Origin of the sequence: Gangjinia marincola, assembly GCF_039523415.1 — a bacterium.
GTDB classification, from domain to species: domain Bacteria; phylum Bacteroidota; class Bacteroidia; order Flavobacteriales; family Flavobacteriaceae; genus Gangjinia; species Gangjinia marincola.
The window spans coordinates 59,709-117,379 of sequence record NZ_BAAAFG010000016.1 but is presented as its reverse complement, the minus strand read 5'-3'; the positions used below and the strand labels follow the sequence as shown (position 1 = coordinate 117,379).

General features: G+C 38.8%; 54 protein-coding genes (1 of these 54 only partly in view). 22 read left to right on the top strand and 32 right to left on the bottom strand.

The genetic code is table 11. The annotated features are described in order from the left end of the window. Positions 1-14, bottom strand: the beginning of a protein-coding gene (locus tag ABD000_RS11405) for a winged helix-turn-helix domain-containing protein (RefSeq protein ID WP_343767586.1). The gene continues 280 nt to the left of window position 1, outside the view; the window shows 14 of its 294 coding nt (coding positions 1-14); its start codon is at positions 12-14; its stop codon lies off the left edge, out of view. Continuing rightward, positions 14-616, bottom strand: coding sequence for a hypothetical protein (locus ABD000_RS11400; RefSeq protein WP_343767583.1), 603 nt, complete (start codon positions 614-616; stop codon positions 14-16). Before ABD000_RS11400 ends, ABD000_RS11405 begins: the two co-directional genes overlap by 1 nt. Before the next feature lie 82 nt (positions 617-698). Here ABD000_RS11400 and ABD000_RS11395 point away from each other — a divergent pair, with 82 nt between their 5' ends. After that, entirely contained in the window at positions 699-1,046 is a 348-nt protein-coding gene (locus ABD000_RS11395; RefSeq protein WP_343767580.1) for a DUF1801 domain-containing protein, read from the top strand. 153 nt (positions 1,047-1,199) lie between these two features. On the opposite strand, the gene ABD000_RS11390 is transcribed toward ABD000_RS11395, so the two are convergent. Together ABD000_RS11390 and kdsA are read right to left on the bottom strand one after the other, a co-directional pair. Continuing rightward, positions 1,200-1,502, bottom strand: a complete 303-nt coding sequence (locus ABD000_RS11390) for a GNAT family N-acetyltransferase (RefSeq protein WP_343767577.1) — start codon at positions 1,500-1,502, stop codon at positions 1,200-1,202. 173 nt (positions 1,503-1,675) lie between these two features. Next, on the bottom strand, positions 1,676-2,494 hold the full coding sequence (kdsA, locus tag ABD000_RS11385) for a 3-deoxy-8-phosphooctulonate synthase (protein ID WP_343767573.1): 819 nt from the start codon (positions 2,492-2,494) through the stop codon (positions 1,676-1,678). A gap of 124 nt (positions 2,495-2,618) precedes the next feature. Here kdsA and ABD000_RS11380 point away from each other — a divergent pair, with 124 nt between their 5' ends. The 3 genes from ABD000_RS11380 to ABD000_RS11370 all read left to right on the top strand — a co-directional run bounded on the left by ABD000_RS11380 (position 2,619) and on the right by ABD000_RS11370 (position 5,625). Further along, complete coding sequence (locus ABD000_RS11380) at positions 2,619-3,374, top strand: TylF/MycF/NovP-related O-methyltransferase (protein ID WP_343767571.1); 756 nt, start codon at positions 2,619-2,621, stop codon at positions 3,372-3,374. Positions 3,375-3,484: 110 nt separating this feature from the next. After that, the gene (locus tag ABD000_RS11375) at positions 3,485-4,333 is read left to right on the top strand and encodes a GNAT family N-acetyltransferase (protein ID WP_343767568.1); all 849 of its coding nucleotides are present in this window, start codon (positions 3,485-3,487) and stop codon (positions 4,331-4,333) included. Next, on the top strand, positions 4,330-5,625 hold the full coding sequence (locus tag ABD000_RS11370; protein WP_343767565.1) for a hypothetical protein: 1,296 nt from the start codon (positions 4,330-4,332) through the stop codon (positions 5,623-5,625). The genes ABD000_RS11375 and ABD000_RS11370 overlap by 4 nt, the downstream gene beginning before the upstream one ends. An 86-nt stretch (positions 5,626-5,711) precedes the next feature. Here the strand turns inward: ABD000_RS11370 and ABD000_RS11365 are convergent, their stop codons facing one another. Beyond that, positions 5,712-6,425 (bottom strand): flavodoxin family protein, encoded by a 714-nt coding sequence (locus ABD000_RS11365; RefSeq protein ID WP_343767562.1) that lies wholly within the window; start codon positions 6,423-6,425, stop codon positions 5,712-5,714. Further along, on the bottom strand, positions 6,379-7,023 hold the full coding sequence (locus tag ABD000_RS11360; protein ID WP_343767559.1) for a YdeI/OmpD-associated family protein: 645 nt from the start codon (positions 7,021-7,023) through the stop codon (positions 6,379-6,381). Before ABD000_RS11360 ends, ABD000_RS11365 begins: the two co-directional genes overlap by 47 nt. 104 nt (positions 7,024-7,127) lie before the next feature. Here ABD000_RS11360 and ABD000_RS11355 point away from each other — a divergent pair, with 104 nt between their 5' ends. Continuing rightward, positions 7,128-7,634 carry a DUF1440 domain-containing protein gene (locus ABD000_RS11355; protein ID WP_343767556.1) on the top strand — a complete coding sequence of 169 codons (507 nt, stop codon included), beginning with the start codon at positions 7,128-7,130 and terminating at the stop codon, positions 7,632-7,634. Positions 7,635-7,813: 179 nt separating this feature from the next. Here ABD000_RS11355 and ABD000_RS11350 read toward each other — a convergent pair whose 3' ends face one another. The 4 genes from ABD000_RS11350 to pepT form a co-directional block, all read right to left on the bottom strand. Beyond that, positions 7,814-8,647: an MBL fold metallo-hydrolase gene (locus ABD000_RS11350; RefSeq protein ID WP_343767554.1), complete on the bottom strand. Its 834-nt coding sequence runs from the start codon at positions 8,645-8,647 to the stop codon at positions 7,814-7,816. A 126-nt stretch (positions 8,648-8,773) separates the two neighbouring features. Beyond that, on the bottom strand, positions 8,774-9,484 hold the full coding sequence (locus tag ABD000_RS11345; RefSeq protein ID WP_343768878.1) for a DUF6602 domain-containing protein: 711 nt from the start codon (positions 9,482-9,484) through the stop codon (positions 8,774-8,776). 223 nt (positions 9,485-9,707) lie between these two features. Further along, a complete protein-coding gene (locus ABD000_RS11340) occupies positions 9,708-10,628 on the bottom strand; it encodes a DUF5996 family protein (RefSeq protein WP_343767552.1) in 921 nt (306 codons plus the stop codon). 11 nt (positions 10,629-10,639) lie between these two features. After that, complete coding sequence (gene pepT / locus ABD000_RS11335) at positions 10,640-11,884, bottom strand: peptidase T (protein WP_343767550.1); 1,245 nt, start codon at positions 11,882-11,884, stop codon at positions 10,640-10,642. 118 nt (positions 11,885-12,002) lie between these two features. On the opposite strand from pepT, the gene ABD000_RS11330 reads away from it, so the two are divergent. Beyond that, positions 12,003-13,025, top strand: a complete 1,023-nt coding sequence (locus ABD000_RS11330; protein WP_343767547.1) for a quinone-dependent dihydroorotate dehydrogenase — start codon at positions 12,003-12,005, stop codon at positions 13,023-13,025. On the opposite strand, the gene ABD000_RS11325 is transcribed toward ABD000_RS11330, so the two are convergent. After that, positions 13,011-13,913, bottom strand: a complete 903-nt coding sequence (locus tag ABD000_RS11325) for a T9SS type A sorting domain-containing protein (RefSeq protein ID WP_343767544.1) — start codon at positions 13,911-13,913, stop codon at positions 13,011-13,013. The two genes, ABD000_RS11330 and ABD000_RS11325, sit on opposite strands and share 15 nt — an antisense overlap. A gap of 89 nt (positions 13,914-14,002) precedes the next feature. Between ABD000_RS11325 and ABD000_RS11320 the strand changes: the two genes are divergently transcribed. The 8 genes from ABD000_RS11320 to ABD000_RS11285 all read left to right on the top strand — a co-directional run bounded on the left by ABD000_RS11320 (position 14,003) and on the right by ABD000_RS11285 (position 24,287). After that, positions 14,003-14,620 carry a LysE family translocator gene (locus ABD000_RS11320; RefSeq protein ID WP_343767541.1) on the top strand — a complete coding sequence of 206 codons (618 nt, stop codon included), beginning with the start codon at positions 14,003-14,005 and terminating at the stop codon, positions 14,618-14,620. Between the two features lie 176 nt (positions 14,621-14,796). After that, complete coding sequence (locus ABD000_RS11315) at positions 14,797-15,660, top strand: hydroxymethylglutaryl-CoA lyase (protein ID WP_343767538.1); 864 nt, start codon at positions 14,797-14,799, stop codon at positions 15,658-15,660. A gap of 168 nt (positions 15,661-15,828) precedes the next feature. Continuing rightward, the gene (locus ABD000_RS11310; protein WP_343767536.1) at positions 15,829-17,040 is read left to right on the top strand and encodes a DUF4856 domain-containing protein; all 1,212 of its coding nucleotides are present in this window, start codon (positions 15,829-15,831) and stop codon (positions 17,038-17,040) included. Between the two features lie 87 nt (positions 17,041-17,127). Further along, entirely contained in the window at positions 17,128-18,237 is a 1,110-nt protein-coding gene (locus tag ABD000_RS11305; protein WP_343767533.1) for an imelysin family protein, read from the top strand. Between the two features lie 2 nt (positions 18,238-18,239). After that, positions 18,240-19,598 (top strand): HTTM domain-containing protein, encoded by a 1,359-nt coding sequence (locus ABD000_RS11300; protein WP_343767530.1) that lies wholly within the window; start codon positions 18,240-18,242, stop codon positions 19,596-19,598. Beyond that, positions 19,579-22,044, top strand: coding sequence for a TonB-dependent receptor domain-containing protein (locus ABD000_RS11295; protein ID WP_425545366.1), 2,466 nt, complete (start codon positions 19,579-19,581; stop codon positions 22,042-22,044). Before ABD000_RS11300 ends, ABD000_RS11295 begins: the two co-directional genes overlap by 20 nt. Positions 22,045-22,155: 111 nt before the next feature. Beyond that, complete coding sequence (guaB, locus tag ABD000_RS11290) at positions 22,156-23,628, top strand: IMP dehydrogenase (protein ID WP_343767524.1); 1,473 nt, start codon at positions 22,156-22,158, stop codon at positions 23,626-23,628. Between the two features lie 152 nt (positions 23,629-23,780). Beyond that, on the top strand, positions 23,781-24,287 hold the full coding sequence (locus ABD000_RS11285; RefSeq protein WP_343767521.1) for a hypothetical protein: 507 nt from the start codon (positions 23,781-23,783) through the stop codon (positions 24,285-24,287). Between the two features lie 53 nt (positions 24,288-24,340). On the opposite strand, the gene ABD000_RS11280 is transcribed toward ABD000_RS11285, so the two are convergent. The 6 genes from ABD000_RS11280 to ABD000_RS11255 all read right to left on the bottom strand — a co-directional run bounded on the left by ABD000_RS11280 (position 24,341) and on the right by ABD000_RS11255 (position 28,381). Beyond that, complete coding sequence (locus tag ABD000_RS11280) at positions 24,341-24,853, bottom strand: OmpH/Skp family outer membrane protein (RefSeq protein ID WP_343767517.1); 513 nt, start codon at positions 24,851-24,853, stop codon at positions 24,341-24,343. Positions 24,854-25,018: 165 nt separating this feature from the next. Further along, a complete protein-coding gene (locus ABD000_RS11275; protein ID WP_343767515.1) occupies positions 25,019-25,255 on the bottom strand; it encodes a hypothetical protein in 237 nt (78 codons plus the stop codon). Between the two features lie 174 nt (positions 25,256-25,429). Next, entirely contained in the window at positions 25,430-26,158 is a 729-nt protein-coding gene (locus tag ABD000_RS11270; protein ID WP_343767512.1) for a head GIN domain-containing protein, read from the bottom strand. Positions 26,159-26,210: 52 nt separating this feature from the next. Continuing rightward, complete coding sequence (locus tag ABD000_RS11265; RefSeq protein ID WP_343767510.1) at positions 26,211-27,305, bottom strand: hypothetical protein; 1,095 nt, start codon at positions 27,303-27,305, stop codon at positions 26,211-26,213. Beyond that, on the bottom strand, positions 27,286-27,831 hold the full coding sequence (locus ABD000_RS11260) for a DUF4179 domain-containing protein (RefSeq protein WP_343767507.1): 546 nt from the start codon (positions 27,829-27,831) through the stop codon (positions 27,286-27,288). The genes ABD000_RS11265 and ABD000_RS11260 overlap by 20 nt, the downstream gene beginning before the upstream one ends. Further along, positions 27,818-28,381 carry an RNA polymerase sigma factor gene (locus ABD000_RS11255; RefSeq protein ID WP_343767504.1) on the bottom strand — a complete coding sequence of 188 codons (564 nt, stop codon included), beginning with the start codon at positions 28,379-28,381 and terminating at the stop codon, positions 27,818-27,820. The genes ABD000_RS11260 and ABD000_RS11255 overlap by 14 nt, the downstream gene beginning before the upstream one ends. A 217-nt stretch (positions 28,382-28,598) precedes the next feature. Here ABD000_RS11255 and lon point away from each other — a divergent pair, with 217 nt between their 5' ends. The 5 genes from lon (at position 28,599) to ABD000_RS11230 (ending at position 36,849) form a co-directional block, all read left to right on the top strand. Next, a complete protein-coding gene (gene lon / locus ABD000_RS11250) occupies positions 28,599-31,049 on the top strand; it encodes an endopeptidase La (RefSeq protein WP_343767502.1) in 2,451 nt (816 codons plus the stop codon). A gap of 340 nt (positions 31,050-31,389) precedes the next feature. Then, positions 31,390-32,409 (top strand): type IX secretion system protein PorQ, encoded by a 1,020-nt coding sequence (porQ, locus tag ABD000_RS11245; RefSeq protein ID WP_343767500.1) that lies wholly within the window; start codon positions 31,390-31,392, stop codon positions 32,407-32,409. Beyond that, the gene (cmk, locus tag ABD000_RS11240) at positions 32,410-33,108 is read left to right on the top strand and encodes a (d)CMP kinase (RefSeq protein WP_343767497.1); all 699 of its coding nucleotides are present in this window, start codon (positions 32,410-32,412) and stop codon (positions 33,106-33,108) included. 211 nt (positions 33,109-33,319) lie between these two features. Continuing rightward, positions 33,320-35,158, top strand: coding sequence for a 30S ribosomal protein S1 (gene rpsA, locus ABD000_RS11235; RefSeq protein WP_343767494.1), 1,839 nt, complete (start codon positions 33,320-33,322; stop codon positions 35,156-35,158). Between the two features lie 242 nt (positions 35,159-35,400). Beyond that, positions 35,401-36,849 carry a BLUF domain-containing protein gene (locus tag ABD000_RS11230; RefSeq protein WP_343767492.1) on the top strand — a complete coding sequence of 483 codons (1,449 nt, stop codon included), beginning with the start codon at positions 35,401-35,403 and terminating at the stop codon, positions 36,847-36,849. Positions 36,850-36,939: 90 nt separating this feature from the next. Here ABD000_RS11230 and ABD000_RS11225 read toward each other — a convergent pair whose 3' ends face one another. Continuing rightward, a complete protein-coding gene (locus tag ABD000_RS11225) occupies positions 36,940-38,328 on the bottom strand; it encodes an NAD-dependent succinate-semialdehyde dehydrogenase (protein ID WP_343767490.1) in 1,389 nt (462 codons plus the stop codon). A gap of 113 nt (positions 38,329-38,441) precedes the next feature. Between ABD000_RS11225 and ABD000_RS11220 the strand changes: the two genes are divergently transcribed. Continuing rightward, the gene (locus ABD000_RS11220; protein WP_343767487.1) at positions 38,442-39,083 is read left to right on the top strand and encodes a DsbA family protein; all 642 of its coding nucleotides are present in this window, start codon (positions 38,442-38,444) and stop codon (positions 39,081-39,083) included. 155 nt (positions 39,084-39,238) lie between these two features. On the opposite strand, the gene ABD000_RS14050 is transcribed toward ABD000_RS11220, so the two are convergent. From ABD000_RS14050 to ABD000_RS11155, 14 genes are all read right to left on the bottom strand, one after another. Continuing rightward, positions 39,239-39,343 (bottom strand): DUF3784 domain-containing protein, encoded by a 105-nt coding sequence (locus ABD000_RS14050; RefSeq protein ID WP_425545365.1) that lies wholly within the window; start codon positions 39,341-39,343, stop codon positions 39,239-39,241. 57 nt (positions 39,344-39,400) lie between these two features. Beyond that, positions 39,401-41,602: a DUF349 domain-containing protein gene (locus ABD000_RS11215; protein WP_343767485.1), complete on the bottom strand. Its 2,202-nt coding sequence runs from the start codon at positions 41,600-41,602 to the stop codon at positions 39,401-39,403. A gap of 113 nt (positions 41,603-41,715) precedes the next feature. Further along, entirely contained in the window at positions 41,716-42,447 is a 732-nt protein-coding gene (locus ABD000_RS11210) for a shikimate dehydrogenase family protein (RefSeq protein WP_343767482.1), read from the bottom strand. After that, positions 42,440-43,465 carry a DUF368 domain-containing protein gene (locus ABD000_RS11205; RefSeq protein ID WP_343767479.1) on the bottom strand — a complete coding sequence of 342 codons (1,026 nt, stop codon included), beginning with the start codon at positions 43,463-43,465 and terminating at the stop codon, positions 42,440-42,442. The genes ABD000_RS11210 and ABD000_RS11205 overlap by 8 nt, the downstream gene beginning before the upstream one ends. Further along, positions 43,452-44,390: a DUF368 domain-containing protein gene (locus tag ABD000_RS11200; protein ID WP_343767476.1), complete on the bottom strand. Its 939-nt coding sequence runs from the start codon at positions 44,388-44,390 to the stop codon at positions 43,452-43,454. The genes ABD000_RS11205 and ABD000_RS11200 overlap by 14 nt, the downstream gene beginning before the upstream one ends. An 87-nt stretch (positions 44,391-44,477) precedes the next feature. Then, positions 44,478-45,869, bottom strand: coding sequence for a tetratricopeptide repeat protein (locus ABD000_RS11195; RefSeq protein ID WP_343767474.1), 1,392 nt, complete (start codon positions 45,867-45,869; stop codon positions 44,478-44,480). 130 nt (positions 45,870-45,999) lie between these two features. Further along, the gene (locus ABD000_RS11190; protein WP_343767472.1) at positions 46,000-47,184 is read right to left on the bottom strand and encodes an aspartate aminotransferase family protein; all 1,185 of its coding nucleotides are present in this window, start codon (positions 47,182-47,184) and stop codon (positions 46,000-46,002) included. Beyond that, on the bottom strand, positions 47,177-48,949 hold the full coding sequence (locus tag ABD000_RS11185; protein ID WP_425545362.1) for an OstA-like protein: 1,773 nt from the start codon (positions 48,947-48,949) through the stop codon (positions 47,177-47,179). Before ABD000_RS11185 ends, ABD000_RS11190 begins: the two co-directional genes overlap by 8 nt. A 287-nt stretch (positions 48,950-49,236) precedes the next feature. Further along, the gene (locus tag ABD000_RS11180; protein ID WP_343767469.1) at positions 49,237-49,476 is read right to left on the bottom strand and encodes a hypothetical protein; all 240 of its coding nucleotides are present in this window, start codon (positions 49,474-49,476) and stop codon (positions 49,237-49,239) included. A 61-nt stretch (positions 49,477-49,537) separates the two neighbouring features. Then, complete coding sequence (locus ABD000_RS11175; protein WP_343767466.1) at positions 49,538-50,812, bottom strand: adenylosuccinate synthase; 1,275 nt, start codon at positions 50,810-50,812, stop codon at positions 49,538-49,540. Between the two features lie 3 nt (positions 50,813-50,815). Further along, positions 50,816-51,286, bottom strand: a complete 471-nt coding sequence (locus tag ABD000_RS11170) for a Fur family transcriptional regulator (protein WP_343767464.1) — start codon at positions 51,284-51,286, stop codon at positions 50,816-50,818. A gap of 86 nt (positions 51,287-51,372) precedes the next feature. After that, on the bottom strand, positions 51,373-53,586 hold the full coding sequence (locus ABD000_RS11165; protein ID WP_343767462.1) for a RelA/SpoT family protein: 2,214 nt from the start codon (positions 53,584-53,586) through the stop codon (positions 51,373-51,375). A 32-nt stretch (positions 53,587-53,618) separates the two neighbouring features. Continuing rightward, a complete protein-coding gene (locus tag ABD000_RS11160; RefSeq protein ID WP_343767459.1) occupies positions 53,619-54,848 on the bottom strand; it encodes a M48 family metallopeptidase in 1,230 nt (409 codons plus the stop codon). Positions 54,849-55,072: 224 nt separating this feature from the next. Further along, on the bottom strand, positions 55,073-55,885 hold the full coding sequence (locus ABD000_RS11155) for a TrmH family RNA methyltransferase (RefSeq protein ID WP_343767456.1): 813 nt from the start codon (positions 55,883-55,885) through the stop codon (positions 55,073-55,075). A 48-nt stretch (positions 55,886-55,933) separates the two neighbouring features. Here ABD000_RS11155 and ABD000_RS11150 point away from each other — a divergent pair, with 48 nt between their 5' ends. Together ABD000_RS11150 and ABD000_RS11145 are read left to right on the top strand one after the other, a co-directional pair. Continuing rightward, a complete protein-coding gene (locus ABD000_RS11150) occupies positions 55,934-56,722 on the top strand; it encodes a DUF6503 family protein (RefSeq protein ID WP_343767454.1) in 789 nt (262 codons plus the stop codon). Positions 56,723-56,740: 18 nt separating this feature from the next. Next, complete coding sequence (locus tag ABD000_RS11145) at positions 56,741-57,655, top strand: glycerophosphodiester phosphodiesterase (RefSeq protein ID WP_343767452.1); 915 nt, start codon at positions 56,741-56,743, stop codon at positions 57,653-57,655. Positions 57,656-57,671 lie beyond the last annotated feature (16 nt).

Here is a 57,671-nt window from a genome sequence, read left to right as displayed (position 1 = left end):
TCTAATAATCCCATTAGTTCTTCTCTTGACGGTACATGATTGCCCCGTAAATGATATGAAATACACCAAAGCCTATAATCCAAAACCATAAGCCGTATCCCGGGTAAGCAGCACACACTAACCCGATAATAATTTGACCGTATCCCAAGTATTTTATAGTACCTAAGGTATATTTAGAAGCATTCACTAAGGCTAATCCATAGAATATAAGCATGAGGGAAGCCGTTAAGCCATACTGCTGACTTTGTAGTTTAATCAAAATATAGATTCCGCCGGTGACTAATGGAACCAGAAAATTAATCAGTAGACGCTTGGTGGTTGCGTTCCAAAATTTCTCGTTGTTTTTTTTGGCTTTTCTGCGGGTAAGTACATAAGCTGTTAGCACACTCAATCCTAATATACTAAACAACACCACGATCAGCATATCAAAACGCCAGCTGTTGATGATGAGGTAACCATCGTGGGGGAGCAGGTAAAAGAAGGCGATGGCCGCACCTAGGATGGCGTAAATCCCTGCCATGATGCCCGATAATCCGCTAAGGGATATAAAGCGGGAAGAGGAGTTCATCAACTCCTTAATTTCAGAAAGGTCTTCTAAATATTTATTTGACTCCATATCAAAGTGCTTTGAAATACAAAGTAAATATAAAATTCTCAGTCATACAAGTAAAAAAGAATAATAGTTATATTGGTTGACCATGAATCCGGCAGAAGAATACATCCTACGACAAGCAGAGCCGCATCGCAGTATGCTGTTGCATTTGCAGGTCATTATAGAACATACGGTTCCTCAGGCAGCGTTAAAATTTAAATGGAGCATTCCCTTTTATTTTCTCCATGATCAGATGTTTTGCTATCTCAACGTGCCGGCATCCAAGAAGTATGTGGATTTGGTGTTTGCAAAAGCCGATGAATTACCACTCTTTCATCCGTATCTGGAGAGAGATAAGCGTAAAAAAATGCGATCGCTGCGGTACACGCAGTTGGAAGAAATTAACGATGATGTGCTCATGAGCATTCTCACAGCTGCTAAAAAACTATATTAAAGTTTTTAAAATAATATAATTTTCGAATAAGATGCCTTTAAAATCTTTCTGCTGTTTTTTGACAATCTCATACTCTTTTGATATAAAGAAGGGTAGGGCGGTAATGCTCACATCAGAATGAATTTGAGCAGCACCTTTTTCTTTCGCTCTTGCTTAAATCACATCCACCAGCTGTTTTGCGATTCCTTTGCTTTGATGATCTTTATGCACAAAGAGCTTTTCAAAATAGTCGGTGCCTTTTAACGACGCAAAACCTACCAGTTTATTCTCATCAAACGCCAAATAGAATTCTTCGATCGTAAAAAAGTTTTGCAAGCGTTCAAGATCTTCTACGCTGGATGCCCAAACTTTTACCTGCTTTGCAGAATAGTCGTTCGCGTTTACGGTACGTACGGTTTGTTTGAATAATTCCTGTATTGCAGGAAGGTCTTGGAGATTTCCTCTACGAATAATCATGATTCATGGTGTAAGAAGATCTCTAAATATTTAATCTAACCTGTTTCGACAAGTTCTAAATGATATCAAGATCTTCATAGTCTTTGATTAGCATTGTCAGTCTGAGCCTGTCGAAGACGGCTGTGACGTGTTAAGATTACGGCGCTTCGACAAGCTCAGCGTGACACAATCTGTTACAAATTAATAACAGTTTCCCTCAATCTAACCAACCGCGTTAATAAGCCTTCGAGTAATGAAAGATCCAGCATGTTGGCTCCGTCACTTTTAGCATTCGCAGGATCAAAGTGTGTTTCCATAAAAAGACCATTTACGCCTGTGGCGATTCCGGCACGGCAGAGAGTCTCAATCATTTCAGGTCGGCCACCGGTGACTCCGCTGGATTGATTAGGTTGTTGTAAACTATGCGTGACATCCAAGACTACGGGAGCGTATTGCTTCATGGTTGGAACTCCTCTAAAATCAACGATCATATCCTGGTACCCAAACATGGTTCCGCGATCTGTAATCCACGCCTTGTCATTTCCACTATCCGTTACTTTTTTGACCGCGTGCTGCATGCTTTCGGGACTCATGAATTGTCCCTTCTTTAAGTTAACTACTTTACCGGTTTGAGCTGCTGCCACCACAAGATCGGTTTGACGAACCAAAAAGGCCGGAATCTGCAACACATCTACGTATGCAGCTGCTTTTGCAGCATCTTCGACTTCATGAATATCAGTCACGGTAGGAACATCAAAGGTGGTCGATACCTTTTGAAGAATTTTTAGCGCTTTTTCATCGCCTATCCCTGTAAAACTATCGATCCTGCTGCGATTGGCTTTTTTAAAACTCCCTTTAAAAACGTAAGGGATCTTCAACTCATCAGTGAGTTTTACAACTTTTTCGGCAATGCGAAGTGCCATCTCTTCGCCCTCAATGGCGCAGGGGCCGGCAAGAAGAAAAAAGTTGTTGGCGCTGGTGTGTTTCAGCTTCGGGATGTCTGCTAAATTCATAAGGATCAATTTCAATGGCAAAGATACATTTCTTGTCAGAACTTCACATGCGTGCAGAATCCTTTCGGCGCAAGCCAAATCAACTCGGCTAAAAATAGTATTTTAGACCCGTTAAGAACGCCACATGACCAAGAACATTCATACCAAAGATAATTTTACTCCGGCCGAAGTCGATCGAAGAACAAGCTTAGCCGGATTGCTTGAAGATTCGCCTATCCCACCAGAGGAGCTAATCGCAAATCTGGCGCTCTATATCCCCAAAACCGAATTTTCGCGCATGTTGTACATCCACGAATTGTACAAACAAATCCTTGATGTACACGGCGTCATCATGGAATTTGGCGTGCGCTGGGGGCAAAATATGGCACTGTATGAAACCTTTAGAGGCATTTATGAACCCTTTAACCGACTTAGAAAAATTGTGGGCTTTGATACGTTTGAAGGTTTTCCTTCAGTTCACGAAAAAGACGGAGATTCCAGCATTGTAAAAGAAGGCGGATATAACGTGACGAAGGGATACGAAGATTACCTAAAGCAAGTAATGAACGTGCGGGAGCAGGAGGGCGTTACTTCACCGCTGGATCGGCACGAACTGGTTAAAGGCGATGCCTCAAAAACCATTCACGATTACTTGCAGCGAAATCCACAAACCGTCATTTCACTCGCATATTTTGACTTTGATATCTATGAACCCAACAAAGAATGTCTGCAGGCCATTAAGCCGTATTTGACCAAGGGCAGCATCGTAGCGTTTGATGAAATCAACCATGAGGATTTTCCAGGTGAAACGGTTGCCCTGCGTGAAGTCTTTGGCTTGGATCGCTATAAATTGGTACATACTCCATACAGCGCAGCGCGGTGTTATTTAGTGATCGACTAGTGCAAGAAGACCGCTTTCATATCGAGTATTACTCCCCTAAAAAGCAAGCCGAATGGGACGCGTTTTGCGAAAATTCTAATCAGCAAAGCTTTCTTTTTAAACGTGACTTTATGGAATATCACGCTGATCGGTTTACAGACGCATCGGTGATGATCTATGCTAAAGGGAAGTTGGTGGGGCTACTGCTGGCAAATAGCCGGGAGGACGCGATCCACAGCCACCAGGGATTGAGTTACGGCGGATTTATCGTTAAGCCGATTATCAAAACACTGGACATGCTGGCGATGGTGAACGCTACGCTGAAGTTTTACGCTGAACGCGGAAAAAGACAGCTCCAGATTAAAACCTTACCATCCATTTATCGCAGCAAACCAACGGAAGCCGAAGCATTGGCCTTAGCTATGCTGAAGGGAACCATCACGAGAACAGATTCCTATTATATCATCGACTTAGCTGAAGGCTACCAACCCAACCGAAACCGAAAACGCGCCTTAAAGAAGGCAGAAGCGTCTGGATTAAAATTAGTTTCAGGATGTTTTGAGCCCTTTTGGAACAAGGTGCTTATTCCCAATTTAACCGAGAGATTTGGAGTCAAGCCGGTACATAGCCTAGCTGAAATTGAATTGTTAGCGAAACGTTTCCCAAAACAGATACACTGCTATGGAGCTTTTCTCAATGACGAAATTAAAGCAGGGGTCGTGATTTTTGAAACTAAACATGTGGCTCATTTTCAATACAGCTCTGGCACAGATTCCCGAAACGAGGATGGAGCACTTGATGTTCTGTTTGATGCGATAATTAAAAAATATCTTCGCAAAAAATACATCAGTTTTGGAAGTTCTTCAGAAGGAAACGGCACGATTCTAAACGAAGGCTTAGTGTATTGGAAAGAAAGTTTTGGTGCCGTTCCGCTTACGCAGCATTTTTATTCAATTCTCTTATCTAATCTGTCATCATGATCGCACGGTTACTTCATGCATACGGTTATGTTATAGTAGGTATGGTCTATATCGCCTTGCTACTGAGTTATTTTTATACCCAGGATCGTATCGAATATGCGAACGGCCAAGGAATGGATGGCGTAAAATATTTTACCACCACCTTACAGATGATGGAGAGCCAACCCATTGTAAATAAGGCCCCTTACGTCTATCGACTTGTTCCTCCATATTTAGCGGCGCAACTGCCGTTTGGAATACTCGATAATTTTTTAATCATCAATTGGATTGCGACCTTGATGAGTTGCTTGCTCTTATTTGGCTACGCTAAAGTAATGCTGAAAAATGCGGTACCTGCATTTTTGATCACGCTCTATTTTATGCTGCATTGGAGCGGATACTTGCGATTATACACCTACTATCCTGCGAATTGCGATACGGTGGCTATGGTGTTTATTATGTTAAGCCTGATTATGCTTAGACTACTCCACCAAGGCTTTACCTGGTGGAAATATCTTTTGTTCTGTATTATTTTATTTGTTGGTGTATTTACCAGAGAGTTTATTGCCTTTTTTGCATTTGGCGTATTGCTTATGAATCAGCCCATTCAATATAACGACGGAATTTTCAAGGTTCGCAAAATAAGGTTGATACGTCAGGTGGGTTTAACGGCCGTTTCTTTCGGGATCGGACTTATAGGAGTGTATATCACACACCAACTGGTCACGGCGCTACCGGATCAAGCCAGCAAATACGGTTTTTTACGCACGATCTACATCACCATGCACAGCAAATCCATCTTTATGCTGATCACGGCTTATTTTTATGTGTTTGGGGTGTTGTGGATTCCATTGATATACTTTTATAAGACTACGCTAGACTTCTTTAAATCTCAAAAATATCTAATCCCTTTATCCTTACTATCTATAGTGATCGCCTGGTTTGGGGGAGGGGATACAGAACGTTTTATCATTTGGTTTTTACCCATTACATTTTTAGTGATCGCACGTGTTTGGATGACGCACTGGAAAACCTTAAAATCTGCGTGGATTTTAATCCCGACATTGATTTCACTGCTCTTTACTACGCGGGTCTTTTTGGACATTCCGCAGGCTTTGGTAAAGGATACCGATATGACTGCGCTTCCGTTTTTTACGGTAGTACAAAATCAAGATTTTGTGGATTTACTTTCTTACGCAGGGCAAAAGGAGATTATTACGGCTACACTAGTTCAATACCTGGCACTATCTGCGTATATGGTGTTTATGCTTCAGCGAAAGCGAAAAGAGAAGCTGATAATATTTGAGCAATAAGAGCTATAGAATATAGAGCGCAGATCGTTATAATGATTGAGCTAATTTAAAATAACCAATAACCAATAACCAATAACCAATAACGATTAACGATACTCCGGATTTTCAAAGCCCCAGCGTGATCCATCGCTCCAGGCTTCTTTAGAGTTTCCGTAAGCGGGATATCCACCTTGTTCTTTTAGCATCTTCGCCAAATGCAGCATGTTATACGTCATAAAGGTGGTGTTACGGTTGGTAAACGCATTGTTTTTCGCATCAGTCTCTTCGTCTAAATAACTGGGACCGGGGCCTATCTCTCCAATCCATCCGCAATCAGCTTGCGGCGGAATTGAATATCCCACGTGTTGCAAGGCGTATAAAATTCCCATCGCACAGTGCTTAACCCCATCTTCATTTCCCGTGATGACACAACCGCCTACTTTACCGTAAAAAATGTATTGTCCTTTGTCGTTTGTTTTTCCGCTCATTGCATAGAGGCGTTCAATGAGTTTTTGAGCCTCACTTGATTTTTCACCCAGCCAGATGGGCGTACCCATCACCAGAATATCTGCTGCCATGATTTTTTCAAATAGTTTGGGCCATTCATCTGTTGTAGCACCGTGTTGGGTCATGTCTGGTTGAACTCCGGTAGCGACCTCATAATCTACTAAACGTAAGGTTTCTACCTGTACGCCTTCCTTTTTCATAATGTTGATGGACACGTCCATAAGGCCGCGGGTATGACTTTGGCGCGGAGACTTTTTTAAGGTACAATTAATATACAGGGCAGAAAGTGAGGTGAAATCGGGTTGGTTTTTCATTTAGATGTAGTGTATTTATCGTTGACCCTTTTAAAGCAAGGATAAGGGGAGTAATCTTTTGGATTCGGCGTTCTTTGGTGGCTTGCTGCTTCGCCTCCCTAATGTAGGTGCTGTATTCGCGTTGTTTTCCCGGAGTAAGTTGGTTGAAGGCGTTAGCTAAATTTGGGTGTTGTTGAAAGGCTTCTTTCAATTCTAATGGGATAACCACGTTCTTACTGGTGGCTTTGGATGGAAGCACTTTCCCTTCTATTTGAAGTTGAATGGCTTCGCGAATGTACGGCATGATGACTGATTCATTGATCTGATCCGCATTGGTAAAACGCATTTGGCGTAGTGCTTTTGTTTTTCCTTCTTGGGCATTTACTAAAAGGTTTTCCGGATCAGAAAGAAAGACTCCGTTAAAGAACCATAGTCCAAAGTGACGTTTAAAATCCCCCAAACCCAGTATATTTTTTTCATTCAAGGTATACACCGGAAAATTCCATTTCCACGTTTCGGTAAGTTCTGTTTGGTGTAAAAGACTCCGGAGCTGTAATACACCTTCTAAAAAAGGACGATCTCCTTTAAAAAATGCGTTTAATTTTTCCTGCTTGGTCACATTGAATCTATTTAGTTAAGAAATATCGCCAAAAAATCTCTAAAACGCCGTTAAAAAGGTGAATTTCGTTTAGAAACGAACTATTTTGAAGAAAATTTTCAACTATGGAGAACGATATAAGCTGGATAGAAAAAGATACGTTTGCGTCTAAAACAAGCAGAGGATTCATCGCGGGTATTGCCGGAGGTCTAGCGGGTACTGCCGTTAAAATGTTGATCGAACGCGTACTGCCGGTTCGCCGACCCAATACAAGGTCTGCTCAAGAAAAATTAGTAGATTCGATTAGTGAGACCATCACCGGGGATAAGCTAAGTGATACGAATAAAGAACTGGCCGCTCAATTGGTCAACTTACCCTTTGCTGCCAGTATAGGCGCCTCTTACGGGTACGCTAAAAGAGAAAAACCCGAATTTAATGCGATGGAAGGTGCCTTTCTTGGAGCCTCTACCTGGGTAGGTACCCACGAAGTATCTCTGCCAGCATTGGATTTAAAGAATAGTCCTGATGAAATTCCGTTAAAATATCAAGCTAGTGAACTTCTAGCCCACGTAGCTTTTGGAATCACGACCGAATTGGTACGAAGCTTTGTGATGCAAAAGTTGGAAGAGTAGTTTTCCTATGCCCTTCTCTCCTTAGAAGAAGGAGTCTTTATAAACTTCTTTTGTGTTTATCACATCAGTTAACTACTTGAAATTGTTTTTGATCCTTTTTACAGCGATTGTTTTTTCAGTCTCAAAATTTTCATTAATTAAAGTTGGAAAGTATGTTGGAATAGAGATATTCTAACCATCTAACCCCTCTCAGGATACCACTCACAACTTACCACAGTAATCTCATCGCTATCTTCATGCACCAGTTGCGCAAATTTATCGGTATCGTATAGGCCATCTTTCCCGCGATAATGATAGGGATAAACTTTTTTAGGTTTAAAATCCAATACTGCCTCCGCGGCAGATTCGACCGTCATGGTATACGGTAAATTCATACACACAAACGCCACATCAATATCCTTAAGATTCTGCATTTCTTCAGTCGGACCGGTATCACCAGAAATATATACGCGCTTACCATCCCGTTCAATCACGTAACCATTCCACTTTCCTTTGGGATGAAAATTTTTAGCTTCCTCCCGCACATTATACATGGCGACCGCTTCAATTTTAATGCTCTTGAGGGTTGTGGTATCCCCATTATTCATGACGTGTACCTTTGCCATATAATTATCCTTTAACTGTTCAGAAACATGTTTTGGCATGACCATGGTAGTCTTATCGGTAGTTACCGCTCCTAACACCTTTTGATCAAAATGGTCTCCGTGTGCATGGGTCACCAACACCATATCTGGTTTTGGGTATTTATCGTATTGCTCCACATCTCCCACCGGATCCACATAAATCGTAGTGTCATCCCACATCAATACCATGGAGGCATGTGAAATAGGATAAATTCTAAGGTTTCCTTCCACAGATTCTTTCATTTTTTCAGAGGACGTTGAATTCTCTTTAGCAGAGGTTTCAGCAGTTTTAGAAGTTTCTGCGGTGGTATTTTCTTCGGAAGAAGCTTGGTTCTCTTTACAGCTAGAGATCATGACAACAGCAGCCAATGCAAATACGATTTTTTTCATGGGTTAGATTATTTCTCTGAAAAATACAAACTCCGCGTGAAGATGTACGTTAAGGAGTTCTTAAGGTGTCCCAGTCATATAAAATGATTTTTGTTACCACATATCAGTCAAATTTGGTATAATATATTATTTAGTAAAGCCTAAATATTCGGCTTGATCCTTAAACTCAATTTGCTTACCTGTGGTCATCTGTACATAATTTCTAATAAAAAATAAACCTGTTCTAAATATATCTTCCTTATGATTTTTATCATTAAACCCACTGCTGAAGTATTCATATTCTGTCGTAGCATGAGAAATTCGAGTTAAATCACTTACGTATTTAGTGTCATCTTTATTCACATTCTTCATAATAGGAATAGTCAAAAATCCATCAGACATTGACCATACGATATCAATAAAATTCTTTATCTGATTATCTAATATTTCCTCTAAATGATTTTTTGGAAGAGATCTACGATTTATTTCCAAAGAAACTATGCCATAAAGGGGAGCCAAATATGCACTTACTCCATTTGGAGATATCATTTTTTCTTCGCGAACTTTTGATTTTAGCCCTTCTTTATAGTTATCTAGCACTTCTTTAGATCTCAAAAGGTGATCAATTGCTTTTTTAATTGATTTTTTGGTTAAGGTTCTTTTCACTTCTATAACTCCACAAACCGACTCCACAGGAACGATTTGTATATCAGAAAATCCGAATTTGTAGAGTGGAGGATTTCTATTATCAACTATAATGATATCATGCTGAATTAAGTTATTATCACCTTCTAAATTTTTCGTGTCAGTTATATAGCCGCTAACGACACCATATCCATGCGGAATATGTTTTTTTATTATTCCCTAAATATAGGATTCAATTAGTGTTCCAGAAGACTTTAACTCACCATTAAATGAATTATTCTTTGCTTGAAGTAGTATACTTGATTGTTCAATAATTAGCTGCAATTCCTTGTCGTATACATTTTGATGTTTATCTATTTTTCTCATTTCTTAAATTAAACTCCTAGCTTTTCCAATAAAATAACTATTCTCTTAATTTGACTTTTAATTAGTATTATCACAGTTTTTCCAGAGGAGTCACCTCAAACTTTTCTATATCCCAATTGGCTCTTTTCGCTCCGGCGTGATAACTGGATTCTAAAAAAGCAAGTAAGGTGGCTTTAGGATCTTTTTCTTTCAATAAATCATCATAGCGGTAAAATGCCATAGGGCTGCCGTTGCTGTCGATCCAGTTCGCTTCTTTAGGGTGTAAAGGTTCTTGGTCGATTCCATTGGGTGAGGGATAGGTGTAAGCATAAAATGCAGGTTCCCTTACCTCATCATCTCCTGCCCAAAAGCCAAAGCTAATGCATTCATGCGAGTAGGCATCTTTGTCAGACAAGCGGGCATTTTGATCCATCTTCGGCGCTTCTTTCCCGTTAAATCGAGTTATAGCTAAATCCATGTGGTGCCAGTACAATTGTACCGGGCAGGTCTTACCGTTGAACCGACCGCTAAATTCTGAAAAGACAGTATCCACCCAACGCATGGCTTCCCAAAACTTCTTGATGTAGGTCGCATCAAAATGATGGTAGGCCGTGATTTCATTAAATGCAGAAGTCACTCCCATATCAAAGGGTTCCTGGATAATTTCTGGCTGAATATCCAGTGTGTGCAGGCTTTCTAAAAACTGTGTGTAAAAGGCTTTGATGGGTAATCCATCCGTTAGAGGTATAACTTTAGTGGCACCCTTGCTGGTGGTAATCTCAACCTCCATGTCCAACACATTAACCTCTATGGTGAAGGTATGATAGCCGCCGTCATAGGGAATCGCAGAGGTGGTAAAACCCTTGCTGGAGATATAATGCGTGATATACCACCAATGATTTTTACGCGGAGTCATCTTTAATCGAACCTTCCCAATGATCTGAAAAATAAGGTGAAGGGATATTTTGCTTTTTTTCCATTCTTCTAAGGGGAGTTGAGGTAAATTATTCATAGCTTTCAACATTAAGAGGTATACTTCTGCGCAGTTAGCTCAGCGATTTTCACGATTACTTCGACTGCTTTTTGCATGCTTTCTACCGGAACATACTCATAACGCCCGTGAAAATTATGTCCACCGGCAAAAATATTGGGGCAGGGTAGGCCCATATAACTGAGTTGAGAACCATCTGTTCCGCCGCGAATGGGTTTGATGATTGGCATGATGCCTACTTCCTTCATCGCTTCTTCGGCAATGTCGACTATGTGCATCACCGGCTCCACCTTTTCTCGCATATTGAAATATTGATCTTCTATCTCAACTGAGATAGCATCTGTCTCGTACTGAGCATTAAGATCTGCCACCAGTTTCTCCATGATCTCTTTTCTGGCTTCAAAATGAGCCTTGTCGTGATCTCGAATAATATATTCTAAGTTAGTTTCTTCTACACTGCCTTTAATATCATGTAGGTGAAAAAATCCCTGGCGACCTTCAGTATGTTCTGGCGTTTCCAGCCGTGGTAAAGAATTAATAAAGTCGGTTGCCATATACATGCTATTAATGAGCTTACCTTTGGCATAGCCGGGATGAACTATTTTTCCCTTAATAGTGACCACAGCTCCAGCGGCATTAAAATTTTCATATTCCAGTTCGCCGATTTGACTGCCGTCTATGGTATAGGCCCATTCTGCGCCAAATTTTTCAACATCAAAGTGATGTGCACCCCGGCCTATTTCTTCGTCTGGTGTAAAGCCTATTTTTAGGTCTCCGTGTTTAATTTCAGGATGAGAAATAAGGTATTTGACAGCTTCCATGATCTCTGTAATCCCTGCTTTATCATCAGCTCCTAATAATGTTGTTCCATCAGTAGTGATAAGCGTCTGTCCTTTGTACAATTTTAAATCAGAAAAGTAATCTGGTGAGAGTACAATCTCTTCGGCTTCATTTAAGATGATGTCTTCGCCGTCGTAATCTTTATGAATTTGGGGATTGATGTTCGTACCGGTATAATCAGGGGTAGTATCATAATGCGAAATAAACCCTATGGCGGGTACATCATGATCCACATTACCGGGTAGGGTTGCCATCACGTAGGCCTTCTCATCAATACTCACATCACTTAAACCAAATTCTTTTAGCTGTTGAACTAAGAGATTTGCCATATCCCATTGTTTAGGAGTGCTGGGAGTGGTTTTACTTTTAGGGTCAGACTGAGAATCGACGGTTACGTACGAGATAAAGCGTTTAATGAGGTCGTTTTTGTTTGTCATGTATAGGTCTTAAAAGCTTAAAAATACAATCTTGACCTGCTATTCACCAAGAAATTTGCATGCAACTTTGCCAAGCCTTAGAGGATACGTTATTTTTGTGATCTACAAACCAGTACACATGTATAGATCGCTTGTTCGCCCTGCACTTTTTAGATTTGACCCAGAAAAAGTTCATTATTTCACGTTTTTGTGGATTAAGAAGCTAAGTAATATTCCGGGATTTTTATCACTTGTAGGAAAACGATATGTAATCCATGATAAACGACTTGAGCGAAACGTATTTGGATTAACATTTCCTAACCCGGTTGGGCTAGCAGCCGGTTTTGATAAGGATGCTAAATTGTACAAGGAACTAAGTGACTTTGGTTTTGGTTTTATTGAAATAGGTACCATTACTCCAAAAGCTCAAGAGGGCAATCCAAAGAAAAGATTATTTCGACTCAAAAGGGATCAAGCCATTATCAATCGCATGGGGTTCAATAATGAAGGAATGGAAGCGGCTGTAGCCAGGCTGAAAAAAAATAAGGGTAAGGTGCTTATTGGCGGAAATATAGGAAAAAACAAAACTACGCCTAACTCCGAAGCCACTCAAGATTATCTGTTGTGCTTTGAAGCTTTATTTGACCACGTGGATTATTTTGTAGTGAATGTGAGCTCTCCCAATACTCCCGGATTGAGGGAGCTACAAGACAAGGAGCCGTTGACTAAGTTACTCAAGACTTTGATGAAAGAAAACAGCACGAAATCTACCCCAAAGCCGATTTTGCTTAAAATTGCACCAGATTTAAGCAATGAACAGCTACTAGACATTATTGATATTGTAAACGATGCTGAAATCCACGGAGTCATTGCGACGAACACCACCATTTCAAGAGAAAACCTGACTGACAAGCATAAAACGGAAACCGGCGGACTTAGTGGAAAACCCTTAACTAATCGTGCCACAGAGGTCATTAAGTTTTTAGCCGAAAAAAGTAATCATGCTTTCCCTATTATTGGTGTTGGCGGAATCATGAGCGCGCAAGATGCACTGGATAAATTAGACGCAGGTGCGAGTCTGGTGCAGTTGTATACAGGTTTTATTTATGAAGGTCCCAAACTTGTGCGAGATATCAATAAAGCCATCTTAGCGAATTACTAATTTTTGCGTGATGGACTGATCGCCGGAAGCGACTTTGATTAAATATACTCCCGAAGCCAATGAAGAGATATCCATTGTTGTATTTTCTTTATTAGAGAATATGCTCATTACTTCTTGACCTAATACCGAAAAGAATGTAATTTCATGGGATGTAGCTTCGGCAGTAGAAACAGTGATTTTATCTGTCGCAGGATTAGGAAAAAGATCAACTGAAAATTTCTCGGTTATGGATGGAGTTGAAAGTACTTCCGCCAAGGAAAATGTTATTGTTCCCATCTTTTCTTGCGAAAAGGGCATTACGCCTTGTAGCGAAGAAATAGGTTGAGCAGGATTTGTATTACTGTTGCCCGACGTGTAATCTACCCCGTCATCTGTTCCGGCATCGTAGGGAAAGAGATCTATCACAATTTCATCCCTCCAGTTACCGGTATCATCCAGTAAGTTTACACTACTAACCGCGATAATCCAGTCTGGACTTGGAGCAATCATAGAAAGCAGTGAGATGTGAGAGAATTCTTGTGTAAGGGTAACGTTGGTTAAGGTAACCTGACCACTTGATGTGGATATTGCTCCCCCGTCTAATGCCTCCAGTGCGGTTCCTTCGGTTATAGCCTGATTAACTTCATTAAAAAATACATTGTTTGATCCAAGTTCAGCCACGTCCTCAACCCCTGGGCTTGCCATTTCTCCCATTTCCACAAAAGTGATGTTATCATCATGTATTGCACCTACAAGATTTGACCAATGCGCATTACCCGGCAGACTTCCACTTGTATGAGGGTGAGTAGACTGGCTCCAGGTACTGGTAAAAGTAATGTCGTAAGAAGCATCTTGCGCAAAAATTCCAAGTGTAAGTAATCCAAAAATGAGAGGTAGAAGTGTTTTCATAGTTACTTATTTTATAGATAGTCGATTTTGGGTAAATAAACTTACACTAAATTGGAGAAGATATTGTTTTTTTAGAGTTTTGATCTTCAATGGTAGAAATCCTATTTTCTTTTTGTTTTGCCACCACGGTGCTGGCACTTTCTCCGGGACCAGATAACATTTATGTTCTGCTTCAAAGTATTACCCATGGCACTAAATACGGGCTGGCGACTGTATACGGGTTAATATCTGGCTGTATTTTCCATACTACGCTCATCGCTTTTGGGGTTTCCGCATTAATAAAAGCAAACGATTCTATTTATATAGGGTTAAAGATCATAGGAGCATGTTATTTACTGTATTTAGCGTATAACGTATACACATCTTCTGCTCAGATTGAACTAAATGAAGACGCTGTTCCTAAAAAAACAACTCGGCAATTATTTAAACAGGGTGTTTTAATGAACATTCTAAACCCTAAAGTATCCTTATTTTTCTTGGCTTTTTTTCCGGGTTTTTTATTTAGTGAATCGCTGTCTAAAGTGCTTCAGTTTTATGTACTGGGCGGATTGTTCATGCTCGTATCGCTGATCATATTTTCTACCATAGCTGTATTATCAGGATCAATTTCTTCGGCCTTAAGAGAAAAAAAGAATCTAGGAGTAATGCTCAAATGGCTTCAAATTGTCGTGTTTGTGGGTATAGCGGTGTTTATTTTGGTGGGGTAGAGGCCTCACCCCAGTCCCTCTCCCGATCGGAGAGGAGAGCATAAAGCCAACAATTTTTAATTGAACTCAAAAATAAATTCCTCTCCCTTTGGGAGAGATTAGGTAAGGGCATTTTTACTCTTTTTCATTGCACATCCATCACCATGCGCGTATCTTTGGTTGCACAACCACACTGTATGTCGACTGTCAAACTTATTGAATGTCCGCGAGATGCCATGCAAGGCATTAAATCCTTCATTCCTACAGAGAGAAAGGTGCAGTACATTCAAAGTTTATTACGCTGTGGATTCGATACCATAGATGTGGGCAGTTTTGTATCTCCAAAAGCAATCCCCCAGATGGTAGATACAAGTGAGGTACTTGCTCAATTAGACCTTTCTACAACTAAGAGTAAATTGTTGGCTATAGTAGCTAATGTTCGCGGAGCTATTGCCGCTGCAGCGGAAAAGGAAATTCATTATTTAGGCTATCCGTTTTCTATTTCAGAGAATTTCCAAATGCGAAACACCCATAAAACCATCGCCCAGTCAGTCGAAGTTTTGCGTGAAATTTTAGCGATTGCTAAGAATGCTAATAAAGAAGTGGTGGTCTATATTTCGATGGGATTTGGTAATCCGTATGGAGATCCCTGGAATGTGGAAATAGTAGGGGAGTGGACCGAAAAACTTGCCCTCATGGGAACCAAGATTTTATCCCTATCAGATACCGTGGGCACCTCTAATCCCGAAAATATCTCGTACCTATTTTCAAATTTAGTTCCTAAATATCCTGGCGTTGAATTTGGCGCGCATCTCCATACAACACCTACCACTTGGTATGAAAAAGTTCATGCTGCCTATCAATCAGGATGTAGAAGATTTGACGGAGCCATTCAAGGCTTTGGAGGTTGTCCAATGGCAAAAGATGAACTAACCGGCAATATGCCTACAGAAAAAGTGGTGTCTTACCTCACCAAAGAAAAAACAGATTTTGGCGTTAAAATGACCAGTTTTGAATCTGCCTACAACGAAGCTACAAAGCTATTTACGGCGTATCATTAGGGTGATAAACTCCTAATTAAAACACCAGTACACAAAGAGATTTTACTCGCCTAGTTTTACCAAATTGTTAATTATTTATATTTATTCTAAATAAGTTTTGTCAGTTTCTTGCTGTACTATATTTTTGTGTCATTATTAAGAATTAGTCTAAATAAAAGAAACAGAAGTATGAAATTCACTAAACACCCTATTTTCATAGCTACCATTATGGCAGTTTCCTTTACTGCTTGTACAGATGACGATGACGCCACAACAGATGTTCAGTTAGAAGTACCTACTAATTATAACTTTACCCGTAATGGAGAAAGCACGGTGAATTTTAGTGGTCAGACCACCCGTATTCTCATGGCAGATGAATTAAATGATAGATTATTAGATTTTTCAATAGATGATGAGCTTTTATTAAATCAATTTAGTAATGAAAATGATCCTTTTTCTTCATCAGATTTAAATGATTCAGATAAAAGTATTAAAAGCAAAGTAGCAGCATCTGCAGATTACTTTAGTACAAATTTGACGTTGAGCGCAACGATAAAAAATACGCTGGAATCCTGGTTGTCAAAACAAGCGAATGAGATTTTTCCTTTTCAGGATAATTCAGCACAGGCAGGTGAAGCAGGGCAATTGGCAGACGGCGATAATGTGCGTTATGTCAACGCGCAGGGGTTAGAATTTAATCAGCTTTTTACTAAATCTCTCATAGGTGCTTTGATGGTAGATCAAACGCTTAACAATTATTTGAGTCCGGCAGTATTGGATGAAGGTCAAAATCGAGAAGAGAACGATAGTGATATTCTAGCCGAAGGAAAAACCTACACCACCATGGAGCACAAATGGGATGAGGCTTATGGCTATTTATACGGTACTTCTGAAAATCCGGCTAATCCTAATGATAAAATTGGAGAAGCAGATGATTATTTGAATAAATACATCGGTAGAGTTGAAAATGATGAGGATTTTTCAGGCATTGCAGAGCGAATATTCAATGCATTCAAGACGGGAAGAGCAGCTATTGTTGCGAAAGATTATGATATTCGTGATGAACAAGCAAATATCATTCAGCAGGAAATATCAAATATTATTGGTATTCGCGCGGTTTATTATCTTGAGCAGGCTAAATCTGGTATTGCAACTGAAAATTGGGGAACTGCTTTTCATGATCTCTCTGAGGCGTATGGATTTATTTACAGCCTTCAATTCACAAAGAATCCTGCAACAAATCAGCCCTACTTTAATGCTGCAGAGGTCGACGACTTACTTACTGATCTTATGGATGATGGCGAAGATGGTCTTTGGGATGTAAGTGTAGAAACCCTGTCAACTATTTCAGAAATCATTGCGGCAGAATTTGATTTTACGATTGAACAAGCTGGAAGTTAACGTTAAATATTGTTTAGTTAAGTTGAAAAGGGAGACCACTCTTTTCCAGAACGGAATCCCTTTTTTAAATTTGCAAAAAAATTTAAAATGAAGAAAATAGCCTTTCTTTTAATTGGATTTATACTTTTAAATTCCTGTGAATCTGATAGCACAGATACTCCTCAATCTGATACATTTGATCGTACAGAATTATTGATTAATTGGGCAGACAATATCATTATTCCCTATTATCAAAATGTAGATGTTGCTCTCTCTCAACTTAGAACAGAGGCAGAAGATTTTACAGCAGATCCTTCAATAAATTCATTGAACAATGTAAGAGAAAGCTGGAAAGCGGCATATCTTATATGGCAACGTACAGCTATGTTTGAAATTGGACCGGCAGAAAATAATGATCTTAGGTTAAATCTCAACACTTATCCTGTGAATGCTACTACGATTGAGGCTAATATCAATAATCAGAATGTGAATCTCACGCTACCCTCAAATCGTACCGCTAAGGGTTTTGGTACAATTGACTATTTATTGTATAATGAAACGACAGAGGATGATATTATTGCTCAGTTTTCGACAGAGGATGGTTCAGCTCTTCGTTCAGCTTATTTAATGCAAGTGATTGATGATATGCAAACCTTGATCAACCTAGTGAAAGAGCAATGGCAAAATTCTTATAGAGATGAATTTGTAGGTAATTCAGGTTCATCTGCAACAGCTTCGGTAGATCGATTTGTGAATGATTACATTTTCTATTATGAAAAATTTCTACGCGCAGGTAAAATGGGAATTCCGTTAGGAGTATTTTCCGGCAATAAGGAGCCTCAAACATTGGAAGCATTTTACGAGGGAACTCTTGCAAAAGAACTTTTTCTTGAAGGATTGGATGCCACACGTGATTTCTTTAATGGAGAACATGTGAATGAAACAACTTCAGGCGAGAGCCTTTATTCCTATCTTCAAGAACTCAATGAACTTAAAGATGGTGCCAATTTAGGAGATTTGATTAACGATCAATTTGATCTTGCCTTTACTAAAGTACAGGAATTAGATACATTTAAAGCAGAAATAGAAGATAACGATGTACCCAATGATATGCTAGGGGCATACGAAGAAGTACAGCGTTTGGTGCCACTTTTTAAGGTGGATATGGTCTCTGCTATGAGTATCAATATTGATTTTGTAGATGCAGACGGGGATTAGTATTGTCTGGTATTGTTTCTACATATCTCAATAGAACCACAAAGGCCGCTCCCTTAGCGGTCTTTCGTATTCTTTTTGGTGGTCTAATGCTATTTAGCATCATACGTTTTTGGAGCTACGGCTGGATCTCAAAAATGTATATTGAACCCTCTTTTTTCTTTAGTTATTACGGTTTTGAATGGGTAAAGCCGTTAGGAATATATACATATATCTTATTTATTATATGTGGTATTTCTGCCCTTTTTATCTTACTTGGCTTTAAATATCGTGTGTCGAGTGTTATCTTTTTTCTAAGTTTCACTTACATCGAATTGATGGATAAAACCACTTATCTCAACCATTATTACTTTGTTAGTGTGGTGAGTTTCATGCTTATTTTTTTACCCGCACATCATTATTTTTCTGTTGATGCTATGCGAAATAAAATGTTGAGCAGCCCGGTAGTGCCTAGTTGGACCATAGATGCGATTAAACTTATGATCACACTGGTTTACTTTTATGCCGGCTTGGCGAAATTAAATTCAGATTGGTTATTGGATGCCATGCCTTTAAAAATCTGGTTGCCCTCAAAAGTAGATACCCCTTTTATTGGCAATTTAATGGCAAAAGAGTGGGTGCAATATGCCTTTAGTTGGATAGGAGCGATCTATGATCTGTTGATTCCGTTTTTTTTGTGGTTTGGAAACCGAAAATGGATTGCATTTACCGTCGTCGTAGTTTTTCATATGCTTACCTGGGTATTATTTCCTATCGGAATATTTCCCTACGTAATGATCTGTTCAACGTTGATTTATTTTTCTGCAGAGTTTCATGAAAAAATTATCGATAGACTCACAAAGCTTCTGAAAATTACACCTCATTCATCAGCACCGGTAATCCTTCAGAAGAGATCATCAGGGACAATCGCACAAGTCATTGTGGGATTGGTTCTGTTTATTCAATTGCTTGTGCCGTTTAGATATCTGGCCTATCCCGGTGAACTTTTTTGGACAGAAGAGGGGTATCGCTTTTCATGGCGCGTCATGTTGATGGAAAAAACCGGATACGCGCAATTCAAAATAGTTAACAAAGAAACAGGTAAATGGTTTTATGTTAATAATACAGATTTTTTGACCTCCTTTCAGGAAAAACAAATGTCCTTTCAGCCAGATTTTATAGTAGAGTACGCTCATTTTTTAAAAAAGCATTTTGAAAGCCAGGGTCATCGACCCATCGGCGTTTTTGTAGATAGTCACGTGGCCTTAAATGGGAGATTGAGCCAACCATTTATTGATCCGACCATAGATTTAAGTACCATAAAGGACTCGTTTAGTTCAAAAAAATGGATATTGCCGTTCAATGATGAAATTAAAGGTTTGTAATATACTTGCCCTAATGGGCTTTTGTTTTATTTCAATTGGACAAACGTACCAGGTGAAAGTTCAAGATGGTGGTGGAAACCCTATTAAAGGCACCGAGGTATTTATCGAAGAGATCGATAAGACCTTTTACAGTAACGCGCAAGGTTCATTTACAATAACCGGTCTCACTCCAGGAACATATACCGTGCTGGCTTTTTCAATGGCATATCAGATTTTTCAGGAACCGGTAATATTTGATCCTTCAAAGACCATTACTATAACGCTTGAGCCCTTAGGAGAGGAACTAAACGAAGTAATTATTACCCAGCAACGTCAAAAGCTCTTTAGTCTTCGTCGCTTAAAACCTGTGGAGGGAACTGCTATTTACGCGGGTAAAAAGAGTGAAGTGGTATTACTCGAAAATATCGTAGGTAATATTGCGGCAAACAATCCGCGACAGATTTACAATCAGGTAGTAGGTTTGAATATTTATGAGGATTGTAATGCAGGTTTACAACTCAATATTGGCGGGAGAGGATTAAACCCAAATCGCTCTGCAAATTTCAATATTAGGCAAAATGGATACGATATAAGTGCAGACGTGTTGGGTTATCCAGAGAGTTATTATTCCCCACCGCCAGAGGCGCTGGAAGAAATACAGATTGTAAGGGGAGCCGCATCACTCCAATACGGGACTCAATTTGGTGGCTTGATTAATTTTAAATTCAAAGAACCAGATCCCACTAAAGAAATTGAATTAGTGACCCGGCAGAGTATAGGCTCTTTTGGATTATTTACCAGTTTTAATAGTCTTGGAGGCAAAGTGGGAGACCTGAGTTATTACACCTATTTTAGTTATAAAAATGGAGAATGTTTTAGATGTAACAGCGGGTTTGACTCAAAAAATATCTTCGCTTCACTGGCGTATGATTTTTCAAAAAAAACTAAGCTAAAACTGGAAACGACGTACATGAATTATCTGGCGCAGCAGCCCGGCGGAATTTCAGACGCACAGTTTTACGAAGATCCATCCTTTACGAATAGAGCGCGTAACTGGTTTAAGGTTGATTGGTTATTATACGCCTTGCAGTTGGAGCATATATTCTCTCAACAAACCAAGGCCAGTCTTCAGTTTTTTGGATTAGATGCTTCAAGAAGTGCTGTAGGCTTTAGGGAAAATCGAGTAAATACGGTAGACGACCCTAATGAACAAAGAGAATTATTGGTGGATAATTTTGTTAATTGGGGTGCAGAGGCGCGGGTTATTACAAAGTATGCGTTAAAAGAAATTCCAGCAACCTTACTCGTAGGAACAAAATTTTACCAAACCAATAATGATCAGCGGCAAGGACCGGGATCTGCTTCAGCAGAACCGGATTTTAATTTCGCTACAGAAGAATTCCCTAACTATCCACGGCAGGCAAATTTTGATTTTCCCAATACCAATCTGGCATTTTTTGGAGAAAATATTTTTGAGCTTTCTGAAAAATTCAGCATTACCCCGGGATTTAGATTTGAATACATCAAAACCGAAAGTGAAGGCTCATTTAAAAATATTGTGGTTGACCTGGCTGGGAATGTTCTATTAAATGAAGAAATTGACGATTCCCGAAGCTTTGAGCGTAATTTTATCTTGCTGGGTTTAGGATTTTCTTATAAACCAACTTCGGCAGTGGAATTTTATGCCAATGTATCTGAAAATTACCGATCAGTAACCTTTAGCGATATACGTATCACGAACCCTAATTTTGTGATTGATGAAAACATTGAGGACGAAAGTGGTTATACTGCAGATATTGGAGTTCGCGGCAAATACGAAAACTTATTTTCTTACGATGTAAGTGCTTTTGGATTGTTTTATAACGGCCGTATTGGTGAAATTCAGCGTGAAGAGACTAGAATTGATGTCAATGGGAACGAAATTGGAACGGGCAGATTAATACGCTTTCGATCCAATATTGGAGATGCATTTATCTATGGATTTGAAAGTTTAATCGATTGGAATGTAAAAAATACCTTGCTATCTAATACGCCGAACCTTCGGTTAAATCTATTTAATAATTTGGCCCTCACTCGATCCGACTATACTTCTTCTGATAGTAATGGGGTAGAGGATAATCGGGTAGAATTTATTCCGCAGGTAAATCTAAAAAGCGGACTTAATTTTGGTTATAAAAATTTTCTGGGGAGTCTTCAATACACCTATATTTCAGAACAATTTACAGACGCCACAAATGCCCCTCAGGACGTTAATGATAGTCAAAGTGGTATAATAGGCAGTATTCCGGCATATGATATTATGGACCTTTCTTTTTCGTATACCTATAAAAAATGGCGCATTGAAACCGGGATAAATAATCTGTTAGATGAGGTGTATTTTACTCGAAGGGCTACAGGATATCCGGGTCCCGGGATTATTCCTTCAGAACCTAGAACCTATTATCTTACCTTGCAGTTGACCTTATGATCCTCATAAAAATAAAGTGAATTTAAAATCACGTTATAAACTCATTTCTAAAATGTATATTTGCATGCAATTAGAAATTAAGCGACATCTTTTCGCATTAAATTAATTGCCATGACCGCACACGAATCTAAGATTATAGGAGAAGGATTAACGTACGATGATGTTCTTCTTGTTCCCGCATACAGCCAGGTGCTCCCCAGAGAAGTAAGCATAAAGTCCAAGTTCACAAAAAATATTTCGCTTAATGTTCCCGTAGTTTCTGCTGCTATGGACACAGTAACTGAATCCAAAATGGCTATTGCTATTGCGCGTGAGGGTGGGATAGGGGTCCTCCACAAAAACATGACCATTGAGCAACAAGCGACTAAGGTGCGTAAAGTAAAACGTGCAGAGAATGGGATGATTCTTGATCCTGTGACGCTTCCACAAACGGCAACTGTACTTGATGCGAAGCAACATATGGCAGAGCATAGCATTGGCGGGATTCCAATTGTAGATAGCGATAAAAAATTGATCGGAATTGTAACTAATCGTGACTTGCGCTTTGAACACCAAAACGATCGTCCCATAAGTGAAGTTATGACGACTAAAGATCTGGTTACTGTAAAAAAAGGTACCTCTTTAAGTGATGCCGAAGTCATTTTACAAAAAAACAAAATTGAAAAACTCCCTGTAGTTGATGAGAAATATATGCTCATAGGATTAATAACCTTTAGAGATATCACCAAGCTCACCCAAAAACCTCATGCAAACAAGGATTCCTTCGGAAGATTACGCGTTGCCGCAGCAATAGGAGTAACAGGAGACGCCGTAGAGCGTGCAGAGGCTTTAGTAAAAGCTGGCGTTGATGCGATTGTGATAGATACGGCTCACGGTCACACAAAAGGGGTGGTAACCATTCTAACAGAAGTTAAAGAAAAATTCCCTAAGCTTGAGGTGGTGGTAGGTAATATCGCCACAGCCCAAGCGGCTAAATATCTGGTTGATGCAGGAGCAGATGCTGTGAAAGTGGGAATAGGTCCGGGATCGATCTGTACAACACGTGTAGTGGCGGGGGTAGGTTTTCCACAATTTTCTGCTGTACTTGAAGTGGCTGCTGCCATTAAAGGAACGGGAGTACCTGTAATTGCCGATGGCGGAATTAGATACACAGGGGATATACCCAAAGCACTTGCAGCAGGAGCAGACTGTGTGATGTTGGGATCGTTGCTGGCAGGAACCAAAGAATCCCCTGGAGAAACCATTATTTATGAAGGCCGAAAGTTTAAATCTTACCGCGGCATGGGATCTGTTGAAGCAATGAAAGAAGGTTCTAAAGATCGCTATTTTCAAGATGTAGAAGACGATATTAAAAAATTAGTGCCCGAAGGTATCGTAGGTCGTGTACCGTATAAAGGAGAACTGGTAGAGAGCATGACCCAATTCATAGGCGGACTAAGAGCCGGAATGGGATATTGTGGTGCAGCTACGGTGGAGGATCTTAAAAATAGTGCCAAATTCATTAAAATAACCGCCAGCGGAATTAATGAAAGTCATCCACATGATGTCACAATTACCAAAGAGGCACCTAATTATAGTAGATAAGATAAATTCTATCACAGGTATATTCTAAGTTATTCTCATCTAAAAAAAATCTCTATGCTTTCCCTATAGTTAATGCGACCATTTGTATACATTAATACGTAGAAATGTGGATATTTACATCTATTATCCAACGGGATGATTACATTTAGAACATGCAAAAATATCTCATAGCGTTAACTTTACTAATTAGTCTGTTTTCTTGTGCGGAGGAAATTGAGGAACCTTATCGTCTTCCAAAGAATCCTGAGCAGTTACTAGCTTCAGACTCTACTAAAACCTGGAAAATCGCCCGAAGGTTTAACGATAAGACCAGAATGAACATGGGCTACTGTTTTATGCGGTATCGACAGGAGTTTTCGGTAGAAGGTAAGGTGAGTGATAACAACAACGAGTCCAATGAATGTGGGGAATCATTAGTTGCAACCTGGAAAATTTTAACAAATAGTAATCAGCAATCCTATCTTAGACTATCCAGCGATCAAATACCGGCATTATTCAATCAGGAAAAGAATTTTAAGGATTTCAAGATTCTAAAATTAACGAAGGATTCTCTTACCTTATCCTTTCGTCATAAACAGTACGGTGATACCTATAGAACTATAACCGATTATTTAGTGAGAGAAGATTTGGATATAGGAGATCGAAATTTTCATTGGTAAAATAAAAAGAGCCTCTAATAAGGCTCTTTTTGTTAAAAAAATAAGATGAGAGATTACATCTGTAATCCTAACTTCGTAAGAACCAATGTTGTGATATCATGCGCTGGATCCATATAAGCAATGGTGTTATCTATAGTAAGAACTTGAGTATACTTCTTTTCTTTTGCTACATCTGCAATCGCCTGGCTTAGCTTATTATAAATAGGTTGCATAAGCTCATTTTCTTTAAGCTGCACCATCATTTGTGCATTCTTTCTAAAGTTTGAAATATCCTGTTCCTTCGTCATCATCTCTTTTTGCTTCTCTTTAAGTGTGTCCTGGTCAATGTCCTTTTGCTCCTTGCCCTGCATTTCTTCTTGAAATGTTTTGATGTCTTGTCTATAAACATCCATTTTTTCCTGCAACTGAGTTTCTAATCCCTTGGCATATTCATCTACTTCTTTTTGAACTTTAGGAAGTTCGGTCATTTTAGAAAGGATGAGGTTAGTATCAATCGTTCCAACAGTTTGTGCGAAAGCGCCTATGGTAATAAATAGAAATGTACAAGTAAATAAAATTCGTTTCATGATCATTTTTTGTTAAGTGGCAAATATAACTAAGCAAAGTCTTTGCCAAAAGTTATTAGAGAGTATTCTTAATTCGGACGCTTGTAATTAAAAGGAGCTAAGTAAACTTCTGGTTCAATCTAACAATAAATTTTCAACCTAAACCTTAAATCTTAAACAGAATGACTACTCTGCATACTGACCTCGATGGGGTTTTAATGCATCTCGTACCTCAGGCATTTCAGTAGGTGTAACAATCATATAGGCAATTGAATACAGCTCTGATATATCCATTGTTCCCGTAGTAGTTAAGGTCAGATTTTGGGCAGTACTATATTCTTTTAAGTGAATTTCATGGTGCTCCGCCGTTTGTTTTGCAGTTGGTCCTCTAAAGTCCCATATGAGTTTTAGGTTTTTCTCCATCTTCTTTTCCTGCAAAGGTAATTGTTACATAATATTACCTAAAAAGACTGAGACTCTTTATCTGAGGTCTCAGTTTTTTACGCTTGTTGCCGAATTTGTTCGACTGTATAGGATTTTCCTTCCTTCCTTGCTTGAGGCATGAATGGACTAAGTGGACATGACCTTAATTAGAAATTAGCCTTTGGTAACGTCACCAGAGCCAGCTTTGTTAATGTCACGCATTTCTGGGTCACCTTTGTAGGTGATGTCACCAGATCCCGCAACGCTTGCTTTTAGACTTTGTGTTGCATGAACGCTTATATCACCAGATCCCGCTACCTTAGCATCTACATTTTCTGCTACAAGATTTCTTGCATCCAGATCACCAGAACCCGAAACTCTGCAATCCAGTGTTTTTGTACTTCCTTTAATTGACAAATCTCCTGACCCGGTTACTTTTGCATTGGTATCTCTCGCTTCAACTTCAATTACTAAATCTCCAGATCCTGTAACACTGGTTTCAAAGAAATCAGCTTTTAATTTCATTTTTCCTATCATGTCACCAGATCCTACCACATTAGCACCACTTATGGCCTCTACAGGAACTTTGATCAAAATAGTTTCACCGCTGGTGGGTTTAAGTTGAACACCTTTCTTTTGCTTTATTACAAGCTCTCCACCTTTAACTTCTGTCTCAATATATTCTAATAAATTGCTTTCACCAGAGATAACCAGTTTGCCTTCGGTTCCTTGAACTAACTCTACGTCCATCCAGCCCTGTAATGTAACTTCATCGTAGTCACCGGTAGATCGATTTTCAGTTATTACCTTACCATTTCCCTTTATTTTATCGCTTCCCCACCATTGAGCTTGAGTTGTTGATACAAAGGCTAATGCGATGATTAATACAGATAGTTTTTTCATGATAATTTGTTTTATGTTGTTCGTTTTATTACTAGTTAAATTAGAAAGATTATTATTGTTTGGTTAAGGTAACACTTCCATAATCTGAATTGATATTAATCGTATTTTTCGCATTTTTATTGAGGTGATATCCGTTTATTTTACGACCTCCATTGCTTTTTTCGTCTAACGTTAGCGTGAGCTCATCCTTTCCTTTTAAGTTGGCATAAGATAAGTCTGCAGTGATCGTAAACTCATAGTTAGCATCGTAACCAATTCTTACCGGAGTATAATCAGAATCAATTCTTATGTTTCCTGATTTTTCTCTCACCGTTTCAATTTTTATACTTCCGTAGTCACTATTCAAATCGGCCTCTCCTTCTAATTGCCCGATACGCTGAGAGACATAATCACCACGCCCTATTACACCCATTGTTTTCTCCACGGTAATTTTCCCGTAGTCACAGTTATAATTTAGTTTTTTAATGGCTCCTAAGCTAGACTTTGTATAATCTGCTCGCAACTCCAAATCGTCGGCTTTCATCAATTCAAAGCCGCTATAATCTGCGCTAATTTTGCCAGACTTCATGTATTGAATGGTGCTATTATTGGTATAATCAAAATTCAAATAATTATCTGTAGATAATAATTCTCCCAGGATTAGTTTACCATAATCACAATTGATATCCACACTACCCGTAGCTTTATCCAGCGCAATACTGCCATAGTCATTATCCAATTCAAAATTATTGCTACTAGGAGCTTTAATGATGTAATTTATTTCGGTGTGGACATTGTTATTTCCTCCCCACCAACTACTCCACCAACTTTTTTCTTTTTTGTCGAAAATCGTTTTAGCAGAAACCTTACTTGAGCTGGAACTAATATCTACATTAATATTGTCAAGATGCTCTTGTACATCTTCAAGATCATCTCCGCTAGTTGTGATAATGATTTCCATGACTACTTTATTTTGATCCCAGGTTGTAATATCAATATTACCGTAGCTGTTATCAATTGCCAAGAGCGCGTTAGCATTAACATTAAAATTTTTATTGATTTTTTTAGATTTGGTATGCTTCCAATTCTTGCCTTTCTCGCCGTGAGCTAAAGTGATTACTGGAACACATAATAAACATACGATAAGTTTAAAGGTATTGATTTTCATTTTTAGTTGATTTTAGTTCATTAATGGTTTGAATTTTTTCCATGACCTCTTTTAAGAGATCAATGCGTTGTTGAAAATTGTTAATCATAGCAAATATTACGCGTTGATCTTGCTCACTTTCTATTAAATCTGATTTCAAAACATCATATCGTGCTTCAAGTAACGTTATTTGGATCATGGCATCCTGAATAAGTTGCTTTGCTTCAGGAGATGTATTATTTTTTAATTGATTTAGCTCATGCTCAATTGCAGCCGAATAGAAAGACTGTGTTTGTTTCATTTCTTTAGAAACACTTCCCAGTTCGCCGGCTTCCGAAGGAGCGGTAGAAAAAATAAATAATCCCGCAATACTCATTATTAGTACAATACTCGCTGCAATACTAAGCCAGGTTGGCCAATGAGATTTTCTACGGTAATTATTCTCGCTTAATTTCTTAGTAAAGCGTTCTCTATGTCCCGTTGTTGGCTCTTGAAGATCAAAAGAGAGCTCTTTAAATATATCTTCTACGTGCTTATTGGTACTCATTTGTCAATATTTTTCTCAATTTTTCTTTTGCTCTAGAAATCATAGTTCTGCAATTTGCATATGATATTTCCATAATAGTACTAACCTCCTCATAATCGTATCCCTCGATCAAATGCAAGGTGAGGGACAAGCGATAATTCTCTTTAAGTGAGTTTAACGCACTCAAAACTCGTTTGACTTTCGCTGCAGTAACTTCGTTTTTCTCCAGGACAACTCTCTGATGATGCGTCATTACTTCATGTTCTACATGCTCATAGGCTACCTTTTGCATTTTTATCTGTTGATGATAGGCCCTAATACTGTGATTCACCACGATTCGCTTTAACCATGAACCAAAAGATGAATCCTCTCTAAAACTATCTAACTTGCTAAACGCTTTTAAAAAAGCTTCTTGCATAATATCTTCGGCCTCAGCAGCATCATGCACAATTCGGCGTGCAGTATTATACATTGCCTTATAATATAAATCATAGACCTTAAGCTGTGCACGTTGATCTCCTTGTTTACATTGCGCAAGTAATGAGCTAATATGTGGTTGGGTTAGTTGCAAAAAATGATCACATTCTATTCTAAAGATACCTCCAAATATAAACTGTTACACTTTTTGTCATCTTTTTTATTTTTAGTCGGAAAATGGAGCGATGGCATAAGAATTGCCATTTATGAGTATAAAAATGATCAAAACGGGAAGATCAGGGTGTTGACAGATAGATATATACGGAAGAATTCCCTTTAAGAGACAATTAAAGTACACTAGAAATAATACTATGAGTAAAGTGAAATCAATTTCATTTGACAAAATGTCATTACAAGGAATAGATCAGGATGCCGAATTAATACCCTTAATGACGCCTGAAGATGAAGAAGAAATCAATAATGAAGAGTTACCTGATTCAATTCCAATTTTACCGTTAAGAAACACAGTTCTTTTTCCGGGAGTAGTCATTCCAATTACAGCCGGGAGAGATAAATCTATCAAGCTCATCAATGATGCCAACAATGGTAGTAAAGTAATAGGAGTAGTGGCACAAACTGATGAGGAAGTTGAAAATCCTGCCTTTACAGATATTTATACGACTGGTGTTGTAGCCCGAATATTACGTGTACTTAAAATGCCAGATGGTAACACAACGGTAATTATCCAGGGAAAAAAACGCTTTGAAATACAGGAAATTACGGCAGAGCAACCTTACCTCACAGCTTCGATCAAGGAAGTTCCTGAAACTAGACCAGAGAAGGCTAATGAAGAATTCTCTGCTATCGTAGAATCCATTAAGGATCTATCGCTTCAAATCATCAGCCACAGTCCGAACATTCCCAGCGAAGCGTCTTTCGCAATAAAGAATATTGAGAGTCCAAGTTTCCTCATCAACTTTGTTTCTTCTAATATGAGTTTATCTGTTGAGGATAAACAGTCTTTATTAGAAACGAATGATCTCAAAGAGCGCGCACTGGAAACCTTGAAATTCATGAATACAGAATTTCAAAAACTGGAACTTAAACAAGATATCCAGTCTAAGGTGCAGAGCGATATGAGCCAACAGCAACGAGAATATTTCTTGCATCAGCAAATGAAAACCATTCAAGAAGAGTTGGGTGGCGCTTCGCACGAGGATGAGATTGAAGAAATGAAAGCCCGCGGAAAGAAGAAAAAATGGAACGAGAAAGTGGCCAAGCATTTCAAAAAAGAGATTGCGAAGCTACAGCGTATGAATCCGCAGGTGGCTGAATTCTCTATCCAACGTAATTATCTGGATTTAGTACTGGAATTACCCTGGAATGAATTTAGTAAAGATAAATTCGACTTAAAACGCGCCAAAAAGATATTAGATCGGGATCATCACGGTTTAGATGAGGTAAAACGTCGTATTATTGAATACTTAGCGGTACTTAAATTACGAAACGATATGAAGTCGCCCATCATTTGCTTGTATGGACCTCCCGGTGTGGGGAAAACTTCGCTGGGGAAGTCAGTTGCCGAAGCACTTGGACGAGAGTATGTTCGTGTCTCCTTAGGAGGTATGCGTGATGAAGCCGAAGTACGCGGTCATCGTAAAACCTATATCGGTGCCATGCCCGGTAGAATTATTCAAAGCATCAAGAAAGCAGGAACCAGTAATCCTGTGTTTGTATTAGATGAAATCGATAAGCTTTCTAGCGGAATCCAAGGTGATCCATCTTCCGCCTTGCTAGAAGTCTTAGATCCAGAGCAAAACAGTGAGTTTCATGATAACTTTTTAGAATTAGGCTATGACCTTTCTAAAGTGATGTTTATCGCTACGTCTAATAGCTTAAATACGATTCAGCCGGCCTTGAGAGATCGTATGGAAATCATTAATGTAACCGGGTATACGATTGAAGAAAAAGTAGAAATCGCCCGTAAGCATCTACTGCCGAAGCAGCTTAAGGAGCACGGGATGACCAAAGACCAACTTAAGATTGGAAAAAAACGACTTGAAAAGATTGTAGAAGGATATACACGTGAAAGTGGTGTGCGCGGACTGGAAAAACAAATCGCAAAAATGGTGCGTTATGCAGCCAAAAATATCGCGATGGAAGAGGAATATAACATCACCATTTCTAATGAAGATGTAGTAGAGGTTTTGGGGACTACTAAATTAGAGCGCGACAAGTATGAAAACAACGATGTTGCAGGTGTGGTAACTGGATTGGCGTGGACTAAGGTAGGAGGAGATATTTTATTTATCGAATCCATTTTATCTAAAGGAAAAGGGAATCTAAGCATTACCGGAAATTTAGGAAAGGTCATGAAAGAGTCGGCGACCATTGCAATGGAATACATCAAAGCCAATGCAGAAGAATTTGGAATTGACCCTTCGGTTTTTGAGAAGTATAACGTACATATCCATGTGCCAGAAGGGGCTACCCCAAAGGATGGTCCAAGTGCCGGGATCACAATGTTAACATCACTGGTATCTTTATTTACCCAGCGAAAAGTGAAAAAGAGCATTGCAATGACCGGCGAAATCACGCTGCGTGGAAAAGTGCTTCCGGTCGGTGGAATTAAAGAAAAGATTCTCGCCGCCAAGCGTGCCCGAATTAAAGAAATCGTGTTGTGTGCAGATAACAAATCTGATATTGAGGATATCAAGCAGGACTACTTAAAAGGACTTACTTTTCACTATGTTAAAGACATGAGTGAAGTCTTACAAGTAGCACTTACCAAACAAAAAGTAAAGAACGCAAAGGAGCTTTAATTTAGTAAGCAGTAGTCAGCCACAAGTTTTCAATTCGTTATCTATAAATATCTTAATATAAAGGACAATTTTCTTTGTGAACCATTGTGTCTTTTTTGAGGTCCTTTGTGTAAGAACTTAATTCAATTTTTGTTACGTATAAATCCTCCCCCTTGACCGCGTGTCGCATTAGCTTTAGCGATGGCACAAGGGGCGTTAGAGGGATGTATTTCATAATAGAATTTCATACTCATTAAACTGAACTTCTCAGATTAAAACAAATTCCCCTTAGAAGTAGGGGGAATAAAATATTCTTCTTTTCAACACGTTAACCTACCATAGAATAGCTATTTTTGCCTGCATGCCAAAGCCATTAGTTTTTATAATGCTTACCCTCTTTGGGGTTACCCTGCATGCGCAGATCGGTGGGCGGTATACCTATCAATTTCTTAATCTGGTTGCCTCTCCGCGGCAAGCGGCACTTGGCGGAAGAGTAGTGACCACCTATGATTACGATCCTTCTTCAGCTTTATTTAATCCGGCAAACATCAACTATGAGATGGACAATCAGTTAGCGGTGAACTTTAGCAATTATTTAGGTGATGTTAATTACGGGACAGCATCGTATGCATATATGCTGGACCGCAGAACGCAGGTTATCCACGCTGGTGTGACTTATATTAACTACGGAAACTTTGACGGCTACGACGAATTAGGAAATTCTACCGGGGATTTTAGTGGGGGAGAAGCAGCTGTTTCTGTGGGCTATGCCCGAAGAATAGGAACTACCGATCTATACGCCGGTGGTAATCTGAAGCTTATTTCTTCTTCCCTTGAAAGCTATAGCTCTCTGGGCGCTGCCATGGATATTGGGTTGACTTACGTTTGGGAAAAACAAGATGCCGTGATGGCCTTGGTAGTGCGTAATGCAGGAGCGCAAATCACTACCTATGATGCCGTTCGCGAACCTTTACCGCTTGAAGTGACATTAGGATTTTCTCAAAAACCTGCTAAGATTCCGCTACGTTGGCATTTAACCCTTGAGAATTTACAAAAATGGGATATTGCTTTTAGAAATACAAATCAGGATCAGGTTGATCTAGAAGGTAACGTGACAGGAAATGATCCGGGATTTTTCAATAATGCTTTGCGCCATGTTGTTATTGGTGCAGAATTGTTTCCTGAAGGGGGATTTAATATCCGCTTAGGCTACAGCTTTCGAAGGGGGGAGGAACTTCGCATTGAAAATCAGCGTGCTTTTGCGGGAATCAGTGGTGGATTCTCCATTAAATTCAATAAATTACGTCTCAATTACAGTTATGCGCAGTATAATCGTGCGGGCAGCAGTAGTTTTTTTGGATTGAACCTGGATTTAAACTAAGTGAGTAAAAAGATCACCATCGCGATAGACGGCTATTCCTCTACGGGAAAAAGTACCGTTGCTAAACAATTGGCACAAAAGCTCAATTATATTTATGTAGATACCGGTGCGATGTATAGAGCAGTGACATTGTATGCTTTGCAACATGGATTTATAGCCGAAGGAAAAGTAGTTAGGGATAAACTGATAACGGCCCTGTCTAACATACAATTAGATTTTCAACACGAAGAAGATAAGCCTGTTGCACAAATATATTTGAATGGCAGAAATGTCGAAGGGCTTATACGTTCATTAGAAGTTTCAGGTTTTGTAAGTGAAGTGGCTGCTATCAGTGAAGTCCGAAAAAAGCTGGTAGAACAGCAGCAAAAGATGGGAAACGGCAAAGGCATTGTGATGGACGGAAGAGATATAGGCACCGTGGTTTTTCCTGATGCTGAACTTAAAATATTCATGACGGCCAGTGCTGAAGAGCGGGCTACAAGAAGGTTCAAAGAATTACAGGAAAAAGGTGATTCGGCGACTTATGAGGAAGTACTACACAATGTGCAACACCGCGATCATATTGATACTACACGTAAAGATTCTCCACTACGTAAAGCAGAAGGAGCTATCGAAATTGATAATTCTGCCCTTACCTTAAGCGGACAGTTCAATACTATCTATCAACTGGCGATGGATCGTATTGTGGGGAGGGTATAATCTTCCATATTTTTCAGTTTCTGCTTCAATTTCACGTTCAATTTTCAGTAGTTCTAAACATTTGATAATCAAAAAATAAGTTGTATTTTTGCCGTCCTTTTGGCGCAGCTAAGGAAAGACCATTAGGAATATCAAACTTAAACAATAACGTTCTTCTGTTTTTTACTGCATATTTTCCGAAGAAACAGAATACAAATTTTTAATCAGCACTATGGCTGAAGAAACACAAAATGCAGAGGTTCAAGAAGTTGAAGCAACGCAAACAAAAGCAAAAGTAGATTTTACTGATGCACAGCAAAAAAACCCTGAGCAATTCTTAAATGATTTTGACTGGGAGAACTATCAAGAAGGTATTGAAACCGTCGATGATAAAAAACTAGAGCAATTTGAAAAATTAGTTGCAGAGAATTTTGTGGATACCCTGGATGATGAGGTGGTAGAAGGTGAAGTAATTAACCTTACAGATCGTGATGCTATTATCGACATTAACGCAAAGAGTGAAGGGGTCATTTCACTAAATGAATTTAGATACAATCCAGATCTTAAAGTAGGAGATAAGGTTGAGGTATTAATTGATGTGCGTGAAGACGCTACAGGACAATTAGTATTATCTCACCGTAAAGCCAGAACAATTAAGGCGTGGGAGCGTATCAACAAAGCACATGAAGATGGTACTATCGTAAACGGTTTTGTAAAATGCCGTACCAAAGGTGGGATGATCGTTGATGTATTTGGAATTGAGGCATTCTTACCTGGATCTCAAATTGACGTGAAGCCTATTCGCGATTACGATGTGTATGTCAATAAAACAATGGAATTTAAAGTCGTGAAAATTAATCACGAGTTTAAAAACGTTGTTGTTTCTCATAAAGCACTTATTGAGGCTGATATTGAGGAGCAGAAAAAAGAAATTATCGGTCAATTAGAAAAAGGACAGGTATTAGAAGGAACCGTGAAAAACGTGACTTCTTACGGTGTATTTGTTGATTTAGGTGGTGTTGATGGACTCGTCCACATCACAGACCTTTCTTGGTCTCGTATCAACCATCCTAATGAAGTAGTTGAACTAGATGAGAAGATCAATGTGGTAATCCTTGATTTTGATGAGGATAAAACTCGTATCCAACTTGGCCTTAAGCAATTAAGCAAGCATCCTTGGGAAGCATTAAGTGAAGAAATCAAAGTTGGTGATAAGGTAACCGGTAAGGTTGTTGTAATTGCAGACTATGGTGCATTCATTGAAGTGTCTGAAGGTGTTGAAGGACTAATCCACGTAAGTGAAATGTCCTGGAGCACACACTTAAGATCTGCACAAGACTTTGTGAAAGTGGGTGATGAAGTTGAAGCACAGGTCTTGACATTAGATCGTGAAGATCGTAAAATGTCACTTGGTATTAAACAATTAACGCCAGATCCATGGACGGATATTACATCTAAATATCCTGTAGGATCACGCCATACCGGTATTGTACGTAACTTTACTAACTTTGGAGTGTTTGTGGAGTTAGAAGAAGGTATCGATGGTTTAATTTATATCTCTGATCTTTCTTGGACTAAGAAAGTGAAGCATCCATCAGAGTTCTGTAACATTGGCGATAAGCTGGATGTAGTGGTACTTGAGTTAGATGTAGAAGGACGTAAGTTAAGTCTTGGTCACAAACAAATCGAAGAAAACCCGTGGGATAAGTACGAAGCTGATTACGGCGTGGGTACCAAACATACGGCAGAGATCGAAGAGATTGTTGATAAAGGTGCTACTGTAAAACTTACAGAAGATATCACCGCATTTGTGCCACAGCGACATCTTGAAAAAGAAGACGGTTCTACCCTAAAAAAGGGAGAAGAGGCAGAATTTATGGTGATTGAGTACAACAAAGAATTTAAGCGAGTTGTAGCTTCACATACTTCTGTATATAAAGAAGAAGAAGCTAAGATTGTAAAGAAAGCTGCTAAAAAAGCTGCTGCTGCTGCTCAAGAAGCCAAGCCAACCTTAGGTGACGCAAATGAAGCTTTACAAAGCTTGAAAGATAAGATGGAAGGAAAGAAGTAATTTTCTAATCATCAATAGTTTGAAAACCCTGCGCACAAACGCAGGGTTTTTTTGTTTATCGCATATGAGTTCTTTAGCGTCATAAATTTTTGGTTTTCTTATTAAGATTTATTCAACAAAATTCTTAATAATATCTTAATTTTTAAGAAATATATAACGTAAACCCTTCTAACCCGTATCTTTGTAGCCTGATTTATCAATTTTTGTTGAAGATTTAGTAAATAGTATTGATTATGCATAAGATGAACGAAAGTTCAGCGATTGAGCACCTTCGCTCATTAGCCGTTTATTTTGAAGGTGATATTAAAGAAAACTACGGTGCAGCCATGCTCACCATCTCTAACGATAAAGCCGATGGGTATATAAGTTCGTACGATATCCTTCCAGGTTTATCATGTAGAGTGTATAATATTACCTATAAAGAAGAATTCAAAATTGACCTGAAGCTTTCAGATAAACGATTGGTATACTTTTGCTTTAATGTAAAAGGGCATTTATTTCATCGCTTTTCAAAGGAGGAAGATTTTACCAAGATTGAGCAAAATCAAAACCTAATCATTATAAGTCACCCCGGTTTTACTGCAGAGACAGTTTTTGCAAAAGACGAGAAACTTGAAATGTGTTTTGTGCTGATTGACAAAACCAAATTATCTGCTACAGATACAAATAGAGGTGAAGTTAGGCAACTAGAACACCTTCTTAGTGAAATATTAGACAAAGAAACTACAGATAAACCTTATCGCTACTTGGGCGATATCGATACCTTAACGGCTCAATATGCCGAAATACTTACAGAAAATACAAATACTGATGCTGTTGGTCGCTTAATTACAGAAGGAGCAGTGTTAAATATGTTAGCATCACAAATTGAAGCGCACGATAATGACTCTGTCAATGACGTATTCGATATAAAGCTATCAAAATCTGAACTCTCAAAAATTACGAAGATAGGCACATTTGTTTCAGAACATATTGCACGTAAAATTCCGGTAGAAGAGTTGAGCCGCGAATACGGGCTGTCTCCTAAAAAACTTCAGGCGGGCACGCGTTTTTTGTATGGAGAATCTGTAGGTAAATTTATACTTAATGTAAGACTAGAGTATGCTAAAGATTTGATACAGGCTTCTGATTTGAGTATTTCAGAAATTTGCTACCGTATTGGTCTTACCAGTAGGAGTTATTTTTCAAAAATCTTCTTAGAGCGTTATGGAGTAAAACCTAGTGATTATAAAAAATCCTTTGAAAAGAAAAATGTTTTATTTGAATTAAGTTATCGCTCAGTTGCTAATCAAGAAATCGATTCCAAAGATATTCAACAGATCGTCAAAATCGCTAGAGAATACAATCAATCCTGTGACATAACGGGTTGTTTGGTATATCACGAAGATTCCTTTTTTCAAATTTTAGAAGGAGCCAAAATGGATATATTGGATTTATATGAACGTATTGAAAGGGATAGTCGGCATAAAGATATCCAATTATTATGGAAGGGCGCCATCCCCAAAAGAAATTTTACAGAATGGAATATGGCGTTTGTCGCAGATAATCGTAAAATAAATTTACCGACCCAGGGAAATCCCACTCATCTAAATTTTGAAAAAGTTTTGGATCAATTGCCAGATACTTCAATTGCTTCAGATGTATTTTGGAAAAGAGTGCGTACGATTATAAAACATGATGGGGAGCATTAAATAAAGTACTATTGTAGGTAATAAAAACTGTTTCAATATACATTTATAAAACGCACTCTTGAAACAGTTTTTTTCTCATATTGCCAAAAATTATCTTTCCAACAGCATAATAGATTTTGCATTTACAAATTCTTTTATTCCAAAACCTCCATGTTCCCGTCCATAACCTGAATCTTTCACTCCGCCAAAGGGCATATTAGGTTGCGCTACACCATACGAGTTAATTAATACTATCCCGGTATCAAAATGATGTTTTGCCATGTTAATTGCCTTGTCCGTATCCTTGGAGAAAATTCCGCCACCCAAGCCAAATCTGCTATCATTAGCAATACGCATCGCATCATCATCATCATTTGCTTTGATAAGAGAAGCTACTGGGCCAAAAAGTTCTTCATCATAGGCAGGTTGACCAGGGGTCACATTACCCAATACCGTAGCGGGATAATAAAATCCTTTTTGGTTTGGTTTTTCGCCTCCACAAAGTACCTCGGCTCCATTTTTCACACTATCCTCAACTTGCTTATGCAATTTATCCCTCAAATCTTCTCGCGCCATAGGTCCTATTTTTACATCTTCGGCCTTAGGATCACCGATTTTAAGTTGACTCATCTTTTCCACAAAGGCCTTAGTAAATTCATCGTACACATCCTTTACAACTACAAATCGTTTTGCGGCCACGCAGGTTTCTCCATTGTTATAGACCCTTCCGCGTACGCAATGTTTTACGGCTAATTCAATATCAGCATCTGCCAAGACCAAATAGGCATCATTACTTCCCAATTCAAGTACTGTTTTTTTGAGTGCTTTTCCGGCCTTTTCTGCAATAATCTCGCCTGCACCAGAGCTTCCGGTAAGTGTGACTCCGCGTACCAAATCATGATTAATTACCATGTCTGACGTATCATGATCCAGCAACAGTACCTTAAATAAATTTTCGGGCAAACCTGCTTCTTTAAATAAACGCTCTAGGGTTAGTCCACAACCAGTCACGTTTTCAGCATGCTTTAGCAAAACGCCATTCCCCGCCATAAGATTAGCAACCGCATAGCGAATTACTTGATAGACCGGAAAATTCCAAGGCTGTATACCGTAAATAACCCCAATAGGGGAGTAGGTGATAATCCCTTTACCGCCATCTGGAAGTTCTCTATGTTCATCTTTAAGTTCCTTTTGACCATTTTTGGCCGTATATTGACAAATAGCAATGCAAAGATCGATTTCTTGTTTGCTATGCTTCAACAGTTTACCCATTTCCCGGGTCATAAGTTCAGCCAAAGGCGCTTTGTTTTTTTTAAGGTGTTCGCCAATAGCACTGATCTTTTCTGCTCTGTCTTCTAGAGAAACCTGCTTCCACGACATAAATGCCTGATGGCATAATTCAATTTCCTTCTTGACTTGATTTTTGGAATAAACGTCGTAGGTGGCTATTTGTTCTTCGGTAGCCGGATTGATGGTGGTTAATACTTTTTTATCACTCATGTTTTTTATTTCAAATTACTTAAGATTTGTGTTGGTTGGCGTTAATCCTTTGCCAAGAAAATGTTTAAAGACTGCCATTATTTGATCATTCTTGTATCTTTCTTGTAAAAAAAATGAGGTTATATTATATCTATGATGCGTTGTGCGGGTGGTGCTATGGCTTTTCGCCGGTCATACAAGAATTTTGTAAGACACATAAGGATGATTTTAAGGCTGAAGTAATTTCTGGCGGAATGATAACCGGCAATAGAATTGGCCCCATAGGCGAAGTAGCAGGCTACATCTCCGAAGCATATAAAGTAGTAGAAGATAGAACCGGAGTCAAATTTGGCGAAGGATTTTTAAACGGAATTCTAGCAGAAGGGACTGCAATTTTTACTTCAATCCCCTCAGCAATTGCGATGTCTATTTTAAAACAGGAACAACCCGAAGCCCAGATAGCTTTTGCAGCAGCTTTGCAAAACTCAATCTATGATACCGGCATTAAACCTAAAGATTTGGACGCCTATGCAGATTTGCTGGCGTCGTTTGGTTTGGATAGGGAAGAAGCTTTGATAAAAATGAACCAAAAAGAATACCGTGAGGCAGCAGAAGCAGATTTTAAATTTGCAGCTAGCCTTGGTGTTTCAGGATTTCCTACGTTGGTGCTCAAACATAATGACAAGTACTATGCAATAGCTAAAGGATATATATCGCTCACTGATTTAGAGCTTAATTATGAGCATTTCAAGAAGAATGTATTGAATAAAAGTTAGGCTAGTTTTTTTGGGTGTCTTTTTTAAATTTATCTGAGTTCGTTCTTATGAGCAAGTAAGGAATACCTATTATTAATGCACCATACATGGAAAGTTTTTCAATTCTGGGAATTGCTAACCAGTCTGCGGCGAAATACCCTATAATAACAACGCAGCTATAGCAAACATAGTATTGCCAAAACAGCTGCATTCCCCTTAATATCATAGTGTTTTCTTTTCTCTTTGGACGTGGTATTATATCCAGCTATCAAAAAATACATTTTACCATATTTGATAGCGATACCCATAGCAATGAAAAGGAGAGCGGTCCAAATCATTTACTCTTCCTCTTTACTAGCCGCATGCTTTACCTGATTCAATTTTCTAAGCTTGGCCTTCCAGGTCTTGAGCTGCTGCCTGTGGCGTTCTAAATTTTTATTCGCCTCTTTGAATAGTGGATTATTCTCACCTGCATTAGAGAAAAATGCCATATTGTTTTCTAACTGTCTCAATTCTCCAGTCGCTTCACTAATTTTCTTTTTTATAAATGAAACCTCTTTACTCATGTCATATGATCCTTGTGAAGTGTCCATGCGATCAAGACGATTCTCGTATTTAAGCATTTCAGCCTCAGTTTTTGAAAGCTTAAGCTGCTCAAATACATGATCCAGGGCTTTGTTGAATTTTCCTTCTATGTAACTTTTATGTCTGGGTACACGACCTTCTTTTCTCCAAGCAGTAATGAGTTCTTTTACCTGTGCCAATCCCTTTTCAACATCTTTAATCTCTAAAGCTTTTAATTTATCCAATAACGCTTTTTTTGCGTCGTATGACTCCATTTCGCCCTTGTTCTCTTCATTACGTTGTTTGTGTAATCGGTCAAAGTAATAATTACAAGCCGCTTTAAATTCTTTCCAGATTTTATCGCTATCACGGCGAGGTACATGGCCAATATTTTTCCAGTCCTGCTGTATTTTCTTCATGAGCGGAGTAACCACCTTAAAGTCATCGCTATCTTTATTATCATTAGCAATTTTAATGAGATCGCGCTTTTTCTCTAAGTTGGCAAACTGTTCTTTTTTTAATTTCTTATAAAATGCATTTTTGTTACGGTTGAACCTTCGCACGGTTTCTTTAAACTCCGCCCAGGTTTGTTCGTTTACATTTCTAGGAACTTTACCTGCTTTAAAGAACATTTCGCGAAGTTGTTCCACTTGTGTAATGTGCTGTTGCACCATTTTATGAGAGGTGATTTCTTTATTTGCAATCTCTTCAATTTGCCGAATGATTTCTTTTTTGACCTCAAGATTTTTCTCAAAGTCTTTCTCCATTTCAGCAAAGTTAGCCTGTCGTTTTTCGTGGATTTTTTTGGTAGCCGCACTAAATTGCTCCCAAATTTCATCACGCTTTTCTTTTTCAACCGGTCCAAGTTCTTCTTTCCAAATCTTGTGCAGATGCTGTAGTTCTCTAAAGGCCTTATTCACATCTGCTTGTTCTGCTAAAGCTTCAGCGCGCTCAATGATCTTTAATTTTTCTTCTAAATTGTGCTTAAAGTCCAGATCTCTAAATTCACGATCCAGATGCAAGAAGTCATAAAAATGCTCAACATGGTGGTGGTAGGTATTCCATACTAAATTGTATTTATCTCTTGGGATAGGTCCTGCATTTCTCCAACGTTCTTGTAATGCCTTAAATTGATTAAAATTTTCACGCATGTCACTACCCGCACCTATTAACCCTTTAAGCTCCTCAATGATTTCTTCTCTGTTTTTTAGGTTATCCTGCAGTCTGTTCTTTAGATTATTGTAGTATTCGTTGCGCTTATTTCTATATTCACGATAAGCCGCATCAAAATTCTTTTTAGTGGTAGAAACGTAGTAAAAGTCAATGATATTCCCACCATCTTCAAGAAAATCCTCCTTCTTTTGTTCTAGTTCTTCATTGTATTTTGCGGTAAACTCAGCCTTAATTTCATCAACATGTTCTTTGATGGATTGTATAGAATGATTTTTAACCAGGCTATTTAATTCTTTGACCAATTCTTCTTGATCCATGGCATGATAATCCTTTTTTTGAATATCATGACGTTGGTTAGCGGTCTCATCTTCACCATCTTCTGCATTTGCATCATCAATCTCATCTTGAGCGCTGTCTTGTTTTTTCGATTCTGCTACAACGGCCTGTGCAAGCGGCTCTTCCTCTTCATCTACAGTTGTGGTTGGTGTAGTAGATTTTTTCTCCACAGCTTCTTTTTCATCAACAATAGAGGTGACTGCATCCTCATGTTCATCGGCCGGTGGAGTAGTTTTTTTTGTTTTCTTCGGAAGCTTAGCTGCGGGGGTAGAAACTTCTGGTTCTTTAGCAGGAGCTGAAGGCTCATCATCAACATCCACAATGGGTGAGGCAGGTTCAACTGAAGCTGAATCAGACTCTTCTACTATAGCTCTTTCAAGTTGATCCTCGTGTTGCTCTGTTGAGGAATCTTTGTGTTCAGTTGCTTTTTCTACGCTTTTTGGGGTGTTCTTTTCGTTGTCAGACATCTCTTTCAATGTTTAGGTGCTAGTTCATCTTGCTTTGAACTATGAAAGATACTAACAACTACGCTAGCTGACAAGAATTTTAGAGGTTTCTAGACAAAATGTATCAGAACAAACTAGCTATTCCAGATATCCCAGGATTGCTCAGCTTGAAACTCTAACATTTTTTGACCATTTGAAATTTGCGCTCCTAGCTGTTTACCTAAGGCCAAAAATTTGGTAATCGGCGGATTGTAAATTAAATCGAACAAAAAATGCTTGTGTGAAATGAACTTGTAGGGTATATCAGGGCACTGTCCTGTATTAGGAGCTGTACCTAAAGGCGTACAGTTGATGATGAGATAATGCGAGGTCATGATCTTTTCATCCAACTGGTCGTAGCTACATTGGTGAGCTTCGGGCGTTCGCGAAACCTGTTTGCCTTGAATGCCTAAACTATTTAGACAATGCATAATGGCTTTTGAAGCACCACCGGTGCCTAATACTAAGGCATTGGTGTGTTGATTTCTAAGTAACGGAAAAATTGATTTGATAAATCCAAAAGCATCGGTGTTGTATCCAATTCGTTTTCCGCCGGGTAATAATTTAATAGTGTTTACAGCGCCAATTTTTTGTGCGGTTTCATCTAACTCATCTAAAAACGGAATGATCTTTTCCTTATAGGGAATAGTTACATTTAATCCTTTTAGATCAGTTTCGATATTAAATATTTGTTGCACACCGCCAATATCACTGATGTCAAAGTTTTGGTAGGTCGCCTTGATATCTTCAGCAGTAAATTTTTGCTCAAAGTGTTGTTTTGAATAAGAATAGGAAACATCTTTCCCAATTAATCCGTATTTATTCATGTGTAGTCTTAACCGTTCTTTTGCCGTACCACTCTAATGCAAGTACGATAATAATTCCTAAAAATATGAAGAAAATTGCAATCCACGTAGAAGAATCTGATAAGGATGGCCAATATCGTTCATATTGATCCAGTATAGGGTTGTTATTAAGATCGTAAATGAGTTCTCCTTGGTCGTTTAATTTGTACACCTTGTTTTTCCACGGCCAAACCACGCCTAATGAACCGGCGATGAACCCCGTTATAATTGAAAATACACTGTTTTTAAAATGTTTTAATAAATAGGTTAACACATTAGAAAGCGTAATCAATCCTGCAATTGAACCAGCAAGAAAACTGGCAAACACTTTGAGCATTTGTACACGTTCATCATTGTCTAAAAATGATAAATCACCTTGGATTAGATCTGCTATGGTGAGTGTAATTGCGTTTACAGAGTCCACCAGTAATAAGACATAATTCCCGATGAGTATTAGAATAAACGATCCCGATAAGCCCGGTAGGGTCATTCCAGAAACGCTGATCATACCACAAAAAAAGACAAACCATAAATTGTCATTTTCGGTTGCGGGCTTAAGTAAGCTAATAAAAATACCAAAAGCCACTCCCAAAAACGCCAGCAGCAAATATTTGCGGTTCCAACCTTCAAAATTTTTGGCAATGTAGTATACGGAGCCAATGATCATTCCAAAGAACGCAGCCCAAACCATGGTCTCATAATGAATCAAAAGCCAGTCGATCAAAAGCGATACTGAAAAATAACTAATGATCATTCCCAGCAACAACGGACTTAAGAACGAACCATTTACATATTGATAGAAGCTTTTAAACCTAAGGTTTACCAGTAGCAGTAGCGCTTTACCATTAAAGCGTTGCAATGAGAAAATGAATTCCTCATAAAAACCAACGACAAAAGCAACTACACCACCAGAAACCCCGGGAACTTTATTGGCAGCTCCCATAAATAGTCCTTTTAGAACTAAAAAGAAGCGATCAGTAAAGGTTCTAGTCTGTTGCATTTGATGTAAAGGGCTGTTTTTTTGCGATGCGCTCTAAGATAATAATTAAAAAGAATCCTGTAAGCATAAGTAGCACGGCAAAAAGAACATTATCCTGTTCATTACTCCAAGAGGGAAGATAAGGTTCATCTTTTACAGTAATGATCTTATCTTTTAGCTGCCTGGTTTGCAATACGTTCTTCCAGGGCCAAATCTTTATCAGCGAACCGGCGATGAATCCGGTTAGACCTGCCAGGGTTAAATTTTGAAAGTTTTTGAATAGCCAGCGTAAGATTCGGCTAAAGGTGAGCAAACCTACGATAGCACCTGTCATTACCGCAGCAATGATCTTATAATTTGCTTCATCTACCGCCTCACTTATTGTTTTATAGGCGCCTAATAATACCAAAATAAAAGCTCCTGAAATCCCCGGTAATATCATAGCACACACTGCAAATGATCCGGCTAAGGCTAAGAAAAAGAGATTATCGGTTCCGCCTAAGGGAGGTAAGGTTGTGATCCCATACGCGATTAGGGCGGCGATAATCATCACCAGAAATGTAAGCGGCTTAACGTTTTTGATTTGACTGCCAATGTACCAAATACTGGCCAGTACTAGTCCAAAGAAAAATGCCCATACCAAAATGGGATGCTCTTCTAACAGATAATTGGCAAGGTTTAAAAGAGAAAGAACGCTAATGCCAATACCCAAGAAAAGCGCTAGGATAAAGTTGCCGTTGAGTTCCTTCCACATCGTGTTCAACCCCTTTTCTTTCCATGTAGTGAGCAGTTTTACATCTACACCACTAATGGTGGTAATTAGTTCTTCATAAATGCCAGAGATAAAGGCGATTGTCCCGCCTGAAACACCCGGAATAACATCTGCTGCTCCCATGGCCATACCTTTAAGTGTAATAACAGCGTAATCCTTTAAGTTTCTTGACATGCCTAAAATTTGGCGTAAAAGTAATAAGGATTAGGATCAAATCGTAACTCAATCAGACCATAATATGAAGTAAGTACACGTGGAAGATTATTTTTGGTAGACTTTTACCAAATCTAACACACTCTTGCGGGTAAATACATAAGGAAAAAGCTCATCCATTAAGATGGCATATTCGGGATCTATTTTTAAGGCATTTTTTAAGTAGTAGTAGCCTTTATCGCCGTCATTAAGTTTAAAATAGATGCCTGCCATGCGATACATAATTTCTGCTGCTTCAGGGTGAAACTCTTCTGCCTGTAAACAATTGGTCAGTGCCGCTTCGTATTCTCCCAATTTAAGTAGAATATCGCAGCGTGTCACCCAAGTTTCTAACTCGTAGTTTCCTAGTTCTAAAGATTTGCGATAGCCTCGTTCTGCCTCTTCAAGAAAGTTCAGGCGATGATTTATTTTTGCATACCGTTTCCAGTAGAGTACGTTATTTTCATCTATATCTACTGCTTTATTAATATAGTAGAGTGCTTTTTGGAAGTCAGATTTTTTGATGTAATAGTCGCTAATTGAAATCCAGCCTTTGTCTAGCAGCGGGTCTTCATGAACTGTTTTTTTATAATGCTTAAGTGCCAGGTCATCTTCTCCAAGCGCTTCAAAACATTTCCCAATGCGTAAATAAGCGAATGATGTTGGGTCATCGAGTTCTAGTGTAATGCGATAATTCTCAATGGCTTCGTTGTACCGTTTAAGCTTTTCTAATACTTTTCCTTTTTCTAAGTAAGCTCCAATAAATTGATCGTCACTTATGATAGCAAAATCAAAAGAGGTGAGTGCTTTTTCGTAAAGTTTAGCGTCAAAATATTGCTTGCCTAATTGGTGCCAGGCCACTTCGCAATAGGGATTCTTATTTAAAAATATATTGAGGTAATCAATGGCTTCTTCTTGTTGATCTAGAAAATCAAAGCAATAGATAATATTATACAGCGCCGAGTAATCTTCCTCATTATGCTCTAGACAACGCATAAAATGCGTTTTGGCCTCTTCAAAATTGTCTAAAAATAAATATTCCATACCAAGCAATGAATATACATCAGCTTTGTCTGGGGTATATTCTAAAGCGCGCTCCAACATCTCAATCGCCTTTTGATGTTTATCTTGTTTAGAGTAGATATTTGCCTTTTGAATATATATTTCTTCGTTATATGGTTCTAACGTGTATAGCTCATTAAGTAGTTCATCTGCTTTTTCAAAATAGTTTTCAAAAATGAAAACCTCAATTTGAAACAACTTAAGAGTAGTAGATGTAGGATGTTGTGCCAAACCTAGCTTTATGGCTTTTTTAGCTAAGTTGACCTTACCATTTTCAAGGTAATGATTCACGATGTTTTCAAATTCTTCAGAATCAAAGAATAGTACATCATTTGTTTTTAACATGGACTCAAACCTGGTAAGCGCAAAATTGCCATCTTCGTTATGAGCTGGGTACATAGGCACACGTGTTAAGTTCTTGTATAAAGTTAGGAATGATCAAAGGCGAGACTGCTAGACTGGGGTTATGTTTTTAACAAATTAATTAACATTCGCGTTGATCAGGCGTGTCTAAAGGTTTATACGTTGTTCAATTAGCATTAATTTCTTCTAATATTTCAAGAATAATGCCACAGCCTTCTCTAATTTCTTCCTGTGAAACGGTCAATGGTGGCGTAATGCGAATAGCGCGTGGTTCAAAGAGTAACCAAAAAAGAATAAGTCCGCGTTCTTTGCAGCGCATTATGACGCTAGTGGTAATTTCAGCCTCTTTTGTCATGACAGCCAGCATTAAACCACGACCTCTTATCTCTTCAATTAGCGGGTGAATGAGGAGTGACCGAATCAATTTCTCTTTCTCAAGCGTTTTTTCTATAAGGTCTGAAGTGATTAATTCGTTCAAGGTTGCCAAGGCTGCTGAAGCAATCACGGGATTGCCCCCAAACGTTGTAATGTGGCCTAATTTGGGTTGATCACTTAACATGTCCATATGTGCTGAAGATGCAGTAAATGCACCAATCGGAAGTCCTCCACCCATACCTTTACCCATCACTAGTATGTCTGGTATAACTTGTTCATGCTCAAAGCCGAAGAGTTTTCCGGTGCGACCAAAACCGGGTTGAATTTCGTCCAAAATCAATAAAGCTCCAACCTCTTTACATCGTTTTTTGATAGCTTTTAGGTATCCCGGAAGCGGCATAATAAATCCTGCGCCTCCCTGAATAGTCTCTAACACCACAGCGGCTGTTTTCGTGGTGATTTTATGGATGCACTTTTCTTCATTAAAGAAGATGTGATCGATGTCTCCTACCAGTGGTTTAAATGGTATTAAGCGCTCTTCATAGGTCATTAAACTCAGGGCGCCATATGTATTGCCATGGTAGGCCGTATACGCAGATAAAATCTGCGATCTCCCCGTCACTCTACGGGCGAGTTTCATGGCTCCGTCGATGGCTTCAGTACCGCTATTGACCAAGTAGGTCTTTTCTAAAGATGCGGGGAGCTGCTTTGCAAGAAGCTTGCAAAGCGATACGGCCGGGCTTTGCGCATATTCGCCGTACACCATCACATGCATGTATTTTTTAGATTGTTCCTGTACCGCATTTACGATGGCAGGGTGGCTATGACCTAAGGTGCAGGCAGAAACACCTGCGACAAAATCCAGATGTTTTCTTCCATCAGTAGTATATATATAGGATCCTTTGGCATGCGAAATTTCCATGCCCAATGGATGTGGCGTGGTTTGCGCTTGATACCTAAGAAAATCTTTATTCATCGTTTTCTTTGTCCTTCCTTTTTCTTTGTTTACGCTCATCTAGTCGCGGGGATAGCGGCTCACGCTTAGGTGGTTCAATGGTATCACGCGGAATGTTACGTAGCACATCGGCATCTAAACGGGATTTAGAATTAAGCAGTGGGTCATCCTCATCGCGTTCTTCAAAAAATTCTTCTTCCTCTTCCGGTAATGGAATTCCGGTTATTTTGATTAATTCAACCGGCCCTTCTCCTGAAAATAAATCATCTACGCTATACAATTGCTCTTCTCCACGCCAAATAAAGCCTTTTAGTTTTCGTGCATTGGGAGGGAACTCTTCTTCGGGATAAATATCACCATCCACATCAGTATAATAATATACATCAATGATTTCGCGATTATCCAACAACATTTTTATGGTAGATGACTTAGTTTTATTGATACCTATCAAATCGCCGGCGTCTTCACGGGTGTAGTAAATTGTTTCAGTGTTTTTAATAAAATTGACCTCATAAAGTTCATTCTCTTTAAACAAGCCGTACATTTCTTTTCCTTTTACTTGATTGTATGCGGATGCATCAATGGAGTCTTGCTGCACCATAAATGAGTCGTAAAAGACTTTTAGTGTATCCAGTTTTTCGGTTTTAGGATCTGAAATGAGGTGAATGGTATCTCCAGTAAGCTGATTGTTACTGGACCACACAATAGGTTTCCCGATCATTTGGGTAAGTCCGCTGGATTGATTCACATGAATAGAGTCACATTTACCACTCATGTTGGTTTTGAAGAGTCTGGTATCGTAAAACCCTCGTATGATGCGATTTTCAGGCTTACCGGTGATCATTAAGGTATCACTATGGATATAAACCGAATCATTTTCTTGCCGGGTGATCGCTAAGGCTCTTTTAGTGATAAAAACGGAGTCTTTTGCTCTAAATACTTCAGCATAATGACCTTTAATTACTGAAGCATTCAGCGTATCGGTAACTTTAATATTGTTTACTGCCGAAGCAAAACTGCGGTTACGATCAAAATAAAGACTGTCTCCTTCCAGAATTCGATTTTCATAATTAATTCTTGAGTTTTTCACAAAGTAGCCTGTATCTCCTCTTGTGTCATAAAATCCGCGTTCACAGTAAACGGTGCTGGCGTCACTTACAATGGTTGATGGACCGTATAAATACGCATGCCCGGTATCATCATAAAAATCCAGCTGGGATGAATTAATTACATATTCTGGATTAACAACCTTCACATTCACCACGAATGAAAATTTATTTTGCTCCATAAAAAAGCGTCCTATCTTACTGGTGATCGTACTGGCTGTATCTTTTACCGTACCGCCGCTGCGGTAAAAAGCTTCTTGTTTGGCGCGATCAAAGAAAAGACTATCTGTTGTAATCGTATTGTTAGGTGATTTGAGCTTTACATTGGTGCTGGCAAAGGCAAATTCTGTATTGCCGTTATACTCGGCATACTTACTTCTCATGTTGATGGTGTCACCTTGCTTCATGCGAACATTTCCAAATGCTTTAAAAAAGTTTTCAGCATCATAAAATACCGCTTGGTCACACCACACATCTATTCCTTTATGAATAAAATGCACTTGTTTATTGACTTTACGTAAGATAATTGCACCGGGATAATTGATCTCATCAATAGTAGTTCGATCACTGGTATAGTCAATTTTATTTTCGGGCGGAATTTCCTCCTGGGAGAATACAAATCCACCTATCAGAAAGAATAGGTTAAAGAATAAGAATATAATAGGGTTATTAGGCTTCACTAATTAGTAGTATTTAGGCATTTTGCTGCTATGAATGACGGAGAGAATATGAATCTCAAGAGGTAAAATCTTTTAGGTTACTCTATATTTTATAATTTATAGTCTCTTTAGTTGCCATCATTTTCAAGCTTAAAACTGTCTGGTTGAAAAATTTCAAAATCGCTTTCTAAAAAACAAGTAGATTCAATAATTGCATCAATTACACGATTGGCAACATTTAACGATTTTATTATTACTTCAAAATACTCGTATCTCTTTAAGCTCAAAAAGTGCCTCTGGCGGCCATATTATCTTTTTCGCCATCTTTTTACTTCTTCTTTCACCTGATTCAGCGAATAACCATGGTCTTCTTTTGTACTTTTCTCTGCCAAAATCAACTTCTGGTTATAGTGAGCTAAAGAAAGGGTATCTACTGAGTGAGCTTCAAAATTTTCAGAAAGAAGATTTTTGATAAGTGTAATCATGCTAGGGTCGCTTGTTGACCGAAGCTTTTTTGTAGTCCAATTTATATCTGCATCTATATCCATAAGAGATTGAATAAAAAATAAAGATAATCAAAAAACGCTCCAAGCAAGGAGCGCTTTAGTTTTAGCGATGTATTGTTTGAGTGCGATCAGGTCCTACAGAAACAATCTTAATAGGTACCTCTAACTCCTTTTCTAAGAAATCGATGTACTCATTAAGCGCAGTTGGTAATTGCTCTGCCTGTGTCATTCCTGTTAAATCTTCGCTCCAACCTTTCATTTCATGATATACGGGAGTGACATCTTGCTCTTCAATAGAATAGGGTAGGTGCTTAATTTCTTTGCCTTTATACTGATACGCTGTACATACTTTGATGGTGTCAAAACCACTTAGTACGTCTCCTTTCATCATCATAAGTTGTGTAACCCCGTTGATTTGAACAGCATATTTTAAGGCGACTAAATCTAGCCATCCACAACGTCTTGGTCGTCCGGTGGTAGCTCCAAATTCATTCCCTACTTTACTCATCGTGGCACCATCTTCATCAAACAATTCGGTTGGGAAAGGTCCAGATCCTACTCTTGTGGTATAGGCTTTGAATATTCCAAAAACTTCTTTTATGTTATTCGGGGCTACACCTAAGCCGGTACAGGCTCCTGCAGCAGTAGTGTTAGAAGAGGTCACATAAGGATATGTTCCAAAGTCAATGTCTAAGAGCGATCCTTGTGCACCTTCTGCTAAAATCGTTTTGCCCTCACGCTGTGCGTTGAATAAAAATTCTTCAGAATCAATAAATTTTAAATATTTCAACACTTCTATTGCATTGAAAAATTCTTTTTCTAATTCGTCTAAATTATATTGAACATCAACGTCATAAAACTTAATCATCGCTTCATGTTTGTTGGCTAAGGCACGGTATTTTTTCTTAAAGCCTTTGAGTTCAATATCACCTACTCTTATTCCATTTCTTCCCGTTTTATCCATGTACGTAGGACCTATGCCTTTTAATGTGGAACCAATTTTCGCTTTTCCTTTTGAGGCTTCACTAGCGGCATCTAATAAACGGTGTGTGGGTAGAATCAAATGGGCTTTACGGGAAATCAATAATTTACTCTTGTAGTCTAAGTCCTTAAATTGGTTAAGGTTATCCAATTCGCGTTTAAAAATTACGGGGTCAATGACGACTCCGTTTCCTACCAAGTTTGTTGCGTTTTCATGAAAAATACCAGAGGGGATCGTATGCAGTACATGTTTGATCCCATCAAATTCTAAGGTGTGGCCCGCATTGGGTCCCCCTTGAAAACGTGCAATGATGTCATAATCTTTGGTAAGGACATCTACAATCTTACCTTTTCCTTCGTCTCCCCATTGTAATCCCAGGAGTAAGTCTACAGCCATATCTTAGTCGTTAGTGTCTTTATTAGCAGCCTTGCGCGTGCCGTAAAAGTAGAGTGAGTGTTTGGCGATGTTTATGTCAAACACTTCTTCAATCGTTTTTTTAATGGTTTCTATGCGAGGATCACAAAATTCAATCACTTCACCGGTATCTGTGAGAATAACATGATCGTGTTGTTTGTCAAAATATGATTTTTCATACTGTGCCTGATTTTTACCAAATTGGTGTTTACGTACCAAACCAGAATCCAGTAACAATTCGATGGTATTGTACAGCGTTGCTCTACTTACACGATAGTTTTTATTTTTCATTTTAATATATAAGGATTCAATATCAAAATGTTCTTCACTATCGTAAATTTCTTGTAAGATTGCATAACGTTCAGGCGTTTTGCGGTGCCCGTTATCTTCTAAAAATGTGGTGAATACACTTTTAACCAGATTTTGATCGTCTTCAAGAATTTTCTTTTTACTCATCTGTCACAAAAGTAGGGAAATAGGTAGAAAGTACTAGCCTAAATTAGAACGAGATTAGGTGGAAGTTATTTACAGCATGTTAAGTATTATTCACGCGTGACTTTATCAATTCCATTAATACTTTTTAAATGGTCAATCAAAGTATTTAACGTGCTGTTATTTGTAACGATAACAGTGATTTTTCCATGAAAAACTCCGCCGCGACTATCAAAACTGATGCTTTTCATATTCACGTGCATGTTTTGCGAAATTTCATTGGTCACCTCATTCACCAATCCCAGATTATCTAAACCGGTTAAATTGATCACTGCTTTAAAACCTTGTTGGGTAGAGTCTATCCATTTTGCTTTAATAATGCGGTAGGCATAATTACTTTGCAGCTGGATAGCATTAGGGCAGTTTTTTTTGTGCACTTTTATTCCATCACTTACTGTGATAAACCCAAAAACGGGATCGCCCGGGATGGGACTACAGCAATTGGCGAATTTATAGTCCATCTTCTCCTCGTCTGGACCAAAAACCAATTGATCGTAATTTGAGGTAATTTCTTCTTGATCTACATTGGCCGGAGTGGTAGGCTTTCTGATCTTATTTTTAAAGAATGTTACCAGCGCATTACTGCGTGAAGCGGCATATTCTTTTAGTTTGATATTGTCGATTGACCCTACGCCCACGCGATAGAACAAATCTAAACTGGTTTTAAGCTTAAAATACACAACCAGCTCATTAACCGTTTTTTCATTAAACGGAATCTTTTGCGCTTTCAGTTTTCTGGCAAGGATAGCTTTACCTTCTTCCGCAATTTCTTTACGCTCTTCTTTTAAGGAAGATTTAATCTTTGCCCTGGCTCTGGCGGTATTGGCATAATCCAGCCAGTTGGAATTGGGTTTAGCGCTGTTTGACGTAATAATATCTACCTGATCGCCACTTTGTAATTCGTGACTTAGTGGAACCAATTTCCCATTCACTCTGGCTCCACGTGTTTTTAATCCAACTTCAGTATGTATGCTAAAAGCAAAATCCAACGGAGTAGCGCCTTTTGGCAAAGACTTTAAATCTCCTTTTGGCGTGAATACAAATATTTCTTTGGAGTAAAGGTTTAATTTAAATTGTTCTACAAACTCTACCGCGTTGGACTCAGAATTCTCTAAAGCCTCCTGAAGCTTATTTAACCATTGATCCAAGCTTTCTTCTTCTTGCGCTGCACCATGTTTGTATTTGTAATGTGCGGCGTAGCCTTTTTCTGCGATTTCATGCATGCGTTCACTACGAATTTGAACTTCTACCCATCTGCCTTTGGGACCCATTACAGTGATATGCAAAGCTTCGTATCCCGTGGATTTTGGAGAAGATATCCAGTCCCTAAGCCGTGTTGGATTGGGAGTGAAGTGATCTGTTACGATGCTATAGATCTTCCAGGCAACAAATTTTTCGTTGTTGCGATCGCTTCGGTAAATGATACGTATAGCGAATTTGTCATATACCTCTTCAAACGATACGTTTTGCTTAATCAGCTTGTTGCGTATGGAATAGATGGATTTATACCGCCCTTTGATGTCGTAATTCAATCCTTCCGCGTCAAGCGAATCTGCAATTACTTTAGAAAAGTCTTCAATATAATTTTCTTGCTTAGCCTTACTTTCTTCAATTTTTTTGTAAATATTTTGATACACATCTGGCTCTGTATATTTAAGGCTCAAATCTTCCAGCTCTGTTTTAATGTTATATAGACCAATACGATGTGCCAATGGTGCGTAGATATAAAGAGTCTCGCTGGCAATTTTAACCTGTTTATCAGGGCGCATGCTATCCATGGTTTGCATGTTATGCAACCGGTCTGCGATCTTGATAATGATCACTCTCACATCCTCATTAAGAGTGAGGAGCATTTTTCTAAAGTTTTCAGCTTGTAGCGAAACATCACCCTCTTGCTTAAGATTAGATATTTTAGTGAGCCCATCAACGATACGCATGATGGTTTCACCAAAGATCTTTTCGATATCTTCTAAAGAATACTCGGTATCTTCAACTACGTCGTGCAATAGGGCAGAAGCTATCGAGGTCGCATCTAATCCAATTTGAGAGGCGACGATCTTAGCCACCGCAATGGGATGAAAAATATAGGCTTCGCCAGACTTTCTGCGTTGATCTTTATGCCCATCCACCGCAATTTCAAACGCCTGGCGGATCATTTTTTTATCGGCAGCAGAGAGCGTGCGGTAGCTAATGCGCAAAAGTTCCTTATATTCTTTTGCGATGCGTTTATTTTCTTCTTCTAGATACTGCTCTGTCAACTGCATAGGACTAAGATAGCAAAAGAAATACCAATTTGCTACCTAAGATTTTGAAAACGTTGCAGCAGAGTGGGATGGGAGTAATGCATAAAAACGTAGAGAGGGTGCGGAGTAAGATTACTCAGGCTTTTACTGCTTAATTTCTTTAAACCTTCAATAAGTGGTTCGCCTTTATACGTATTTTTAGCATAGTCATCTGCCTGATATTCAAAGGCTCTTGATAGCGCATTCATGATCAGTCCCGTAATTTCTGAAATTGGCGTATATAAAATCCCAAAGGCAATCAGTCCTATATGAAAACTAGGCTCTAACACACCTAGTGCTTGAGAAAGCAAAGGATTTCCAATGAAAAGTGACAATACCCAAAGCGTGAATCCAGTGGTAAGTATACTAATGATAAGGTTTACGATGATGTGATTTTTTTTATAATGACCCACTTCATGTGCGAGCACGGCGACAATTTCTTCTTCCTCCAAATCATTGATCAATGTATCGTACAAGGTAATTCTTTTTTCACGACCAAAACCAGAAAAATATGCGTTTGCCTTTGTACTGCGTTTTGAGCCATCTATCACAAAGATGTTATTGAGTTGAAATCCTACGGTTTTAGCATAGGCCTCAATTTTATCGCGCAATGAACCTTTTTGTAAAGGGGTCTGCTTATTGAACAAAGGTACGATAAGCTTGGCATAAAACATATTCATAAATAAGGCGAATGCTGCAACCAGTGCCCATGCATAGAGCCAAAAGTTTTCGCCTACGGCGGAATAGAACCAAATGATTAGGGCTAAAATCCCTCCGCCTATGAGTCCGCCCATGAGCCAGCCTTTAAGCTTGTCCAGCACAAATGTTTCAAGAGACATCTTATTAAACCCGAAACGTTCTTCAATAACAAAGGTACTGTAATAGGAAAACGGAAGCGTTAAGATATCACTCGCCAGCATAATGATTCCAAAAAAGAGCAGCGCGATCAAGATGGGATGATCTGCATAGCTGCGTGCCAATTGATCTACGATGGCAAACCCATCAAAAAAGAAAAACGCCAGCGTAAGCATTAACGAAAATGTAGAAGTTATTAACCCGAATCTATATCGTGTTTTTTTATAGGCTTGGGACTTTTGATACTCGGCATCTTCATACACATCTTCTAATTCCTGTGGGACAGGATCATCAAAGTGTCGGGCATTAATGGCATCGATGATTTTATCTACGATAAAGTTGAGCACAATAATCCCGATAAGAATATAAAAGAGTGTTTTAGGCGACATATAAGAGTTGAATTTTACGCGTGCAAAGATAGCCTATTTATAGTGTAAAATTTGAAGTGACTTTCGTGGATTTTGTCGTTAATAATTAGAGGAAAGTAGTGAGATTTCAATTTTGGAGTCAAGAGCCAAGAGTCTAGAGTCAAAAATTTCCGATCCCAAACCCAAAATCTTCAATCTCCAATCCTTCACACCAATAAACTAATAACCCAATAACTCAATAACTACTAACTAACAAATCCCCGTTGCTTTCTGGCTTCAAATAGTAAAATGCCTGCGGCGACAGAGACATTCATAGAATCAATTTTTCCTTGCATGGGGATGATGATGTTTTGATCGGTTATTTCTAGAAACTCATGAGATAATCCATCTGCTTCTGTTCCCACGGCGATGGCACAAGGTTGATTAAAGTCTATGGAGGTGTATGGAACCGAAGCCTGCAATGCAGCTCCATATACCATTATACTATGTTGATCTAAAAATGAAGATAATTCATTAATGGTCGCTGCGGCGATGTGGTTGGTGAAAATTCCGCCTACGCTAGAACGAATTATATTAGGATTATAGATGTCTGTACGCGGATTCGCAATAATGACGGCATCAACCCCGGCAGCATCTGCCGTGCGTAAAAGCGCACCAATATTTCCGGGTTTTTCAGGAGCTTCGGCGATAAGTAAAAAGGGATTTTTAGAAAAATTTAGGTCTTGCAGCCTGTGCTCTTTCGATTGAACAATGGCAATGAGCCCTTCTGTGCTTCCGCGGTAAGCGACTTTTTCATAAAGCGCTGTAGAAATAGCGATGACTTGCGAAGCCATAATCGTAGATTCAATAGCATTATAATCGATCAACTCTTCTGCAAAAAAAAGGGTGTCAACCAGGTATTCATTCTGTACGGCTAAGGTAATTTCACGCTGCCCTTCTACCACAAACTGCTTCTGTTTTCTTCTAACTTTAGATTTTTGTTGAAGCTGAAGTAACTGTTTAATCACTGGATTGCTAAGACTCGTAATTTTCTTGTGCATGCGCTTAATTCTAGTCAAAAATACAGTTTAATTGTCTAAATTGAGACGTAATTAAAACCTTGAATTATGAAACACTTTTTTGCCTGTATCCTCTGTGCTGTGCTACTCATCTCCTGTAAACAGAATACAACCGCCCCGGCTGAAAATCAAAAAGAAGAATCTAAACGTCAACCAGATCTTCCCCCTAATTTAGTTGAAGTTTTGGAAGCACATGGCGGGCTAGACCAATGGCAACGCATGAATAACCTGTGTTTCACTATGGGTGAAGGAGATGGTAAAGAAGTACATACCGTAGATTTAAATTCTCGCAAAACTTTAATTACTACCTCTAACTACAGCTTAGGATTTAATGGTGACAAGGTATGGTTGCTACAGGATTCTACGTATTTTAATCCTGAAAGAGCCCGATTTTACCACAATCTAATGTTCTATTTTTATGCTATGCCTTTTGTATTGGCAGATGACGGAATAGTGTACTCTGAAACGGATTCCCTTACTATGGAGGGAATGAAATATCCTGGAATCAAAATCGGCTATAAAAGTGATGTAGGTGATTCACCAGATGATGAGTATGTGTTGTACTATCACCCCAAAACAAAGCAAATGCAATGGTTGGGATACACGGTGACCTATGGAAAAGAAGGAAAATCTGATGACTTTCATTACATCAAATACGACACGTGGAAGGATGTTAATGGACTAAAGCTCCCTGAGACGATGAATTGGTATACGGTAAAAGACGGTGTTCCTGTAGAACAACGCAGCGAACGTAAGTTTAGCCAACCTTCAGTCACAGCTACGCGATTAAGTGAAAAGTTATTTGAAAAGCCTGAGGAAGCCGAGTTTGTTGAGTGAGAATAATCCAGAGGTGATATGCATACCCAAGTTATTAGTTGTGTTTTAGTCATACTTTTTCTTACCGGATGTAAAGATCATCCCGAAGTCAATCAGAACGAAATAGAAATGAGAACCTATAACTTTGATCTACAAGGACACCGCGGTGCACGCGGATTAGCGCCTGAAAACACGCTGCCGGCGTTCAAAAAAGCCCTAGAATTGGGTGTGAATACCCTAGAACTGGATGTGGTTATTTCTATGGATAAAAAAGTAGTAGTATCGCACGAACCTTGGTTTAATCCTGAAATTTGTATTGATCCTGACGGAAAAGAACTCGAAAAAGAGAAAACCGATCGTATTAATCTGTATCAACTAACCTACGATCAAATTGCCCAATATGACTGCGGGAACCGAAGCAATCCGCGTTTTCCAGAGCAGAAAAATATCCTGGCGAAAAAACCTCTGCTCACAGAGGTAATCGAACTAGCTGAAGCTTATGCTGAAAAACATACATCAACCATAACATACAATATTGAACTTAAGACGGAACCAGAAGATGATGACCTGTTTCATCCCGCTGCACCAGAATTTTGTAAACTTGTAATCGAAGCAATTAAAGAAAGCATACCGCCGCAGCGTTTGACCTTACAAAGTTTTGATTTACGCATATTGAACTATCTTCATACAACCTATCCTGAATATTCATTGGCGTATTTGGTAGAGCGCGGTTCGTTCAAGGCTAATTTAGATGCTTTAAGATTTACGCCGGCAATTTACAGTCCGTTTCACGAATTATTATCACAGTCTGTAGTGAACAATATTCATCAAAAAGGCATAAAGGTGATTCCTTGGACAGTCAATGATCCAGAGCGCATGCAAGAACTGCTCTCTTGGGGAGTTGATGGGATTATCACCGACTACCCGAATAGGGCATTAATTTTTAAAGAATAAGTCCTTAACTAGCACA

Coding starts and splice junctions, on each gene's coding strand:
- ABD000_RS11330 (WP_343767547.1), top strand. CDS start 12,003: ATGTATAGATCGCTTGTTCGCCCTGCACTTTTTAGATTTGACCCAGAA.
- ABD000_RS11190 (WP_343767472.1), bottom strand. CDS start 47,184: ATGAATAAAGATTTTCTTAGGTATCAAGCGCAAACCACGCCACATCCA.
- ABD000_RS11395 (WP_343767580.1), top strand. CDS start 699: ATGAATCCGGCAGAAGAATACATCCTACGACAAGCAGAGCCGCATCGC.
- rpsA (WP_343767494.1), top strand. CDS start 33,320: ATGGCTGAAGAAACACAAAATGCAGAGGTTCAAGAAGTTGAAGCAACG.
- pepT (WP_343767550.1), bottom strand. CDS start 11,884: ATGACAAACAAAAACGACCTCATTAAACGCTTTATCTCGTACGTAACC.
- ABD000_RS11260 (WP_343767507.1), bottom strand. CDS start 27,831: ATGAGTACCAATAAGCACGTAGAAGATATATTTAAAGAGCTCTCTTTT.
- ABD000_RS11305 (WP_343767533.1), top strand. CDS start 17,128: ATGAAGAAAATAGCCTTTCTTTTAATTGGATTTATACTTTTAAATTCC.
- ABD000_RS11370 (WP_343767565.1), top strand. CDS start 4,330: ATGATCGCACGGTTACTTCATGCATACGGTTATGTTATAGTAGGTATG.
- ABD000_RS11195 (WP_343767474.1), bottom strand. CDS start 45,869: ATGTACCCAGCTCATAACGAAGATGGCAATTTTGCGCTTACCAGGTTT.
- ABD000_RS11320 (WP_343767541.1), top strand. CDS start 14,003: ATGGTAGAAATCCTATTTTCTTTTTGTTTTGCCACCACGGTGCTGGCA.
- ABD000_RS11165 (WP_343767462.1), bottom strand. CDS start 53,586: ATGCAGTTGACAGAGCAGTATCTAGAAGAAGAAAATAAACGCATCGCA.
- ABD000_RS11280 (WP_343767517.1), bottom strand. CDS start 24,853: ATGAAACGAATTTTATTTACTTGTACATTTCTATTTATTACCATAGGC.
- ABD000_RS11350 (WP_343767554.1), bottom strand. CDS start 8,647: ATGAAAAAAATCGTATTTGCATTGGCTGCTGTTGTCATGATCTCTAGC.
- ABD000_RS11380 (WP_343767571.1), top strand. CDS start 2,619: ATGACCAAGAACATTCATACCAAAGATAATTTTACTCCGGCCGAAGTC.
- ABD000_RS11355 (WP_343767556.1), top strand. CDS start 7,128: ATGGAGAACGATATAAGCTGGATAGAAAAAGATACGTTTGCGTCTAAA.
- ABD000_RS11390 (WP_343767577.1), bottom strand. CDS start 1,502: ATGATTATTCGTAGAGGAAATCTCCAAGACCTTCCTGCAATACAGGAA.
- ABD000_RS11215 (WP_343767485.1), bottom strand. CDS start 41,602: ATGTCTGACAACGAAAAGAACACCCCAAAAAGCGTAGAAAAAGCAACT.
- ABD000_RS11225 (WP_343767490.1), bottom strand. CDS start 38,328: ATGAGTGATAAAAAAGTATTAACCACCATCAATCCGGCTACCGAAGAA.
- ABD000_RS11265 (WP_343767510.1), bottom strand. CDS start 27,305: ATGAAAATCAATACCTTTAAACTTATCGTATGTTTATTATGTGTTCCA.
- ABD000_RS11170 (WP_343767464.1), bottom strand. CDS start 51,286: ATGAGTAAAAAGAAAATTCTTGAAGACGATCAAAATCTGGTTAAAAGT.
- ABD000_RS11375 (WP_343767568.1), top strand. CDS start 3,485: ATGGAATATCACGCTGATCGGTTTACAGACGCATCGGTGATGATCTAT.
- guaB (WP_343767524.1), top strand. CDS start 22,156: ATGACCGCACACGAATCTAAGATTATAGGAGAAGGATTAACGTACGAT.
- ABD000_RS11210 (WP_343767482.1), bottom strand. CDS start 42,447: ATGAATAAATACGGATTAATTGGGAAAGATGTTTCCTATTCTTATTCA.
- lon (WP_343767502.1), top strand. CDS start 28,599: ATGAGTAAAGTGAAATCAATTTCATTTGACAAAATGTCATTACAAGGA.
- ABD000_RS11220 (WP_343767487.1), top strand. CDS start 38,442: ATGAGGTTATATTATATCTATGATGCGTTGTGCGGGTGGTGCTATGGC.
- kdsA (WP_343767573.1), bottom strand. CDS start 2,494: ATGAATTTAGCAGACATCCCGAAGCTGAAACACACCAGCGCCAACAAC.
- ABD000_RS11310 (WP_343767536.1), top strand. CDS start 15,829: ATGAAATTCACTAAACACCCTATTTTCATAGCTACCATTATGGCAGTT.
- ABD000_RS14050 (WP_425545365.1), bottom strand. CDS start 39,343: ATGTATTTTTTGATAGCTGGATATAATACCACGTCCAAAGAGAAAAGA.
- ABD000_RS11160 (WP_343767459.1), bottom strand. CDS start 54,848: ATGTCGCCTAAAACACTCTTTTATATTCTTATCGGGATTATTGTGCTC.
- ABD000_RS11275 (WP_343767515.1), bottom strand. CDS start 25,255: ATGGAGAAAAACCTAAAACTCATATGGGACTTTAGAGGACCAACTGCA.
- ABD000_RS11325 (WP_343767544.1), bottom strand. CDS start 13,913: ATGAAAACACTTCTACCTCTCATTTTTGGATTACTTACACTTGGAATT.
- ABD000_RS11295 (WP_425545366.1), top strand. CDS start 19,579: ATGAAATTAAAGGTTTGTAATATACTTGCCCTAATGGGCTTTTGTTTT.
- ABD000_RS11205 (WP_343767479.1), bottom strand. CDS start 43,465: ATGCAACAGACTAGAACCTTTACTGATCGCTTCTTTTTAGTTCTAAAA.
- ABD000_RS11200 (WP_343767476.1), bottom strand. CDS start 44,390: ATGTCAAGAAACTTAAAGGATTACGCTGTTATTACACTTAAAGGTATG.
- ABD000_RS11400 (WP_343767583.1), bottom strand. CDS start 616: ATGGAGTCAAATAAATATTTAGAAGACCTTTCTGAAATTAAGGAGTTG.
- ABD000_RS11365 (WP_343767562.1), bottom strand. CDS start 6,425: ATGAAAAACCAACCCGATTTCACCTCACTTTCTGCCCTGTATATTAAT.
- ABD000_RS11145 (WP_343767452.1), top strand. CDS start 56,741: ATGCATACCCAAGTTATTAGTTGTGTTTTAGTCATACTTTTTCTTACC.
- ABD000_RS11340 (WP_343767552.1), bottom strand. CDS start 10,628: ATGAATAATTTACCTCAACTCCCCTTAGAAGAATGGAAAAAAAGCAAA.
- ABD000_RS11150 (WP_343767454.1), top strand. CDS start 55,934: ATGAAACACTTTTTTGCCTGTATCCTCTGTGCTGTGCTACTCATCTCC.
- ABD000_RS11180 (WP_343767469.1), bottom strand. CDS start 49,476: ATGGATATAGATGCAGATATAAATTGGACTACAAAAAAGCTTCGGTCA.
- ABD000_RS11270 (WP_343767512.1), bottom strand. CDS start 26,158: ATGAAAAAACTATCTGTATTAATCATCGCATTAGCCTTTGTATCAACA.
- ABD000_RS11315 (WP_343767538.1), top strand. CDS start 14,797: ATGTCGACTGTCAAACTTATTGAATGTCCGCGAGATGCCATGCAAGGC.
- porQ (WP_343767500.1), top strand. CDS start 31,390: ATGCCAAAGCCATTAGTTTTTATAATGCTTACCCTCTTTGGGGTTACC.
- ABD000_RS11285 (WP_343767521.1), top strand. CDS start 23,781: ATGCAAAAATATCTCATAGCGTTAACTTTACTAATTAGTCTGTTTTCT.
- ABD000_RS11175 (WP_343767466.1), bottom strand. CDS start 50,812: ATGGCTGTAGACTTACTCCTGGGATTACAATGGGGAGACGAAGGAAAA.
- ABD000_RS11230 (WP_343767492.1), top strand. CDS start 35,401: ATGAACGAAAGTTCAGCGATTGAGCACCTTCGCTCATTAGCCGTTTAT.